Here is a 46,056-nt window from a genome sequence, read left to right on the forward strand (position 1 = left end):
CGACGAAGTAGCCGGGAACATCGGCCCCCTTGCCCGAGCCGTCGGTGACGACGAGGCGCATCAGCCGCCGCATCGTCTCCGAGGTCCGCTCGGAGATGACGCGCGTTCCCTCGCGCTGCGTCTCGGGCGACTGCGCCACCAGCGTCGGCGGGCGCAGGATGCCGCCATTGGCCAGCGCCGAGATGCCGGTGATGACGTGCAGCGGCGTGACCGAGATGCCATGGCCGAAGGCGACCGTCATGGTGTTGATGTCGCGCCAGCCATTGGCCGTCGGGGCCAGCGGCCGCGCCACCTCGGGCAGCTCGAGCCCGAGGCGCTGGAGCATCCCCATCCGCCCCATGAACTCGCGGTGCCGCGCTGGCCCGACGCCGAGCGCCATATGCGCCGCGCCGAGGTTGGACGAGTAGGCCATCACCTCCGGCAGGCTGAGGACGCGGTTCTTGCCCTTGTAGTCGCTGATGGTGAAGCGACCGTAGCGGATCGGGCGGCTGGCGTCGAAGGTGCTCCAGACATTCGCGGTGCCGAGGTCGAGCGCCATCGCCGCCGTCAGCAGCTTGAAGGTCGAGCCCGGCTCGTAGAGCCCGACCGTCGCCCGGTTGAAATGCGGATTGGTGTCCTGGCTGACGGCACCCGGCGCGGCCGCCATCGGCCGCGCCACCGCCTGGCGCAGCAGCGGCTGGCCGGCCGCCGCATGTCCTGCCCCCTGGCCCTGCTGCTCCCGCCGCTGCAAGCCGCCGGGGTCGGAGGCGTCGTAGTCCGGCAGGCTGACCATGGCCAGCACCTCCGCCGTGTTGACATCCATCACGACACCCGCGCCGCCGATGCCGTTGTAGTCGGCGATCGCCTTCTGCACCGATTCGCGCAGCGCCACCTGCACCCGCACATCGACCGAGAGCCGCAGCGGCGAGCGGTCCACCCGCAGCCGCTCGTCGAAGCTGCGCTCGACGCCGGCGATGCCGCGCCCGTCGACATCCACCTGGCCCAGCACATGCGCCGCCGCCGAGCCCTGCGGGTAGAAGCGCCGCTCCGCCGGGCGGAAATGGAAGCCGGCGATGCCGAGGTCGTTGATCGCCTGCTGCTGCCGCGGCGGCAGGTTGCGGGCGATATAGGCGAACTCCACCGGCCGCTCCGTCCCCGGCACCATGCGTGGGCTGATGCGGGCGACCAGCCTTTCGCGGTCGAGCCCCGGCAGCACGGTCAGCAGCCGGTCGGCCGCCTCGGCCGGGTCGTTGATCTCCTGCGGGTTGGCGTAGAGCTCCGTCACCTGCAGCGAGACGGCCAGCACCTCCCCGTTGCGGTCGGTGATGGCCGCGCGCCCGCTGGTCGACTCCCCGTTCGGGATGCGCACCGCGGCGCGCGGCTTCGGCACCGTCGGGTCGACCAGCGTGGCGAAGGCGAGCTTCAGCGTCACCGCGCCGAACAGCACGGCGAAGCCGCCGGCGGCGATGACCAGGCGGCCGCGGGTCTTCTCCAATTGCGCCCGCCGCGCCAGCTCGGGCGCCGCGATCCTGACCAGGGCCCGCGAGGGCGAGGCGGCGACGCTCGCCCCCCGTGACCGCCCGGCCGGCGCCGCATCCGGCGAGGGCGGCAGCCGCAGCTCGTCCTGTGGCGCGCTCAACGTCCCATCCCCCCGTTCAGGGTCGCCGCCGCGGCGCTGCCGAAGGGCACCGGCGGCGGCAGCATCGGCTGCCCGCCGAGCCCGAGCGCCGAGCCGCCGCCCATGGCGGGATAGGCCGGCACCGCGCGCGCCGGCACCACGGCCGGCTGCACCGTGGCGGGCGCGATCCGCGGCGCGGCGGAGGCCGCCAGCTGCGTCACCGGGGCCGCCGCCGGCGCCCGCACCGGCGCCGCGATCGGCGGCAGCGCGGCGATCTCGGCCGGCCGCGCCACCGGCTTCGGCCGCGGCGGGATGGCGGCGCGCGCCAGCTCCACCTGCGCCGGCCGCATGGTCTCGGCGAGCCGCGGCGTCTCCGCCGGCCGCGCCTCGGCCGGGCGCGGCTGCGTCGCCCGCGCCAGGTCGACCAGCGCCGGCCGCGGCGGCGCATCGGCCGGTTTTGTCGCCGGCAGGGCGAGCCGCACCAGCGGCGGTGCCTCCGGCTCCGGCGGCGGCAAGGGCAGGGCGGCGAGATCGACCGCCGGCACCGCGACCGGAGCCAGGGCGACCGGCGCCGCGGCGGGCACCGCCGCGACCACGGGTGCGACCGCGGGCGCCGCGGCGGCAGGCGCTGCCACCGCCACCCGCACCACCGGCTCCGCCACCCGCGGCAGCAGCGCCAGCGCGGTGTTCCCCGCCGGCATCACCGGCTCGCGCGGCGCGAAGAGCGCGACCGGCCCGTCATAGGCCGCGACCGGCGGCAGCCGCCGCTCCGCCTCGCTGGCGCGGACGAATTGCGCGGGTTGCATCGCCTCCAGCTCCGGCAGGTGCCGCTGGGCCACGGCGCGCAGCCGCTCCGGCTCGTTCAGCCAGGCCCATTCGGCCTGCAGCGTCTGCGTCCGCGCCTCCGCCTCCTCGACCTTGCGGGCGATCGAGCGCAGCTCCCGGTCCATCACCGCGGCTTCATGCTTGGTGCTGTAGACATGCATCCCGGCGCCGAGGAAGGCGACCAGGCAAAGCGAGGTGAAGGGGCGGAAGATCATGCGGCGTCCAGGGGTGCGGCGGGGTGGTCGAGGGGCAGGCGTTCGATCGCGCGCAGCCGGGCGGACCGGGCGCGGGGATTGGCATCGGTCTCGGCCGCGCCGGGGCGCAGCGCCCGCGGCGTCAGCAGGCGGAATTCGGCCGGCGCCGCGCGCCCGGCGAGCGAGGCCGGGTCATGCCGCGAGGCGCCGGCCCGGCGCCCGGCGGCACCGGCCATGAAGCGCTTCACCAGCCGGTCCTCCAGCGAATGGAAGGCGACGACGACGAGCCGCCCACCCGGCGCCAGCAGCGCGGCCGCGGCGGCGAGCCCGCGCTCCACCTCGCCCAGCTCGTCATTCACCGCGAGGCGCAGCGCCTGGAAGCTCCGCGTCGCCCCGTCGATGCCGGACGGGTCGCGGGGAACGCAGCCGCGCACCAGGGCGGCGAGCCGCGCCGTGGTGGTGATCGGCGCCTCGCGCCGCGCCGCGACGATCGCGCGCGCGATGCGGCGCGAATGGCGCTCCTCGCCCAATTGATAGAGCACATCGGCCAGCTCCGACTCGTCCAGCGTGTTGACGAGGTCCGCCGCGGACTTCCCATGTTTCGACATCCGCATGTCAAGCGGTCCGTCGCCGCGGAAGGAGAAGCCGCGCTCGCCGTCGTCGAGCTGGAAGGAGGAAACGCCGAGGTCGAGCACCACGCCGTCGAGTCGCGTGACCGCGCGCGCCTCGAGCAGCGCCAGCATCTCGCCGAACCGCCCCTCGACGAGGTGCAGCCGCCCGGGGTGCCGCGCCGCCAGCGCCGCGCCGCGCGCGATCGCCTCCGGGTCGCGGTCGATGGCGAAGAGGGTGCAGCGCGCCGCATCCAGGATGGCGCCGGCATAGCCGCCGCCGCCGAAGGTGCCGTCGCAGTAGGTGGCGCCGTCGCGCGGCGCGAGCTGCTCCAGCACCTCGGCCAGCATCACCGGGACATGGCCCGGAGGAGGGGAGACGGAGGCACTCATACGTCGCCCCCCTCGTCATCAGCATCGAGCCGCGCCTCTTCCTCGGCGAAGGCGGCGGCGTTCCAGATCTCGAAATAGGCGCCGCGTCCGCTGAACTGCAGCTCGCCCTCGAAGCCCGCATGCTCGGCGAGCTCCTTCGGCATCACCACGCGGCCGTCGGGATCGAGGGTCAGGGTATGGATCTTGCCGACCAGCTTGCGCATCACCGACTGGTATTCGGCCGAGAGCTTGCTGAGCCCGGCCACGCGGGCCTCCACCTCGGCCATGTAATCCGCCTTCGGCCAAACTTCGATGCAGCGCTTGTGGCGGGACCGGCGCAGGATGATCTCGAGGGCCCCGGGGCCGGCAAGCTGGCCGCGGAAGAGGGACGGCACGGAAATGCGCCCCTTCTTCGCGTCGTACCCCCCACCCACGGTGCCTATGAACTCGGACATCGCCCAGCGACCGCCCCCCAGTGACCGCCTGTTGACTTGCCCTTCGGGGAGGATGCGCTCAGGAGCGTTGAGGGCCCCTGGGGATCAGCGGCCGGCGGGGCCCCCCGACCCCGCCGGCTCGCCCGACCATCCCGCTTTGGATCCCTCGCCCCCCCGAGCTTTGGACCCATCGTCGGGATGACTTGGGATAGCACGGGATTTCGTGGGACCACAAGCACGAATACCGTTTCGGCCCACTAAATGCGCCCGACAAATTGCCCGATTCCTAAGGCCTTAGCGGCCTGGGTCGCTACCGCATGAGAAATCATCTGCGATCGAAAGCAATATGTTATACTTACCCGGTTTGTTCTTTCACCGCACCGGGCTCTCTGTGGACACCTTTGTGGATTAACCTGTGGGGAAAATGCGCCAGGTGGCCTGTAAGCCGGGTTCTGTCCGCCCCCGGAATTCCGGGGACAGGGCGACCATTCCTCTGGGACGCGCCTCGCGGCGCGCCTCACGCGGCCAACCCGGGCAACGGGGCGGGAATGCCCCTGCGCCAGGCAGGCCGAAGCCCGCCCGCGCCGGTCGCCCCTATTCGGCCTTGCTCCCGATGGGGTTTGCCCTGCCGCCCCCGTTGCCGGGGGCGCGGTGCGCTCTTGCCGCACCGTTTCACCCTTGCCGGGCGGCCTCGCGGCGGCCCGGCGGTCTCTTCTCTGTGGCACTTTCCCTGGGGTGTGACCCCCGCCGGCCGTTGACCGGCATCGTATTCCCGTGGAGCCCGGACTTTCCTCCAGCACCGCCTTGCGGCGATGCCAGCGGCCGCCCGGCCACCTGACGCGGCGGCGTCATGCGCCCCCGGTCAGCCCCGCGTCAACCGGCTTCCGCAGACGGAATCATCGCGGCAACCGCCGCCAGCCGCGCCAGGCAGCCGGCATCGGCCATGCCGTCCACCCGCTCCGGCCGCCAGCGCCGCTGGAAGGCGGTGAGCAGCAGGGGCAGCGGCAGGTCGCGCCGGTAGCCGATCGCCGCCAGCAACGCCCCCGCTTCCGCCTCTGCCGCTGCGGGCGGTGCAGCCGCGGGCCAGAGCCCAACGCCGTTGGCCGCCAGCCCCTCCCAGTCGAAGAGCTCCCCCGGGTCCTGCTTGCGGTCAGGCGCCACGTCGCTGTGCCCGACCACATCCCAAGGCGCGACCGGATGCCGCGCCAGGATCCCGAGGCAGAGGTCGCAGACGGCCGCCATCTGCAGGGCATGGAAGGGGCGGTAGCCCCATTCATGCCCCGGATTGACGATCTCGATGCCGATGCTGCGGTCGTTCAGCCCCTGCCGCCCGCGCCAGTGCGAGACGCCGGCATGCCAGGCCCGCCGCCCTTCCGGTACCAGGCGGAACACGGTGCCGTCCTCCTCGACCACATAGTGCGAGGAGACCTTCGCCGCCGGGTCCCGGAGCCGCCCGATCGCCGCTGGCCCGCTCGGCATCCCCGTATAGTGGAGCAGCAGGATGTCGATCGGCATCCCGGCCGGGCGGTCGTCCTGGTTCGGGCTCGGCGCATCCAGGACCCTCAGAGCTTCCGCTCCCGCTTCACCCGGTCCCAGGCGGCGTTGATCTCGGCGACCTTCTCCGTCGCCCGCTTCACGAACTCCGCCGGCACGCCGCGTGAGGCCAGGCTGTCCGGATGGTTCTCCCGCATCAGCCGCCGCCAGGCCTGGCGCACCGCATCGTCCGGGGCATCCCGCGGCACGCCGAGGATGGTGTAGGGGTCCGGCCCGCTCGGCGCCGCACTTCCCGCGGCACGCGAGCTCTGCCCGTCCCGCGCCCGCTCCCAGGCGACCGCATCCAGCCCGAACCCGCGCTGCGCGCCCTGCAGGAAGGCCAGCTCCGCCTTGGTCAGCGGCCCATCCGCCCGGGCGATCTGGAACAGCGCGCCGAGCACGTCCTCCAACATCCCCTTGTTGTCGGCGAAGCTCTCCCCGAGCTTCTCGGCGAAGGGCTCGGGCGGGTCGCTGCTGTCCCGCGCCTGGTCGAAGAGCGCCGCCACCTCCCGCAGGTTCTCGGGCGGGATGCGGAACAGCCGCTTGAAGGCGTCGATCTCCTCGCGCTTCACCGGCCCGTCGCATTTGGCAAGCTTGGCGGCGAGCACGACGACGGTGATGGCGAAGAGCTGCTCCTTGCTGCCGAGCAGCGCCGCCGCATCGGCCGCCTGCCGCACCGCGGAGCGCCCGAACAGGGCCCCGAAGGGGCTGCTGGCGCCCCGCCCGCCCTGGTCCGCCGCATGTCCGAGCGCGGCCCCGACCACGGCGCCGAGCGGCCCGCCTGTCATGAAGCCCGTCACGCCGCCGATGATCTTGCCCCAGAGGGTCAAGCGCCGCACCCCATTGCTCTCGCCCCAGCCTTACCATGCCGGGGCGGACGGGGGAGAGGCCCCGCACCGCCGCAAGATGGGTTGGCCCCGCCTGGCGCGAAAGGTTGACCGCCGCCCGCAGCCGCCCCAGCCTTTGCCCGCGAGGCACAGGCGCCCGATTCGCCCCCGCCGATGCCGCCCGCGTCGTGACAGACCGGCATCGCTGATACGGCGCCGGTCACAACCAGAGGTATGCATCTCCGCCCCCCGGCCCGCCCGATTGCCAAAGCATCGAATGGCCCCGGCGACACGAGTCGCAAGGTTTGTTCATGGCGAAGACTAGACGAATGGCAATCAATATTGATTCGCCCGACTCGGGGACTGTCGTGGCGGCGCAGCCAGCCGCACCGATTGCTCGCGATATCGAGAGTGTTGAGCGGCATCGGGCCGGGGATTTTATCTGCCAGGATTTGCCGGGCACCGCCCTGGCGCAAGGCGCCGCCCCCATCATCCCCTTCGCGTCGAGCAGGCGAACCTCCACGAGGCGGATGCCGTGGCGATCTGCGAGCTCGGCGCCAGGTTCCGCCCTGGCGCGCCACGCTACAGCGTCGCCGCCGCCCGCGAGGCCTGGTCGTAGAAGCCCGACAGCGCCCTCAGCAGCCGCGCCGCCTCGGTGAGCGCCGCGCCCGGCGGCCCATTCTCCCGCACCGCCCCCGCCAGCAGCCGCTCCCTGACCTCGGCATAGCGCGCGCAGAGGGCAGCGCCCTCCGGCGTCGCCGCCACCAGCTTCTCCTTGCCCTGGCGGCCGGTCGTCACCAGGCCGGCGCCCTCGAGCTTGCGGATGGCATAGGTGCCGATATGCGCATCCTCGATGCCGAGCGCGAGCAGGATCTCCGCCTGCCGCTTGGCCCTCCCGCGGTGGTGTACCGTATGCAGGATCAGCACCTCGACTGGCGACAGTCCCGGCGCCCCCGCCGCCGCCGCGCAGAGCACCATCCAGCGCTGGAAGGCGTGGCCTGCGAGGATCAGCCCATACTCCGCCTCCGACAGGCCGGGCGAGGCGCCGGCGGCGAGGTGGGCGGAGGAGACGACAGGGCTGGGCTCGGCCATGACCGAACATTGACAAAATATCGATAAATTGTCAACGAGGCGGCGGCGGCCTTGCGCGGCGGGCGAGGGGGCGCCATCACGGCGCGAACGGAGGCGATCATGGACGCGGGCTGGCAGTTCTGGATCGATCGCGGCGGCACCTTCACCGACATCGTCGCCCGCGACCCCTCTGGCCGCCTCACCACGGCGAAGCTGCTGTCCGAGAATCCCGGCCGCTACCGCGACGCCGCCGTCGCCGGCATCCGCCAGATCCTCGGCACCGCCCCGGATGCGCCGATCCCGCCTGGGGTGATCGAGGCGGTGAAGATGGGCACCACCGTCGCCACCAACGCGCTGCTCGAGCGCAAGGGCGAGCGCGTGCTGCTGCTGGTGAACCGCGGCTTCGCCGACATGCTCCGCATCGGCAACCAGGCCCGTCCCCGCCTCTTCGACCTCGCCGTGCGGCTGCCCGATCTGCTGCATGAGCGCGTCGCCGAGATCGGCGGCCGCATCGCCGTCTCGGGCGAGGAGCTGGAGCCGCTCGACGAGGCCGCCGCCCGCGCCGCGCTCGACGCCGCCCATGCCGAGGGCATCCGCGCCGTCGCCATCGTGCTGATGCATGCCTGGGCGCATCCGCAGCACGAGCTCCGCCTCGGCGAGATCGCGCGCGAGGTCGGCTTCCCGCAGGTCTCGCTTAGCCACCAGGCCAGCCCGCTCCCGCGCATCGTCCCCCGCGGCGACACGACGGTGGTGGATGCCTACCTTTCCCCCATCCTCCGCCGCTATGTCGAGCAGGTCTCGGGCGAGTTGCCGGGCGTGCGACTCTACTTCATGCAGTCCAACGGCGGCCTTGCCGAAGCCGGCCATTTCCAGGGCAAGGATGCCATCCTCTCCGGCCCTGCCGGCGGCATCGTCGGTGCCGCGCGCACCGCCGGCATGGCCGGCCTCGACCGCATCATCGGCTTCGACATGGGCGGCACCTCCACCGACGTCGCCCTCTATGCCGGCGAGTTCGAGCGCGCCTTCGAGACGCTGGTCGCCGGCGTGCGGATGCGCGCGCCGATGATGGCAATCAACACGGTCGCCGCCGGCGGCGGCTCCATCCTCGCCTTCGACGGCGCCCGCTACCGCGTCGGGCCGGAGAGCGCCGGCGCCGTGCCCGGCCCCGCCTGCTACCGCCGCGGCGGCCCGCTCACCGTGACCGACGCCAATGTCATGGTCGGCAAGATCCAGCCGCAGCATTTCCCGCCGATCTTCGGCCCGAACGCCGACCAGCCGCTCGACGCCGATGTGGTGCGGGAGAAATTCGCCGCCCTCGCCGCCGAGATCGGCGCCGCGACCGGCGAGGCGCCGGAGCCCCGCGCCGTCGCGGAAGGCTTCCTCCGCGTTGCCGTCGCCAACATGGCGAACGCCATCAAGCAGGTCTCCATCCAGAAGGGCCATGACGTCACCCGCCACGCGCTGCAATGCTTCGGCGGCGCCGGCGGCCAGCATGCCTGCCTCGTCGCCGACGAGCTCGGCATGGAGACCGTCTTCATCCACCCCTTCGCCGGCGTGCTATCCGCCTATGGCATGGGCCTCGCCGACCAGACGGTGATCCGCGAGGCCGCCGTCGAGGCCCCGCTCACGCCCGATTCGATGACGAGCCTCGCCAGCACCCTCGACCGCCTCGCCGAGGAAGGCCGCGCCGAACTGCTGCGCCAGGGCGCCGAGGCCGACCGCATCGCCGCAGCCCGCCGCCTGCACCTGCGCTATGCCGGCACCGACAGCTTCCTCCCCGTCCCCTTCGGCGAGCATGCCGCGCTGGTCGAAGCCTTTACCGCCGCCCATCGCGCCCGCTTCGGCTTCGCCACGCCCGAGCGGCAGGTCGTCGTCGAAGCCTGCATCGCCGAGGTCACCGCCGCCGGCGAATCCGTCGAGGAGGCGAAGCTCGCCACCCGCTCCCCCGGCGAGGCGATTCGGACGCTCGACACCGTCTCCCTCTTCGCCGCCGGCGCCGAGCACGCCGCTCCCGTCTACGACCGCGAGTCGCTGCTCGCCGGCGACCGCCTGCCCGGCCCCGCCCTGATCCGCGAGGCCAATGCGACGACGGTGGTCGAGCCCGGCTGGACCGCCGAACTCACCCCGCTCAACCACCTCATCCTCCGCCGCACCACCCCGCGCGAAGCGACGCATGCCGAGGTCACCGGCCGCCCCGACCCGGTGATGCTGGAGCTGTTCAACAACCTCTTCATGTCCATCGCCGAGCAGACCGGCGCCGTTCTGCAGAACACCTCGCTCAGCGTGAACATCAAGGAGCGGCTCGACTTCTCCTGCGCCATCTTCGACGCGACCGGCGGGCTGGTCGCCAACGCCCCCCACGTCCCCGTCCATCTCGGCGCCATGGGCGAGAGCGTCTGCACCGTCATCCGCCTGCGCGGCAAGACGCTCCGCCCGGGCGACGTGGTGGCGCTGAACAACCCCTATAACGGCGGCACCCACCTGCCGGACATCACCGTCGTCACCCCCGTCTTCGACGCGGCGGGACAGGAGATCCTGTTCTTCCTCGGCAGCCGCGGCCACCATGCCGATATCGGCGGCCTGACGCCCGGCTCCACGCCCCCGCTCTCCCGCACGCTGGAGGAGGAGGGCGTCGTCATCGACGACTTCCTGCTGGTCGAGCAGGGCCGCTTCCGGGAGGCCGAGTTCCGTGCCCTCCTCGCCTCGGCGCGCTACCCGGCGCGCAGCCCGGACGTGAACGTCGCCGACATCAAGGCGCAGGTCGCCGCCAACGAGAAGGGCGTGCAGGAGCTGCAGCGCGCCGTCCGCGAGCAGGGGCTGGGTACCGTCCGCGCCTATATGCGCCACGTCATGGACAATGCGGAGGAGAGCGTCCGCCGCGTCCTCGCCCGCCTGCAGGATGGCGAGTTCCGCACCACCACCGATGACGGCACGCCCCTCGTCGTCGCCGTCCGCGTCGACCGCGAGGGGCGCCGCGCCGTCATCGACTTCACCGGCACCGGCCCGCAGCGCCCGTCCAACTTCAACGCCCCCGCCGCCGTCTGCCGCGCCGTCGTGCTCTATTGCTTCCGCGCCCTGGTCGGCGAGGACATCCCGCTCAACGACGGCTGCCTCAAGCCGCTCGAGATCCTCGTCCCCTCCGGCACCTTCCTCTCGCCCTTGCCCGGCGCCGCCGTCGTCGCCGGCAATACGGAGGTCAGCCAGATGACCTGCAACGCGCTGCTGGCCGCGCTCGGCGCCTGCGCCTCCGCCCAGGCAACCATGAACAACGTGATTTTCGGCGACGACCTCTATCAGTACTATGAAACGGTCTGCGGCGGCGTCGGTGCCGGCCCTGGATTCGACGGCTGGGGCCCGGTGCAGACCCATATGACCAACACCCGCATGACCGACCCGGAGATCCTGGAGCTCCGCTACCCCGTCCGGCTCGAGGAATTCGCCATCCGCCGCGGCTCCGGCGGCGCGGGCCGTTGGCGCGGCGGCGACGGCGCCCGGCGGCGCATCCGCTTCCTGCGCCCGATGCAGGCGATCGTCGTCGCCTCCCGCCGCAACGTCGCCCCGCATGGCATGGCGGGCGGCGCCGACGGCCAGCCCGGCCGCCAATGGGTCGAGCGCGCCGATGGCCGCATCGAGCCGATCCCCGGCAACAGCGGCAGCGCCGAGCTCGCCGCCGGCGATGCGCTGGTGGTGGAGACGCCGGGCGGCGGCGGCTGGGGCCAAAGCGCGGGGAAGGCGGCTTGAGGCCACCGCCTGCCCCCGGCTGATGCGCCGCCTCACGGCCATCCTCCTGCCGCTGCTGGCGCTGCTCGGCGCCGCGCTCTGGGTCGGCCCCCGCCTGCTGGACTGGGAGCCCTACCGCGCGCGCCTGGCCGACATCGCCAGCACCCAGCTCGGCCGCCCGGTGACGCTCGGCGGCCGCATCACCCTCACCCTGCTGCCCCAGCCGCGCGTCGAAGCCGCCGCCGTCGCCATCGGCTCCAACGATGACGGCCTCGCCATCACGGCGCGGGCCATGCGCCTCCGCCTCGACCTCGCCAGCCTGCTCTCCGGCCGGCTGGAGCCGCGCGAGATCGCGCTCGTCGGCGGCGAGATCACCATGCCCTGGCCGCCCATCGCGCTCCCGAGCCTCCGCCCGCCGCCCTGGCTCTCCGCCCTCGATGCCCGGCTCGAGGATTGCCGCCTGAAGCTCGGCGGCCTGCAATTCGAGGCGCTGAACGCCCGCTTCCAGACCGGCGCCGCCGCCGAGGCGCTGACCGCCGAGGGCACGCTCGCCTGGCGCGGCTATGCCATCCGCTTCGCCGGCCAACTCGGCCGCGCCGGCTTCGACGGCGTCGCCCCGCTCGACCTCTCCCTCGTCCTGGCCGGCTCGACGCTGACCGCCCGCGGCGTCCTCGCCCCGGACGGCTTCGACGGGCGGATGGAATCCGCCGGCCCCGACCTCTCGGTCCTGCTGCCCGCGCCGCCCGTCGCCTTCCGCGCCGCCGGCCGCCTCACCGTCGCGGCCGACCTCTTCGCCGCCGACGACCTTTCCATCGACCTGGCCGGCCAGCCCGCCCGCGGCGCCGCCACCCTCCGCCTCGCGCCCGAGCCCCGGCTCGACGTGGCGCTTGCCGCCAGCCGGCTCGACATGGAGGCCTGGTTCGCCGCCCTCCGCCTCACCCGCGGCACCACCCGCGCGCTGCCGCTCCCGGTCAGCATCGACCTCTCGGCCGAGGCGACCGGCTTCGGCGGCATCCCGCTGCGGCGCCTGCGCGGCGGCTTCTTCCTCGAGGGCGACCGGCTGACCCTCTCCGACGTCTCCGCCCTGCTCCCCGGCGAGATGGAGCTGGAGGTCGCCGGCGCCACCGCCGGCCCGCGCATGGAACTCGCCCTCCGCTTCGCCGGCCGGGCGCTGCGCGAGACGCTGACCGCCCTCGGCCTGCCGCTCGCCGGTACCGACCCCGCGCGCCTGCACTCCGCAGAGGGCCGCCTCCGCCTCGCCCTCGAGAACGGCCAGGCCACCCTCTCCGACATCGCCGCCACCGTGGACGAGACGCGCGTCACCGGCGCCGGCTCGCTCCGCCTCGGCGGGGCGCGGCCGCAGATCGGCCTCGGCCTCACCCTCGACCGGCTCGACCTCGACGGGCTGTTGCCCGACCCGGCCGGCCTCGGGGGCATCGACCTCAACCTCCGCCTCGCCGCCGACCTCCTGCGCTGGGACCAGCTCGCCGCCGAGCGCGCCACTCTCGACGCCACGATCGAGGAGGGCCGGCTCGTCCTCCGCCGCCTCGCCCTCCGCCTCGGCGAGCTGGACCTCGCCGCCTCCGGCACCGCCCGCATCGGCCCCTCGCTCCGGCTCTCCGACGCGACGCTGGAGGCGAGCGGCCCCAATGCCACCGTCCTCGGCCCGCTCCTGCCCCCCGGCTGGGCGCCGCTGCTGGCCGAGCCCGTCGCCCTCCGCCTCGCCGGCAGCGGGCCGCCCGAGGCCTTCGCGCTCCGGGCCGAGGGCGATCTCGGCAGCCTCCGCATCGAGACGGCGGCGACGCTCGACGCCCGCGCCCGCCGCGCCGCCGGCACGCTGACGCTGCGCCATCCCGGCGCCCCGCGCCTGCTCGCCCCGCTGCTCGGCGCCGACCTGGCGGACTGGCTGGGGGAGGGGTCCTTCTCGCTGATCGCCACCCTGGCCGGCCAGCTCGGCGGGTCCCCGGCCGGGCCGGTGGCGCTGGCCGCCGACCGGCTCGACCTCGTCGCCGGCACGCTCCGCCTGCGCAGCCAGCTCGCCCTGGCGCTGGCCGGGCCGCGCCCGCGCCTCACCGGCCGCATCGCCGCCGAGCGCCTGCCCCTGCCGATGCCCGCGCTGCGCGGCGCCCCCCCCCTCGGCCTCGACCGCCTCTCGCTGCTCGATGCCGAGCTCGCGGTCGAGGCCGCCCGGCTGGAACCCCTCGGCTGGACCCCGCTCGAAGCCGTCTCCACCGCGCTGAAGCTGGAGGCCGGCACCCTCCGCCTCGACAACCTCCAGGCGCGGCTGGCCGGCGGCACCCTCCGCGGCAGCCTCCTGGCCGAGGGCGGCGCCAGCCCGCCCCGCCTCGCCCTCGACCTGGCGCTCGCCGGCGCCGCGATCGGCGAGCCGCTCTTCGACCTGCCCCTCGACCTCGGCGCCGGGCGGGTGGAGGCCGAGGCCAGCCTCCGCGCCACCGGCCACAGCATGGCGGCGCTGACCGCCACGCTCGGCGGCCAGGCCGCGCTGACGGTCCGTGACGGGGTGCTGATCGGCGCCGACCTCGCCGCGCTTCAGGCCGCGGCCGCCGCGCCGGCGCCCGACCAGGCCCTCCGCGCCGCGCTCGCCGGCGGCGGCGCCACCGCCTTCGAGCGGCTGGAGGCGAAGGCGAGCCTCGCCGAAGGGCGCATTGCCCTGACGTCCGCCGGCCTCACGACCGAAGGCGGCGGCGCCGCGACGGCGGGCGGCACGATCGACCTCGCCCGCCTCGCCCTCGACCTCCGCCTCGCCACTCGCCCCGTCGCCGAGGCGCCGGAGATCGCGCTCCGCCTCACCGGCCCGCTGGCCGCGCCCCGCCGCCTGCCGGAGCTGGCGCCCTTCCTGCTCTGGCGGGCAGCACAGCCCTGACAGGGCCTGCCTTGATCGAGTGCCGGTTTCGATCTTGAAGGGGCCTCGCCAAGGCTGCCCGAAAGGGGTCTGTCCGGAACCCGCCAACCCAGCCACACTGCGTTGTGACACCTGTCGAGGACCTGCCATGCCATCCCGTGACGGCGCCCTGACCCGTGCGGCCCGCTTCTTCGACGAGGGCGGCTTCCGCGCGCTGCTCGCCCGGCTGGTCGAGATCCCCTCCACCTCGCAGGAGCCGGGCGCCGAGGCGGCGCTCGAGACCTACCTGACTGATGGCATCCGCCCCTGGCTGGAGCGCATGGGCTTCAGCGCCACCCTCCACCCCAACCCGCTGCCCGGCTTCGGCCCCATCCTCTCCGCCGAGCGGATCGAGGATGCGGCACGCCCCACCATCCTCCTCTACGGCCATGGCGACACCGTCCGCGGCCTCGAGGACCAGTGGCGCCGGGGCCTCGCGCCCTGGTCGCTCACCGAGGAGGAGGGCCGCTGGTACGGCCGCGGCACCGCCGACAACAAGGGCCAGCACGCCCTCAACCTCGCCGCGCTGGAGGCGGTGCTCGCCGAGCGCGGCGGCCGCCTCGGCTTCAACGTCAAGCTCGTCCTCGAGATGGCCGAGGAGCGCGGCAGCCGGGGCCTCCGCGAATTCGTCGCGGCAAATGCCGAGGCGCTGGCCGCCGATGCGTTGATCGCCTCCGACGGCCCCCGCGTCGATCCCGCCGTGCCGACCATCGCCACCGGCACCCGCGGCACCTGGCACTTCGATCTCGTCGTGAAGCTGCGCGAGGGCGGCGTGCATTCCGGCCATTGGGGCGGGCTGACCACCGACCCGGCGATCATCCTCGCCCATGCGCTCTCCACCATCATGGACCGCAACGGCAAGATCCTGGTGCGCGACTGGCTGCCCCGCAACGGCGTCCCCGCCGCCGTGCGCGGCGTGCTCGCCGGCTGCCCGGTCGGCGGCGGGGAGGGGGCCGCCACCGTCGACGAGGGCTGGGGCGAGCCCGACCTGACCCCGGCCGAGAAGATCTATGGCTGGAACAGCCTCATCGTCCTCTCGATGATCAGCGGCCGGCCAGAGAACCCGGTGAACGCCGTCGCCCCCGATGCCCGCGCCCATTGCCAGATCCGCTACACCGTCGATTCCGACACCGCCGGCTTCGAGGCCGCGCTCCGCCACCATCTCGACGCCCATGGGCTGGAGCAGGTGCGGATCGAGAATGCCGGCATCCGCATGGCCGCGAGCCGCACCGCCCCCGACCACCCCTGGGTCCGCTGGGCGCAGGCGAGCATGGAGCGCAGCCTCGGCAAGTCCGTGCAGATCATCCCCAACAGCTCGGGCGGTCTGCCGGGCGACGTCTTCGTCGACCATCTCGGCGTGCCGCTGGTCTGGGTGCCGCACAGCTACAATGGCTGCAAGCAGCACGGCCCGGACGAGCACCTGCTGATCGCCCCGGCGCGCGAGGGCCTACTCGCCTTCGCCGGATTGTGGTGGGACCTGGGCGAGGATGGCACGCCCAGCCGCAAATGAAACTCTTCCTAACCAAAGGCGTCATGCGCGGGTTACATGCCCCGGCGAAGCTCCCCCGAGCCACCTATGGCCTGAAGGAGTACCCATGAGGACGATCCGTTCGGCACTGCTCGGGACCGCGCTGGCCGCCGTCGCCCTGCCGGCCCTCGCCCAGCCCGCCCCGCCGCCCGCCCGCGGCCCCGCCGGCATGTTCGCCCGCCTCGACGCCAATGGCGACGGCCGCATCACCCAGGAGGAGGGCTGGTCCTTTCTCCAGGCCCGCTTCGCCGAGGCCGACCGCAACAAGGACGGCGCCCTGGTGCTGGAGGAGGCGACCACCGCCCGCCTGATGCCGCCGCCAGCCCCGGGCGGCAACCCGCCCCCGCCGCCGCCCGAGATCGGCCCTATGCAGGCACGCATGGTGGCGATGATGTTCCGCGCCGCGGATGCCAACCGCGACGGCCGTGTGACGCTCGACGAGATCCGCCCCATGGCCGAGGCCCGCTTCCGCGCCGCCGATGCCAATGGCGACAACGGCATCACCCTCGACGAACTGCCCGCCCGCCCGCGCCACCACGGCCAGCATCACGGCGGCCCGCATCACGGCCGGCCGGACGCCCCGCCGCCGGCACGCTGATGGAAGGGGGCAGGGCGACGGCGCGCCTGCGCCAGGACCTCGCCGCTGCCGGCCCCGACCTCTGGCTGCGCGATGCTTGCGCAGCCGCGGCGCTGCTCCCCGCCTCTCCCTCACCCGCCGATGCCGAAGGGCTGGTGCGCCTCGACCTCCGCATCAGCCATGGCCGCATCGCCGGCCTCGCCCCCCTCGGCACCGCCCCCGCCGGGCCGAGCCTCGAGGGCGGCCAGGTCTGGCCCGGCCTGGTCGACGGGCACACCCATCTCGACAAGGGCCAGATCTGGCCGCGCAGCCCCAACCCCGGCGGCGACTTCCCCGGCGCCCTCGCCGCGGCCGCCGCCGACCGCGCCTGCTGGACCGAGGCCGGGATCGAGGCCCGCTTCGCCTTCGGCCTCCGTTGCGCCGAGGCGCATGGCACGGTTGCCATCCGCACCCATCTGGAAACCCCCGCCTCCTGGCGCGTCTTCCGCCGGCTGCGCGAGACCTGGGCCGGCCGCATCGCCCTCCAGGCCAGCTCCATCGCCCCGCTGGAAGACTTCGACGGCGAGCAAGGCAGGGCGCTCGCCGACCTGGTCGCCGCCGAGGGCGGCGCGCTCGGCATGGTGACGCGCCTTGCGGGCGGCATCGCCGACCCGCTGCCGACCGATTTCCAGCCCCGGCTCGACGCCTTCTTCGCCCTCGCCGAGGCCCGCGGCCTCGACCTCGACCTGCATGTCGACGAGAGCGGCGAGGCCGGCGCCCGGGCGCTGCGCGAGATCGCGGCCACCGCGCTGCGCCGCCGCTTCCCCCACCGCATCCAGTGCGGCCATTGCTGCTCGCTCGCCCTGCAGCCCGAGACGCATGTGCGGGAGACCCTCCGCCTCTGCGCCGAGGCCGGCCTCGCCGTCATCGTCCTGCCGATGTGCAACCTCTACCTGCAGGACCGCGCCCCCGGCCGCACGCCGCGCTGGCGCGGGGTGACGCTGGTGCATGAGATGCGGGCCGCCGGCATCCCTGTCTCGGTCGCCTCCGACAACACGCGCGACCCGTTCCTCGCCTATGGCGACCTCGACATGGTGGAGGTCTACCGCGAGGCCACGCGCATCCTCCATCTCGACCATCCGGTGGCCGACTGGCCCCGCGCCGCGACCGCGACGCCCGCCTCGGTCATGCGCCTGGCGGAGGCCGGCCTGCTCCGCGAGGGCGATCCGGCGGACCTCATCCTCTTCCGCGCCCGGTCCTGGTCGGAATGGCTGAGCCGCCCGCAATCGGACCGCATCCTCCTCCGCGGCGGGCGGCTGCTGGAGGCGGCGCTGCCCGACTGGCGCGAGCTGGACGGGATGCAGGGCTGAGGCAGGCTTCGATCAGGCTGAAACACCTGATCGGAGCTACTTGCCTGACCAGGCAACACGCTAGGGCGGATCGCCGCAGGACGCCGGCGCCGCCTGCGGGCCTGCCCACGAGCCGCGCGGAGGGAACACTAGACCCGCGGCATCCCCTGCACCGGCCCGCCGCCCTTGCGCGAGCCCTCGGCCGACAGCTCCAGCCAGGCCTCCACCATCAGCCCGCCGATGACGAAGATGCCCCAGAGCGGCAGGCTCAGCAGCACCGCGACCAGGGCGGAGGAGGGCCAGTGCGCATCCGGCGGCAGGCCGAACAATCCGAGCACCGGGGCCGGCATCACCTTCATCAGCACATGCACCGGAAAGGCCATCAGCCGGACGAAGATCAGCGCCAGCTCCTGCAGGCTCAGCATCCCGTCGGCGTTGAGGTCCCAGCCCTCGCGCACCACGGTATAAAGCGCGCCCAATATCGCGCATGTATTGAGAAGGGCGCATCGCCAGTGGATCGCCGTCCGGGATCGGGTTGCTGCCCTCATGCCCCGGACCATGGCGAAGATTGCCACCCTCCGGCAAGGGGTCTTTTCCCATAAGGACGGGCGTGACTCATCAACCGCGCGCCATAAGGCCGGACCGGACCGCGCCGGGGGCCCCGCGGGCTGCCGAATGCTTGACCGGGCGGCGCTCCGACACCAAACCTCCGGCCGGGCCGCGGCCCCGCTACACGCTTTGGCGACGACAGGGTTTCCGGCTTCCGGGCCGCCTTCGCCGCCCCTACAGAAACAGTCCGGGCGGGCCGCAAGGGCTGCCCGGCCCATGCTGAGAGGTTGCTGTGCGCCCAGAAGGACCGGCCGAAGGCGCCGCCTTGCCCGCGACGGACGGCTCCGCGGCGATGCCGCCCAAGCTGCTCGACTTCCAGCCCGCCTTCGAGGCCGTGCTGCCGCCCGACTGGGCGCTGATCGGCCGCTGCCGCGCCGGCGAGGCCAGCCAAGCCGCTCATGGCACGACGGGCGGCGGCTGCTTCGTCCTGGCGCATGCCGAGATCGGGGTCGCCCTGGTCGACCTGCTGCCCATCCGCACGCCGCAGGCCGAGGCGCATCTCCGCCGCCTGCTGAACGCCGTCGACTTCTCCTCGCACTGCCGCGGCTACCTGCCGGTCATCCAGTGCGAGGTGACGCGCGAGGAGCTGGGCGGCCTCCGCGCCCGGATCGAGGACGCCTTCGCCTATGACCAGGTGCTGACCATTGCCGATCGCGGCCGCTGGGTCGGCGTGCTGCGCCGGACCCTGCAGGCCAGCGTGACCTGGGAGGCGCTGGACGGCCCGCTGCCCGAACCCGCCCCGGCCGGCGCCTGGCGCCCCCGGATGGCGCCGCCGGCCGCGCGCCTCCTGCGGGCCGGGTTGCTCGGCTGCGGGGCGCTCGGCCTCTTCGGCCTCGGCTTCATCACCGCGCTGCTGATGCCGGCCGAGCCCGTCGCCTCGCGGCCCGGCCAGGGCACCGGCTTCGGCGTCGTCGCCGAGGTCGAAAGCCCGCCGCCCGACCCCGCGCCGCGACAGGCGGCGGTGGAGCCGCCCCCCACGGCGGTGGCCGCCGCCATCCTCCCCGCGGCGGCGCCCGAGCCCCGCCCCGCCGAGCTGGCGGAAGCCGCCCCCCCGGCGCCCGAGGCGCATCCGGTCGCCGCCGCCCGCCGCCCCGCCCGCCTGCCGCTGCCGATCGACCGCCGTTGCAGCGAGGCCGTCTTCCGGTTCCAGCAGGGCGCCAGCCTCACCGCGCAGGAGATGGCGCATGTCCGCCAGGGCTGCGCCTCGCTGCGGTAGCGCTCAGCCGACCCGGGCCGGCTGCCGCGCCGCGGCCAGCAGCGCCGCGACCTGGTCCAGCAGCCGCGCCCCGGAGACCGGCTTCCGCATCAGGGCGAAGGGGCCGCCGACCACGGCGCCGACCGCCAGGTTGGCCGCATCCCCGGCATAGCCCGTCACCAGGATGGCTGGCAGGCCGGGCTGGCGCTCCTGCGCCTCGCGGATCAGGCCGACGCCGTCGATCCCCGGCATCGCCAGGTCGCTCACGAGCAGCGCGAAGGACTCGCCCCGCGACAGCAGGCCGAGCGCCAGCGCCCCGTCCGCCGCCTCCACCACCTCGTAGCCCGCATCGGCCAGCTCGCCGGCGAGCATGCGGCGCACCAGCGGCTCGTCATCCACCAGCAGCACCCGAGGCGGCCGGCCGGCCGGAGCGGGGGAGGGGCCGTGGCGCCCACCGGCCATCTCCACCGGCTCGATCACCGCATCCGCCTGCGTCACCGGCAGCCAGAGCGAGACCCGCGTGCCGCATCCCGGCTCGCTCTCGATCGCCAGCGCCCCGCCCGAGCCCTGGGCGAAGCTGTTCGCCATGGCGAGGCCGAGCCCGGTGCCCTGCCCGAGCGGCTTTGTGGTGAAGAAGGGCTCGACGGCATGGGCGAGGGTGGCCCTGTCCATCCCCTTGCCGGTATCCTCAACGACGAGGCGCACGTAGTCGCCCGGCGCCAGCCCGTCGATCCCGCTTCCAGGCCCGACGGCGCAGGTCTCGGCGCGCAGCGTCAGCAGCCCGCCATCCGGCATCGCGTCGCGCGCATTGGTGGCGAGGTTGAGCAGCACCGTCTCGAACTGGCTGCGGTCGGCCAGCACCAGCGGCAGGTCGGGCACCACCTGCGCCGCCACGCGGATCCGCCCGCCGAGCGTCGCCGCCAGCACCTCCCGCAGGTCGCCGAGCAGCCGGCCGGGCTCGATCGGCACCGCCCGCAGCTCCTCCCGCCGGGAGAAGGCGAGCAGCCGCCGCGTCACCGCTTCGCCGCGGCGCGCGGCCTCCTCCACCATGTCGGTGAGGCGGACGATCGCGGCCGCGTCCCCGGCCCGGCGGCGGATCAGGCCGGTGCCGCCGAGGACCGCCTGCAGCACGTTGTTGAAGTCGTGCGCGATGCCGCCGGCGAGCTGGCCGACCGCCTGCACCTTCTGCGCCTGCAGCAGCGCCGCCTCGGCCTGGCGCCGCTCCTCGATCTCGGCACTGAGCCGGTCGTTGCTGCGGCGCAGCTCCCGCGTCCGCTCCTCGACCCGGAGCTCGAGCGCATCGGCATGGTGGCGCATCTCCTCCTCGCGCCGCTGCAGCTGTGCCGCCATGGCGTTCCAGCCCGCGGCGATCTGGCCGAACTCGGAATGCCGGTCGCGCTCCGGCGCCCGCGCCGTCAGCTCCCCCTGGCCCCAGCGATGCGCGACGGCGAGCAGCGCCCGCGTCGGCGCCTCGATGAAGCGCCGCGCCACCACCCGCGTCAGCAGGAAGACGGCGGCCACCACGGCCGCCATCAGCAGCGCGCCGCGCATCAGGCTCTGCTTCAGGTCCGCCATCAGCTCCGGCTCGGCAAAGCCGACGACGGCGGCGAGGTTGTGACTCGCCGGCGTCGGCGGCACGTAGCCGACCAGGCGGAAGGTCCCGTCCAGGCTGCGCAGGCGCAGCGTCCCCGGCCGCGTCGCCGCGAGCAGCGACTGCGCGGCGGGCGGAAAGAGGGCGCCGACGAACTCCTCGTGCCGCAGGTCGCGCGCCAGGATCCGGCCACCCGCATCGGCGATGGTGAGCACGCCATTGGTCAGCAGCGCGGCGCCGCTCTGCTTCAGCCCGGTGAGGCTGCGGGCCAGCCAGTCGAGGTCGAGCGCCGCGACCAGCACCGCCGGGGAGGCGTCGTCGGGCCCGGCCGCGGTCGGCAGGAAGAAGGGCAGCACCCCGCCCGGGATCTGCGGCAGGCGGGTGAAGTGCCCGGCGGTGAAGTTCCGCGCCGCCCGCGCCTCCGCCGCCCAGGCCGGCGGCTCCGCCATGTCGAGCAGCGTCGGATCGGAGGAGCAGCGCACCTGCCCCGCCTCGTCGAGCAGGGCGATGAAGGCGTAGCCGAAGGCATATTGCCGGAGCGCCGAGAGCCGCGCGTTGCAGTCCCCGCCGAAGGTGCGGACCTGGCGGTACTCGGCCGCGGCGCCAAGCAGGATCCGCGCCCCCTCGGCGATGCCGGAGGCGGTGCCGGCCAGCAGCTCCGCCTGGCGGATGGCGATGGTGTCGAGCTGCGCCTTGCGCTGGGCCCATTGCGACCAGCCGAAGGCGAGCTGGAGGGCGATGGTCGGCAGCAGGCAGATGGCGATGACCAGGAGGATGCGGTTGGAAAGCCTCATGCCGGCCCCGGCCCGGGGGGGTGCGGCGGCACGCCCCGGCCCGGCCTCGCCGGATGCGGAACCGGCATCCGCGCGATCACCATGCCGCTTGCTCCCGTCCTGCCCGATGGTCGGCCGAGACTACACAGATTGTTGTGGTGGCGCACCAGATTCATGGACCAGCGACGGATGGATGGGGTCATCCGCGGGCGGTGGTGGGTGCGACAGGGATTGAACCTGTGACCCTTGCCGTGTGAAGGCAATGCTCTACCGCTGAGCTACGCACCCGCTCCGCTCGGGAGGCGGTTGATAGGGGCATCGCCGGCCGCTGGCAAGCCCTTTGCGAGGCCCTAATCGGCGCGGATTCCCGCCTCCGCGATCACCGCCGCATAGCGCCCCACCTCGGCATCGACGAAGCGCCGCGACTCCGCCATGTCGGCCCCGATCAGGGTGAAGCCGAGCTCGCCCGCCTTGCGCATCACCACCGGGTCGGCCAGCGCATGGCGGATCGCCGCCGCGATCGCCTCCGCCAGCGGCTCGGCGATGCCGGAAGGCGCCTGGATCGCCGTCCAGCTGGTGATGCGGAGCGCGGGCAGGCCGGCCTCCGCCGTGGTCGGCACCTCGGGCAGCAGCGGGTGCCGCACCGCATCCGTCACCGCCAGCGCCCGCAGCCGGCCCGACTGCACATGGGTGACCACCTCCGGCAGGTTGCCGATGACCAGGTCGAGGTTGCCGGCGATGAGGTCGGTGACGGAGGGCGCCCCGCCGCGATAGGGCACATGCTGGAGCCGCCCCTCCGCGCCCGCGGCGCGGCGGAACATCTCGAGCGCCAGATGCGGCGGCGAGCCGGTGCCGGAGGAGCCGCCGTTCAGCCGCCGCTCGCCCGCCGCCGCCACCAGCGCGCCGAGCGACCCCCACGGGCTCTCCGCCCGCACGCAGACGACCAGCGGCAGCGCGCCGAGCAGGGTCAGCGTCTTCAGGTCGCGCATGAATTCGTAGGGCGCCTGCGGGAAGAGCGAGGCATTCACCGCATGGGTGAGGGTGATGGCGAGCAGCGTGTGCCCGTCGCCCGCCGCCTTCGCCACCGCATCGGCGCCGATCATCGCATTGCCGCCGGCACGGTTCTCCACCAGCACCGGCCGGCCCCAGTCCTCCGTCAGCCGCTGCGCGACCAGGCGCGCGATGATGTCCGTCTGGCCGGCCGGGGTGAAGGGCACGACGAGCCGCACCGGACGGTCCGGAAAGGCCCCCGGCTGGGCACGGGCCGCCGCGGGGGCGGCGAGGGCGGCAAGCAGCGCCGCGCGGCGCGAGAGGTCAGGCACGTCGCACTCCCCAAAAGATGGCGAAGCCGCCGGTGAAGCCGGTCAATTCCCGCTTGTGCGCCGAGCTCGGCCGCAGCTGGCCGAGCGGGACATAGGGCAGGTCCTCGAAGGCCTGGAGCTGGATCTCGGCGGCGATGCGCCGCTGCCCGTCCGGGTTCTCCTCGGCGAGCCAGGCCTCGCGCAGCGCCTCGAGCCTTGGGCTCTCCGGCCAGCCCGGCCGCGCCATGCGGCCGTTGCCGCGCAGGTACTGGTGCACCGCGGGGTCGAGCTGGTCGAGATCGGCCCAGTTGGTGTGGAAGGCGTTCCACCCGCCCTGCGCCGGCGGCTCCTGCCGCACCAGCCGCTGCAGCATCGTGCCCCAGTCGGTCAGCTGGTAGTCGACCTTGAAGCCGATCTTCTGCAAGAGGTCGGCGCCGATATCGCCGAGCCCCTTCAGCAGCGGGAAGTCGGCCGGTGCCAGCAGCACCACCGTCTCGCCCTTGTAGCCAGCGTCCTTCAGCGCCTGCCTTGCCTTGTCGAGGCTGCGCGGCCCGGTCAGCGCCGCCATCCCCGCATCGCTCGCCATCGGCGTGCCGGGCGCGAAGAAGCCGACGCCGTCCCGCCACCCGTCCGGCACCGCGCCGGCGACGGCCGTCATGTAGTCCGCCTGCGAGACCGCCGGCAGCACCGCGCGGCGGATGGCCAGGTTGTCGAAGGGCGGATGCAGCTGGTTGAAGCGCAGCGTCGAGATGAAGCCCGGCGGCTCCCCCTGGGTCAGCGCCAGCCTGCGGTCGCGGGCCAGCATCGGCAGCAGGTCGAAGGTGGGCGATTCCCACCAATCGACCTCGCCGGCGCGGAGCGCGGCCGCCGCCGTCGCCGGGTCGGGCAGCACCTGCCATTCCACCCGGTCGAAATGCGCCTGCTTGCCGCCCGCGGTGAAGCTCGCCGCCGGCCCCGGCCGCGGCACATAGCCCTCGAAGCGCGCATAGGCGACGCGGGCGCCGGCCACCCGCTCACCGGGCAGGAAGCGGTAGGGCCCGCTGCCCACCATCTCCGTCACCTGGCGGAAGGGGTCGGTCTCCGCCAGCCGCTCCGGCATGATGACGCAGACCGGCGAGCCGGGCTTGCCGAGCGCATAGGTCAGCAGCGGGAAGCGCCGCTTGAGGCGGAAGCGCAGCGTCCGGTCGTCCACCGCCTCCAGCGCCTCGGTCGCGGCGGCAAGCGACTGGCCGAGCCCGTCCCGCGCATTGAAGCGGCGGATGCTGGCGACGCAGTCCCGCGCCAGCACCGGCGCGCCGTCATGGAAGCGCAGGCCCTCGCGCAGCCGGATGGTCCAGGCGAGGCCGTCCTCCGAGACCTCGTGGCCCTCGGCCATCTGCGGCTGGATGCGGAACTGCGCATCCATCCCGTAGAGCATGTCGAAGACCATCAGCCCGTGGTTGCGCACGACATAGGCCGAGGACCAGACCGGGTCGAGCACGCCGAGATCGGATTGCGGGACGAACCTCAGCACCCGCGGCGCCTGCGCGGCGGCAAGGCTGGGTGCGGCAAGGCTGGCGGCAAGCAGCGTGCGACGGGCGATGGGCATCGGTCGGGCTCCGCTCCGGTGAGAGGCGCAGCATGCCGCAACCCGCCCGGATGGGAAGCAGAGCCGATCCGTCCCGCCCTGTCAAAGAAAAACTCTGCTCAGTCGTTGTTCATAGACGTTCCACGTTTTCGGCAGGTTAAAACTGCGGCAAGCCAGGATCCGGCCCTTGCGCCGCCCCCGCCGCATTCGCACCTGTTCCGCAACAGCGAAAGGCCACCGCGATGAGCCAGCGGCAGTTAAAGCTCGGCGCCTTCATGCGCCCGGTCAGCATCCATACCGGCGCCTGGCGCTATCCCGGCGCCTTCCCGGACGCCAATTTCAACTTCGCCCACTACAAGCGCTTCATCCAGACGCTGGAGCGCGGCAGGTTCGACGCCTTCTTCATGGCGGACCACCTGGCGCTGCTCAACATGCCGATCGAGGCGCTGAAGCGGAGCCACACCGTCAGCAGCTTCGACCCGCTGACCCTGCTGCCCGCGCTCGCCGCGGTGACGGAGCGCATCGGCCTCATCGCCACCGCCTCCACCACCTATAACGAGCCCTACCACATCGCCCGCAAATTCGCCTCGCTCGACCATATCAGCGGCGGCCGGGCCGGGTGGAATCTCGTCACCACCTCCAATCCCGATGCGGCGCTCAATTTCGGCCAGGACGAGCACATGGCCCATGGCGAGCGCTACCAGCGCGCCCGCGAGTTCTTCGAGGTCGTCACCGGCCTCTGGGACGGCTGGGCCGACGACGCGCTGATCCGCGACGCGGAGAGCGGCATCTTCTTCGACCCGGAGCGCGTCAGGCCGCTCAACCATGCCGGCCCGGAGTTCAAGGTGCGCGGCCCGCTGAACGTGGCGCGCCCCGTCCAGGGCTGGCCGGTCATCGTCCAGGCCGGCGCCTCCGAGGCCGGCCGCCAGATCGCCGCCGAGACCGCCGAGGCCGTCTTCGCCGGGGTCGGCACGCTTGCCGAGGGCCAGCGCCTCTATGCCGACATCAAGGGCCGCATGCCCGCCCTCGGCCGCGACCCGGAGCACCTGAAGCTCCTCCCCGGCTGCTTCGTCGTGGTCGGCGACACGGTGGAGGAGGCGCGGGCGAAGCGCGCCCATCTCGACAGCTTGGTCCACTACGACAGCGCCATCGCCTCGCTCTCCATCGCCCTCGGCACCGACGCGTCCCGCTTCGACCCGGACGGACCGCTGCCCCCGATCCCCGAGACCAACGCCAGCAAGACCGGCCGCGAGCGCGCCATCGCACTTGCGGAGCGCGAGGGGCTGACCGTCCGCCAGCTCGCCCAGCGCCTCGGCGGCTATGCCGGCCTTGCCATGGTCGGCACGCCAGGGACCATCGCCGACGAGATGGAGGCCTGGCTGGAGGGGAGGGGCGCCGACGGCTTCAACATCATGTTTCCCTGGCTCCCCGGCGGGCTCGACGACTTCGTCGACCGCGTGGTGGCGGAGCTGCAGCGCCGCGGCCTCTTCCGCCGGGAGTATGAGGGGACGACGCTGCGCGACCATCTCGGCCTGCCCCGCCCGCCGAACCGCCTCTTCCCGGAGAGCTGATCGCCGATCCGTTGCGGCGCAGCAGGAACGGCCCATATGCTCGGGTATGGGACGCTCGCTGACCCTCGCCCTCGGCCTCGCCCTGCTCCCCGCCGCCGCGCGGGCGGAGCCGCTTCTCGCCCATTACGAGGTCCATGCCGCCGGCATGACCGTGATGAAGGTCGAGGCGCTGATCGACCTCGACGGCCCGCGCTACCTCATCCGCACCCGCATCCAGATGAACGGCATGGCCGGCTTCTTCGCCCGCGGCGATCAGGTGACCTCGACGGAGGGCGCCTGGCGCGGCACGGAGCCGGCGCCCGACCGCTACCGGGCCAGCGGCACCTGGCGCGGCGACCGGCGCATGGTGGCGATCGACTACACCCCCGCCGGCATCCCCGTCATCCAGGCGCTCGAGCCGCCGAATACCGAGCGCGAGCCCGTCCCCGCCTCCCTCCGGGCCAATACCGTCGACGCCCTCTCGGCGCTCGCCAAGCTGACCCGCGTGGTGGCCCGGACCGGACGCTGCGACACCGGCGCCCAGGTCTATGACGGCCGCCGCCGCGTCGACTACGCGGTGCGCACCGCCGGCCAGGGCGTGCTGCCCGCCGAGGGCGGCTTCGGCGGCCCGGCGCTCAAATGCGTCCTCGAGAGCCGCCTGCTCGCCGGTCGCCTCGGTGACCAGGATGCGGAGCAGGCCCACCGCCCGCAGACCGCCGATGTCTGGCTCGGCCAGCCCCTGCCGGGCCGCGGCCCCCTGCCGGTCCGCGTCGAGCTGCCGAGCCGCTGGTTTGGCACCATCCGCGCCGTGCTGGTGAGCGTGGAGCCCGCCGGCTCAGGCCAGGCGATGGCCCAGCAGCGCCGGTAGCAGCCCCTCCGGCCGCCCGATCACTGCCGCCCCCTCCGCCATCGCCGGCACCCCATAGCCCCAGCCGGCGAAGAGGCAGGGCACCCCGGCCCCCCTGGCCGCCAGCACGTCGTTCCGGTGGTCGCCCACCATCACCGCGCGCGCCGTTTCGCCCCCCGCCGCGGCCAGCGTCGCCAGCAGGTGCCCGGGATCCGGCTTGCGCACGGGGAAGCTGTCGCCCCCGCCCACCGCCGCGAAGCGCCCGCCGATGCCGAGCGCCGCGAGCAGCGCCGCCGTCGCCTTCGCCGGCTTGTTGGTGCAGATGGCCATCCGCCACCCCGCCGCCTGCAGCCCGTCCAGCGCCTCGGCGATGCCCGGGAAGAGTGCCGTCTCCTCCGCCGCCCGCGCCGTGTAGTCAGCGCTGAAACCTTCCAGCGCCGCCTGGTCGAAGGGCAGGCCGCGCGCCGCCAGCGCCCGCTCCACCAGCACCCGCACCCCGTCGCCGATCATCGCCGTCACTTCGGTGCGGGCGAAGGCCGGGCGGCCGAGCCGCCCCATCAGCCGGTCGAGCGCGGCATGGATGTCGGGCACGCTGTCGACGAGGGTGCCATCGAGGTCGAAGAGGGCGACGGGCGGGGTCATGGGCCACCCTGGCCCGCCCGGTCATATCCGGCAATCCATCTTGACGCGTACGGGACTTGCCCCGGCCACCCCTCAGCGACTACCCCAATGTCATGCCCGCTGCCATCATCCTCGCCGCCGGCCTCGGCACCCGCATGCGGAGCGCGCTGCCCAAGGCGCTGCACCCCATCGCCGGCCGGCCGATGCTGAACCATCTGATCGCCGCTTGCGAGCCGGTCTTCGACCGCATCGTGGTGGTGGTGGGCCCCGGCATGCCGGCGCTCGAGGCCGCCGCCCGCCCCCATGCGACGGTGGTGCAGGCGGAGCGCCTCGGCACCGGCCACGCCGCCGCCCAGGCCGCCCCCCTGCTGCGCGACTACCCCGGCGACGTCGCCGTCCTTTACGCCGACAATCCCCTGATCCCAGCCGCGACGCTGCGCCGCCTCCTCGCCCGCCGCGCGAAGGCCGGCCTCGCGCTGCTGGCCATGCGCCCCGCCGACCCCGCCCGCTACGGCCGGGTGGTGACGGATGAGGTGGGCGACGTGCTCCGCGTCGTCGAATGGGCCGATGCGACGGAGGCGGAGCGCGCCATCCGCCTCTGCAACGCCGGCGTCGTCTGCGCCCCCGCCGCCGACCTCTTCCGCTGGCTCGCCGCCATCCGCGCCGAGAACGCCAAGGGCGAGTACTACCTGCCCGATGTCGTGGCCCTCGCCGTCGCCGAGAGCCACCGGGTGCTGGCCGAGGAGGCTGCCGAGGCCGACCTCGCCGGCGCCAACAGCCGCGCCGAACTCGCGGGGCTCGAGGCGCTGCTGCAATCCCGCCTCCGCGCCGCCGCCATGGAGGGCGGCGCGACGCTCATCGCGCCCGAGACCACCTTCCTCTCCTGGGACACGCGCCTCGGCCAGGACGTGACGATCGGCCCCCATGTCGTCCTCGGCCCCGGCGTCGTGGTGGAGGACGAGGTGCAGATCCACCCCTTCAGCCACCTCGAATCCTGCTTGGTCAGGCGCGGCGCCGTCATCGGCCCCTATGCCCGCCTGCGCCCGGGGACCGAGGTGGGGGAGGGCGCCCATGTCGGCAATTTCGTCGAGCTGAAGGCGACGCTGCTCGGCCCCGGCGCCAAGGCCAACCACCTGACCTATCTCGGCGATGCGACGGTCGGCGCCGGCACCAATATCGGCGCCGGCACCATCACCTGCAATTACGACGGCATCGCCAAGCACCGCACCGAGATCGGCGCCGGCGCCTTCATCGGCAGCGACACGGCGCTGGTGGCGCCGGTCCGCATCGGCGACCGCGCGCTCACCGCCGCCGGCAGCGTCATCACGGAGGACGTGCCGGACGACGCCATGGGCATCGCCCGCAGCCGTCAGGCGGTGAAGCCGGGACGTGGCTTCAAGGGGAAGAAGGGGGGCGAGCGGTCCGATGATCGGAAGGCCGGAGGGCCTGGCGATCTGAATCGGCCCGCGCTCCCGAAGGGAGCATCCTAGATGTGCGGAATCGTCGGCGTCATCGGCAAGGCCTCGGCCGCACCGCTTCTCCTCGAAGCGCTGCGCCGCCTCGAATACCGCGGCTATGACAGCGCCGGCATCGCCACGCTGGTCAACGGCCATATCGAGCGCCGCCGAGCCGAAGGCAAGCTCGGCAACCTCGCCGGCGCCCTCGACCGCGACCCGCTCCCCGGCACCACCGGCATCGGCCATACCCGCTGGGCGACGCATGGCGCGCCGACCGAGCGCAACGCCCACCCCCACAGCACGCACCGGGTCAGCGTCGTCCATAACGGCATTATCGAGAACCATGCCGAGCTGCGCGCCGAGCTGGAGGCCAAGGGCGCCGTCTTCGAGACCGAGACCGACACCGAGACCTTCGTCCGCCTGGTCGACGACTTCCTCCACCAGGGCCATGAGCCGGAGGCCGCCTTCGCCGCCGCGCTGAAGCGCGTCCACGGCGCCTTCGCCCTCGCCGCCATCTTCGCCGGCCATCCGCGCCTGCTGCTCGCCGCACGGCAGGGCGCGCCTCTCGCCGTCGGCTTCGGCGAGGGCGAGATGTTCGTCGGCTCCGACGCGCTGGCCCTCGCCCCGCTCACCCGCCGCATCGCCTATCTGGAGGAGGGCGACTGGGTCGCCGTCGATTGCGACGGCGCGCGCTTCTTCGATGCCGCGCACCGGCCGGTCGAGCGCCGCGTCACCGTCACCGCCGTCTCCGGCGCCGCCGTCGGCAAGGGCAACTACCGCCACTTCATGGAGAAGGAGCTGCACGAGCACCCCGCCGTGCTCGGCGACACGCTCCGCCAGTATCTCGACCCGAAGACGCTCGAGGTCCGCCTGCCGCGCCTGCCCTTCGAGCCGGCGAAGATCAGCCGCCTCACCATCAGCGCCTGCGGCAGCGCCTTCCTCGCCGGCATGGTCGGCCGCTACTGGATCGAGCAGCTCGCCCGCCTGCCTGTCGATGCCGATGTCGCCAGCGAGCTCCGCTACCGCAACCCGCCGCTGGCCGAAGGCGGCGCCGCCATCCTCATCAGCCAGTCCGGCGAGACGGCCGACAACATGGCCGCGCTCCGCCTGCTGCGGGAGGGCGGCCAGCGCGTCCTCTCCGTCGTCAACGTCCCCGAATCCTCCATGGCCCGCGAGAGCGACGGCGCGCTGCTGACCGTCGCCGGCCCCGAGATCGGCGTCGCCTCCACCAAGGCCTTCACCGCCCAGCTCGCGGTGCTCGCAGCACTTGCCATCGGCTTCGGCCGTGCCCGGCGCGAGCTCTCGACCCTCGACGAGGGCCGCCTCGCCCAGACCCTGCTGGAGGTGCCGAGCCAGGCCGCCGCCATCCTCGAGCAGGATGCGCAAATCCGGGAACTGGCCGCCGAGGTCGCCAAGGCCCGCGACGTGCTCTTCCTCGGCCGCGGCGCCATGTACCCCATCGCCCTCGAAGGCGCGCTCAAGCTGAAGGAGATCAGCTACATCCATGCCGAGGGCTATGCCGCCGGCGAGATGAAGCATGGCCCGATCGCGCTGATCGACAGCGACGTTCCGGTGATTGCCCTCTGCCCGAGCGGGCCCCTCTTCGAAAAGACGGCGAGCAACCTGCAGGAAGCCGCGGCCCGCGGCGGCCGCGTCATGGCCTTCACCGATGCCGAAGGGGAGAAGGCGCTCAGTCGCTTCGCCGAGCGCGTCATCGTCCTGCCGCAGATCGGCGAGTTCGCCACGCCGATCCTCTACGCCATCCCCGTCCAGCTGCTCGCCTACCACGTCGCCGTGCTGAAGGGCACCGATGTGGACCAGCCGCGCAACCTGGCGAAGAGCGTGACGGTCGAGTAGCTCAGCCGCAGCCGAGCGTCCGCCCCACCAGCTCGGCGATGTCCTGCCGCCGATAGGGCTTCGGCACGACGGCTGCGGCCTCGGCCAGTTCGGGCGGCAGGTCGAGCCCCGCGCCATAGCCGGTGGCGAAGGCGAAGGGGATGCCCGTCGCCTGCAGCGTCTGCGCCGCCGGCAGGCTGGTCCCCTCGCCGAGATTGACGTCGAGCAGCGCGAAGGCGAGCTGCTGGCCCAGCCGCTTCATCACCGCCAGCGCGGCCGGCACCGTGCCCACCACCTCCACCGTGTCGAAGCCGAGATCCAGCAGGATTTCCTCCGCATCCATCGCCAGCAGCGTGCTGTCCTCCAGCACCATGGCGGTGCCGGAGACGCGCAAGGGCTGCGTGCGCCGCGGCAGCGCCGCCGCGGGCTGCGCAGTCTCGACGCCGATCTGCACGAAGCGCGCGGGGATGGTGAACTCCGCCTCCAGGCCCTCGCGCAGGTAGCGTACCTCGGCCAGCCCCTGCAGCTCGAAGGGGATCGACCGCTCGATCACCGTGGTGCCGAAGCCGCGCCGGTTCGGCGGGCTGACCGGCGGCCCGCCGCGCTCGCGCCAGCGCAGCAGCAGGGTGCTGTCCGGCTTCAGCTCCCAGCGCACGTCGACGGTGCCGTGCCGGTCCGACAGCGCGCCGTACTTCGCCGCATTGGTCGCCAGCTCATGGACGACCAGCGCCAGCACCGTCAGCGCCTGCGGCTCCACCAGCACCGGCGGGCCGGCGAGGCTCGTCCGCTCCTGCTGCTTGTCGCCGAGATAGGCGTGGAACTCGCTGTCGATCATCCCCCGAAGCGCCACCGGCCCCCAGCGGTCGTCGGTCAGCTGGTCATGCGCCCGGGCGAGGGACTGGATGCGGCCGTTCAGCACGGTGACGAAGCTCTCCAGCGTCTCGGCCGACTCCCGGCTGCGCTGCACCAGGGCGCGGATCAGCGCGAGGATGTTGCGCACGCGGTGGTTCAGCTCGGCGATCAGCAGCTCCTGCCGGTCATTGGTGCTGCGCCGCTGGTCGGCGGTGCCGGAGGCCAGCCGCACCACCACCTCGAGCAGCGTGACGCGCAGCGCCTCCGCCACCCGCCGCTCGGCATCGAGCCAGGGCGCCGAGCGGCCGCGCACCTCCTGCCGCCAGGCCTCGAAGCTGCGGCGCGGATGCAGCCGGTCCGTCCCCGGCTCGGCGGCCTTTGCCGGGTTGCCCGCCCAGGCGATGCTGTGGACCATCTCGCGGCGGAACAGGATGACGTAGTCCCGCGCGCCGCGCGAGATCGGGATGACGAGCATCCCCGCTGCCGCATCCGCCTGCGCCGCCGCCGGCGGGTAATGGCTGGCGATCTCCCGCGTGGCGAGGATGCGCGAGGTGTCGAACCGGTTGAGCGCGCCGATGATGCCCTTCACCACGGCCTCGTCGGGCGTGCTGCCGATCAGCTCGGTATGTGCTGCGGTATGGATGGCGACGCCGTCGCCGGGGATCAGCAGCTGCATCTCCTCGGCGATGCGCTTGAGGCTGCGGCCCAGGGTTTCGTCGGCCGAGACGGCGGAGAGCACCCGCTCATGCGCCGCCCGCGCCTCGGTGTCGTGCCGGGCCGCCTCGGCCCGCTCCAGGCTCTCGATCTGCAGCGAGTAGAGCTGGCCGAACAGCTCCGCCGCGCTGCGCCGCTGGAAGCTCGGCAGCAGCGGCTCCGCATGGTGGCAGGCGATCAGGCCCCACAGCTCCTCGCCGCGCATGATGGAGATCGAGAGCGAGGCGGCGACACCCATGTTGCGCAGATACTCGATATGCACCGGCGAGACGCTGCGCAGCACGGAGGAGGACAGGTCGAGCACCGCCTCGCCCGGCGTCGGCGCCGGCAGCACCGCCACCGGCCGGGCGGCGGCATCGGCGATCAGCCGCAGCCAGTTGCGGCAGTAGAGCGCCCGCGCCTGCTTCGGGATGTCGGAGGCGGGGAAGCGCAGGCCGCGGAAGGAGGCCAGCTGCTCCGCCCTGGCCTCGCCCACCACCTCGCCGCTGCCCTCCGGGTCGAAGCGGTAGATCATCACCCGGTCGAAGCCGAGCACCGCCCGCACCTGCCGCGCCGCGCGGTCATGCATGCCGGCCAGGTCGCGGGCGCGCAGCAGCCGCGACATCATGGCCTTCACCGTGCCGACCGCGTCGAAGCGCGGCTCCGCCGCCGAGGGCTCCGCCTCGATCACCATGATCGGCACCTCGCCTGGCGCGAAATGCACCGCGACGTCATAGGCCGGCCCGCCGGCGACCAGTGGCAGGGCGAACAGCCGGTCGGTCTGGTTCTGCCCCTGCAGCCCCTGCAGCCGCGCGCGGATGTCGTGCAGCGACTGGCGGTCGAGCAGCTGGTCGAGCCGCCGCCCGATCACCGCCTCCGGCGCCAGCTTCAGGTGCTCAGCCACATTCGCCGAGGCGTGGCGCACCGTGCCGTCCGTCGTCGCCGAGAGCAGGAAGCCCCAGGGCTGCACCTGACCGAGCTGGTGGATCGGCTCCCGGTCGCAGCTGGTGAGGTCGAGCGGCACCTCGCCAGCCCGGCTCATCGGCAAGCCTCCCGGCCGGTGGCGTGGCGGTGGCTGCGGCTGGGCGAAGTCAGCGACATGGTCTGCGGTGTGCTCGATACCGGCCCGGCGAGAGAGGTCGTGGTGGCGACATGCCGCGCCGGGTTCGCGAGCATCACCGAGGCGCCGAGGATCGTCATAAGTCGCCGCGCTGTCGATGGGCGCCGCCGTCATCTTGGCGTGTGCCGCTGGGCGTGTCAGCCCGGGGTTGGCCTCACGCCAGTGTCATCCACCGGGCGTCGCCGACGCCTACCGCCTTCACGCGTTGCGGACCGCCGCCAGCGCCGGCTCGCGGTGACAGGGCAGGGGCCCGCGCCTATGGTCCGACCCAGGGATAGGAGACATGCCATGCTCGACGCGCTCGCCAAGCTGCCGCTGAAGGATCCGGAGCTGTTCCGCCAGGCCAATTGCATCGACGGGCAATGGGTCCAGGCCGACAGCGGCAAGACCATCACCGTCCGCAACCCCTCGACCGGCGAGCCGGTCGGCGCCGTCCCCGCCATGGGCGCCGCCGAGACCCGCCGCGCCATCGAGGCGGCGCACCGCGCCCAGCCCGCCTGGCGCGCCATGCTGGCGAAGGAGCGCTCGGCCATCCTCCGCCGCTTCTTCGACCTCATGCTCGAGAACACCGACGACCTCGCCGCCATCATGACCGCCGAGCAGGGCAAGCCGCTGGCGGAGAGCAAGGGCGAGATCGCCTATGCCGCGAGCTTCATCGAGTGGTTCGCCGAGGAGGCGAAGCGCGTCTATGGCGAGACCATCCCGCAGAACGCCAAGGGCCGCCGGATCATCGTAACGAAGGAGCCGATCGGCGTCTTCGCCGCCATCACGCCCTGGAACTTCCCGGCCGCGATGATCACTCGCAAGACCGGCCCGGGCTGGGCCGCCGGCTGCACCGGCGTCATCCGCCCCGCCTCGCAGACGCCCTTCTCGGCGCTCGCGCTCGCGGTGCTGGCCGAGCGCGCCGGCATGCCGCCCGGCGTCTGCAACATCATCACCGGCCCCTCCGGCGAGACCGGCAAGGAGCTGACCGGCAACCCGCTGGTCCGCAAGCTGACCTTCACCGGCTCCACCGATGTCGGCCGCATCCTGCTCCAGCAATGCGCGCCGACCATCAAGAAGACCTCGATGGAACTCGGCGGCAACGCGCCCTTCATCGTCTTCGACGATGCCGATCTCGACGCCGCCGTGCAGGGCGCCATGGCCAGCAAGTACCGCAACACCGGCCAGACCTGCGTCTGCGCCAACCGCATCCTCGTCCAGGATGGCGTCTACGACGCCTTCGCCGGGAAGCTGAAGGCGGCCGTCGAGGCGCTGAAGGTCGGCGACGGCATGGAGCCGGGTGTCACGCAGGGCCCGCTCATCAACGAGGATGCGGTGAAGAAGGTCGAGGAGCATATCGCCGATGCGACCAAGCGCGGCGCCAACATCGTCACGGGCGGCAAGCGCCACGCGCGCGGCGGCAATTTCTTTGAGCCGACCATCCTCGCCAATGTCCCGCACGAGGCGATGATCTTCACCGAGGAGACCTTCGGCCCGGTCGCCCCCCTCTTCCGCTTCAAGACGGAGGAGGAGGCGGTGAAGCTCGCCAACGACACGCCCTTCGGCCTCGCCGCCTATTTCTACGCCCGTGACGTCGGCCGCATCTTCCGCGTGGCGGAGGCGCTGGAGGCCGGCATGATCGGCATCAACGAGGGGCTGATCAGCACCGAGGTCGCGCCCTTCGGCGGCGTGAAGCAGAGCGGCCTCGGCCGCGAGGGCAGCAATCTCGGCATCGAGGAGTATCTCGAGGTGAAGTACCTCGCCCTAGGCGGCATCGGCACCTGAGAGCTCGGCGGCCAGGGACCGGAATTCGGGCTCCGGTCGCGCCGCCAGCCTCGCCGCCATGCCGTTGCGGAACCGCGCCGGGCTGCCCACCGCGGCCCGGCGGAACCAGGCGAGAGCCTCCTCGGTCTCGCCTGCCGAAGCCAGTAGCGTCGCCAAGTTGAACTGCCCGCGGAAATCCCCGCCCTCCGCTGCCCGGCGATAGAGCTTCGCCGCTGCCGCCGGATCCGCCGGCGCCTCCCAACCCTCCTCCAGGAAGCGGCCAAGGATGTTTAGCGCCTTGGCATGCCCCTGCGCCGCCGCCCGCCGGTACCAGTCGAGCGCCGCCCGCCGGTCCGCGGCCGTGCCCGCCCCGCGCCAGAGCATCCCCGCCAGGTTGTACTGCGCCCAATCGTGGCCCGCCTCCGCCGCCGCCCGGTAGCAGGCCAGCGCTGCCGCCTCGTCGATCGCCCCGCCCCAGCCCATCTCATGGCAGCGCCCGAGCATGTTGCGCGCCGCAGGGCTCCCTGCCTCGGCGGCCGCGCGGAACCAGCCCCGCGCCGCCACGGGGTCCTGCCGCACCCCACGGCCGTCCAGCAGGATCTGCCCGTAGAGCAGCTGCGCCTCCAACAGGCCGTAGCGGGCGGCGGCATCGATCCAGCGGGCCGCCTCCCCGGGCGGGCCGGCGAAGGCGGCGGCAAGGGCTTCGGCGCTGGCCTGGCGCAGGGTATCGAGCGGGAGAGGGCGCATGGCCAGACTCTAGCGCAACTGATAGTCATTCGCAATCAGGGGGCTTGTCGCAACCGTCCCGGCATCGCAGGCTGGACGCGCCGGGCCGTGGTCCCCAAATACGGGCAGCCGGTACGGGATGGCGCGCATGAGCAGTTACGACTTCGACCTCTTCGTCATCGGCGGCGGCTCGGCCGGCGTCCGCTGCGCCCGCATCGCCGCCGGCCACGGCGCCCGGGTCGGCGTGGCGGAGGAGCGCTTCTGGGGCGGCACCTGCGTCAATGTCGGCTGCGTGCCGAAGAAGATCATGGTGAACGCCGCCGAGTACGGCCAATGGGCCGAGGACGCCCCCGCCTTCGGCTGGCGGGTCGAGAAGCGCGGCTTCGACCTCGCCGCGCTGAAGGCGCGGCGCGACGCCGAGATCGGCCGCCTCAACGGCATCTACGGCAAGCTCCTCGGCAATGCCGGCGTCACCAGCTTCGACGCCCGCGCCACCTTCATCGACGCCCATACCCTCGATGTCAGCGGCAGGCGGGTCACGGCGGAGCGGATCGTCGTCGCCGTCGGCGGCCATGCGGTGAAGCCCGACATCCCCGGCGCCGAGCTCGGCCTGCTCTCCGACGACGTCTTCGACCTGGCGGCGGTGCCGCGGCGCCTCACCGTCATCGGCGCCGGCTACATCGCCCTCGAATTCGCCTGCGTCTTCGCCGCCTTCGGCGCCGAGGTCGACGTCGTCTACCGCGACACCCTGCCGCTGCGCGGCTTCGACCAGGACATCCGCGAGGCCCTGCCCGAGGCGCTGGAGGCCCAGGGCATCCGCATGCACCCGAACAGCCGCCCCGCGCGCATCGACCACCGCGGCGACCACCTGCGCCTCAGCCTGTTCGGCGGCGAGGGGCTGGAGGCGGATGCCATCCTCTTCGCCACCGGCCGCGTTCCCAACACAAGCGGCCTCAACCTCGCCGCCGCCGGCATCGACACCACCGCCCGCGGCGCCATCGAGGTCGATGCCGAGCACCGCACCACCGCCCCCAACATCTACGCCATCGGCGACGTCACCGACCGCCTCAACCTGACGCCCATGGCGACCGCGGTCGGGCATGCGCTGGCCGACACCCTCTTCGGCAACAACCCCCGCCGCGCCAGCTACGAGAACGTCCCGACCGCCGTCTTCACCTCGCCGCCGATCGGCACGGTCGGGATGACGGAGGCGGATGCCGCGGTGCAGGGCCCGGTCGACATCTACCTCGCCCGCTTCACCCCGATGCGCCACGCCATCAGCGGCCGCCCGGGCCGGCGCGCGCTGATGAAGCTCGTCGTCTGCCAGCGGACGCGGAAGGTCCTCGGCGCCCATATGCTCGGCGAGGATGCGCCGGAGATCATGCAGGGCATCGGCATCGCCGTCACCATGGGCGCGACCAAGGAGGATTTCGACCGCACCATCGGCATCCACCCGACCGCGGCCGAGGAGTTCGTGACGCTCCGCACCCGCACGCGGGAAGCCGGGATCCGTGCGGCGGCGGAATAGGGCGGGCGCCGGCCGCCTGGACCAGAGGCCGGGGCCGTGGCGGTCCTGGGTTCACCTGCCCTTGCGATTCGGCTAGCTTCCCCCTTCGACGTGGGAGAACGCTTAGTATGGTGGCGCGCGGCTGGCATCCCGGCAGTTGGCGGGACATGCCGATCCGGCAGGTGCCGGACTACCCCGATCAGGCGAAGCTGGCCGAGGTCGAGGCGCGGCTCGCCCGCTTCCCCCCGCTCGTCTTCGCCGGCGAGGCCCGGCGCCTCCAGGCCGCGCTGGCCCGTGCGGGCGACGGCCAGGGCTTCGTCCTCCAGGGCGGCGACTGCGCCGAGAGCTTCTCCGAATTCACCGCCAACATCATCCGCGACACCTTCCGCGTACTGCTGCAGATGGCGGTGGTGCTGACCTTCGGCGGCGGCACCCCGGTGGTGAAGCTCGGGCGCATGGCGGGCCAGTTCGCCAAACCCCGCTCTTCGGACACCGAGACGAAGGGCGGGGTCACGCTGCCCTCCTATCGCGGCGACATCATCAACGCGCCGGAATTCACCCCCGAGGCCCGCATCCCTGACCCGTCGCGAATGGAATTCGCCTACCTGCAATCCGCCGGCACGCTGAACCTGCTCCGCGCCTTCGCCACCGGCGGCTATGCGGACCTCCATCAGGTCCATCGCTGGAATCTCGGCTTCGTCGCCCGCAGCCCGCTCGCCGACCGCTACCAGGACCTCGCCTCGCGCATCGACGAGACGCTCGGCTTCATGCAGGCCTGCGGCATGGATGGCCTGCCCCAGGTGCGCGAGACCGACTTCTACACCTCGCACGAAAGCCTGCTGCTGCCCTATGAGCAGGCGCTGACCCGCGTCGATTCCACCACCGGCGACAGCTATGCCTGCTCGGCGCATTTCCTTTGGATCGGCGACCGCACCCGCCAGCCCGACGGCGCGCATGTCGAGTTCCTGCGCGGCGTGAAGAACCCGATCGGCATGAAGGTCGGCCCCAGCATGGACCCGGACGAGCTGGTCCGCCTCACCGAGATCCTGAACCCGGCGAACGAGAAGGGGCGGCTCACCCTCATCTCCCGCATGGGCGCGGACAAGGTGGAATCGAAGCTCCCGCCGCTGCTGCGCGCGGTGAGGCGTGCCGGCCGCAACGTCGTCTGGCTGAGCGACCCGATGCACGGCAACACGACGAGCGTCGGCGCCTACAAGACCCGGCCCTTCGACGCGATCCTCACCGAGGTCCGCCGCTTCTTCGACGCCCATGCCGCCGAGGGCACCCAGCCCGGCGGCGTGCATGTCGAGATGACGGGGCAGGAGGTGACGGAATGCCTCGGCGGCGCCCATCGCCTGTCGGAGGCCGACCTCGCCCTCCGCTACCAGACCTTCTGCGACCCGCGGCTGAATGCCGAGCAGTCGCTGGAGCTCGCCTTCCTCATCGCCGCCGAGCTGAAGGCGCGCCGCGCCCCCGCCATGCCGGCCCAGGCGGCGCAGTAGCGATGGACCAGGCCCCGCTCCGCAGCGCCTCGGACGAGGCCATCGCCGGCCGGACCGATGTCTATTTCAACCGCACCCGGGCCATCGTGCAGCGCTTCGGCGACTGCCGGGTGACCTATGCGGTCTTCCTCCGCCGCCCGGTCGTCAGCGCCCCGCGCCTGATGCTGGACTGGCTGGAGGGCGTGGCGCGCGACCGCGGCACGCAATTCGACATCGAGGTGATGCACCCGGAGGGCACCTGGGTCGGCGCCGGTGACCCGATCCTCTACCTTTCCGGGCCCTTCACCCAGCTCGCCGACCTCGAGACGCTCTACCTGCAGAAGCTGGGCCCGCCCTGCGTCGCCGCGCACAACGCCTACCAGATGTGCCTCGAATTGCCTGGCGTCACCTTCCTCGCCATGGATGCCCGCCACTGCGCCGGCGCCGAGATGCAGGAGATGATGGCCTATGCGGCCGGGGTCGGCAGCGCCGCCGCCCGCAAGGAAGGCGCCCGCGGCTTCGCCGGCAACGCGACGGACAGCACCGCCCACTGGTTCGGCGCCCCGCGCGGCTCCGGCACCATGCCGCATGCGCTGATCGGCTATGCCGGCAGCACCCTCCGCGCCGCCGAGATGTTCCACGAGACCTATCCGGAGGAGAACCTCGCCGTCCTGGTGGATTACTTCGGCCGCGAGGTGACGGACGGGCTGGCCGTCTGCCGCCGCTTCCCCGAGCTCGCCGCCGAGGGCCGCATGGCCGTCCGCCTCGACACCCATGGCGGCCGCTTCCTTGAAGGCCTCGACCCCGCCGAGAGCTATGCCGTGCTGGAGCGCCACGCCCCCGGCGCCATCCGCCGCTACCGCTCGGAGACGGAGCTGCGCCACCTGGTCGGCACCGGCGTTTCGGCCGCTGCCATCTGGCGCATGCGCGAGGCGCTGGACGAGGCCGGCTTCCCCAAGGTGCGCATCGTCGCCTCCTCCGGCTTCGGCGTCGGCAAGTGCCGCGTCATGGCGGAAGCCAAGGCGCCGCTTGACGTCGTCGGAACCGGCAGCTTCATCCCCGACACCTGGTCGGAGACCTACGCGACGGCCGACATCGTCGCCTATGACGGCGTCGCGCGGGTCAAGATCGGTCGCGAATTCCTCCTCCGCCGCAACGGCGAGCGGAAGCGCAACGGCCACAAGCCCACGGGCTGACGCGGCCAGGGCGGCGTCCGCCGGCCTCCCTGCACGGACGCCGCTCCGGCTCGCCGCCTGGCCGGGCGAACCGCCTCTGGCTTAACGCGTCAGCCGCCGCCGCTCCGTCTCGATCTGCCGGCGCTCCTGGTCGATCTGCCGCTGCTGCGCGTCCAACCGCCGGTCCGCCTCATCGAGCTGGCGCATCCGGTCATTCTCGCTGTAGCGCCGGTCCTCGCCGCCATAGCCGGGCCCGCCCGGCCGCTGGTCGTAGCGGGGGTCGTAGCGCGGATCGGTCTGCGCCGGCCCCTGCTGCGCGCCCTGGAGTTCCTGCCAGGCCCGCCCCAGCCGCTCGCCAATATCCTGCGCCATGCCCGGCACCGGGGCCATGCCCATCGCCGCGACGCCGAGCGCCGCCAGAATCGTCTTCCGCATCCGAGGTCTCCTCCTGCCTCTCTCCCGGCAGAAGCGCCCCGCAGCCGCCCCGGTTCAGCCCGGCAACCCGGACGCGCCTGGCGGCGGAGGAGAGGAACATCAGCGGGCGCCGGATGGCATCGGGGCCCGGCAGCATCCCGCCCCCGCTGGAAGCCCGGGCCCCGTCGCGGCACACTCCGGTCGCAACACCAGGGGAGCGCCAGGGGAATGGCACGCATCGGCTTCGTCGGTCTCGGGAATATGGGCGGCCCGATGGCCCGCAACCTGCTGAAGGCCGGCCACGAGGTCGCCGGCTTCGACCTCTCGGCGGAGGCCTTGGCCGGCTTCACCGCCGCCGGCGGCACCGCCTCCGCCAGCGCCGCCGAGGCCGCCACGGGCGCCGCCTTCGTCGTCACCATGCTCCCCGCCGGCCGCCATGTCCGCGAGGCCTGGCTCGGGGCAGGGGGCATGGCCGCCGCCGCCGCCCCCGGCGCCATCCTCGTCGACTGCTCCACCATCGACGTCGCCACCGCCCGCGAGGTCGCCGCCGCCGCCGGCCAGCCGATGCTCGACGCGCCGGTCTCCGGCGGCACCATGGGCGCCGAGGCGGCGACCCTCACGTTCATGGTCGGCGGCCCCGACGACGCCTATGCGGCCGCCACGCCCATCCTCTCCGCCATGGGCCGCACCCTCGTCCATTGCGGCGGCGCCGGCGCTGGCCAGGCGGCCAAGGCCTGCAACAACATGATGCTCGCCGCCAACATGATCGTCACGGCCGAGGCCTTCGTGCTCGCCGAGAAGCTCGGCCTCACCCACCAGGCCTTGTTCGACGTCGCCAGCAAGTCCTCCGGCCAGTCCTGGGCGCTGACCTCCTACTGCCCCGTCCCCGGCCCGGTCCCGGCCAGCCCCGCCAACCGCGGCTATAAGCCCGGATTCGCCACCGCGCTGATGGCGAAGGATCTGGGCCTCGCCCAGGAAGCCGCGGCCACCGCCGGCGCCGTCACCCCGCTTGGCGCCGAGGCCCTGGCCCTCTACCGCCGCTTCCAGGAGGCGGGGCACGGCGATGTCGATTTCTCCGGCATCATCGGCCTGCTGCGCGACCTGACGGAAAGGTGAAAGCCACGCCCGGGCGGCCGTAGCGATTGTCAGGGATTACTCCCGCATCACTGGACCGCGCGTTTGTCCCTGACCGGATCGCCATGACCGCGCCAGCCCCTGTCGGCTTCGCCGCCCGGGCCAGGGCCTTGCTCGACGCAGCCCCCGTGGCAGCCCTCTTCCTCGACCCCGCGACAGGCGAGGCCCTCGCCGGCAATGCGGAGGCCGCCCTGATCCTCGGCTGCACCGCCGAGGGCGTGGCCGAGGCCTGGGCCCATGCCCTCGGCGACGAGGCCGCCCTCCGCCAGCGCCTGCCGCTGGTCGAGGCGACCGAACAGGCCGAGGTCTTCGACGCACGCCTCGCCCGCCCCGCCGGCGCCCCGGAGCCGGTGCTCATCCGCGCCCGCCGCATTGCCGTGGAGGGCAGGGCGGTGCTGTCCATCGGCCTCGTCCCCATCATGCGCCGCAACCGGGCCGAGATGGCCCTCACCGTCGCCAACCGGCGGCTGGACGTGGCGCTGGCCGGCGCCGACCTGGGCGCCTGGGTGTGGGATGCCGCCTCCGGCCTGGTTGAGGTCACGCCGCGCTGGGCCGCCATGCTGGGCCTGCCCCCGCCCGTGCACGGCATGGCGCTCCCGGCCCTCGACGCGTTGATCCACCCGATCGACCTGCCGGCCGCCCGGACCCGCTTCGCAGCGCTCCGCTCCGGACGTGCCGCGCTGTACGAGGTGGATCTCCGGATGCGCCATGCCGACGGCCGCTGGGTCTGGATCCGCTCCCGCGCCCGCGCCCTCGAGCGCGGCGCGGAGGGCCAGGCGCTGGCCATCGCCGGCACGCATCTCGACCTCACCGACCAGCGCCGCGCCGCCGAGGCCCAGGCCGCGAGCGAGCGCGAGGCCCGCCGCCGCCAGCACGACCTCGAATCCCTCTACCGCACCGCCCCGCTCGGCCTCGCCCAGATGGACCCGGAGCTCCGTTTCGTCCGCATCAACGAGGCGCTGGCCGAGATCAACGGCTTCCCCGTCGAGGCCCATCTCGGCCGCCGCTTCTGGGAGTTGGTGCCGGATGTGCGCGAGGCCGCCGAGCCGCTGCTCCGCCGGGTGATCGAGACCGGCGAGCCGATCACCGGCGTCGAGATCAGCGGCGAGACCGCCAAGGCCCCCGGCGTCCAGCGCGATTGGGTCGAGCAATTCTACCCCGTGCGCGACCCCGAGACGGGCGAGGTCACCGGCATCGGCATCGTCTGCGAGGAGGTGACGGAGCGCCGCCGCGCCGACCGCGCCCGCGAGCTGCTGCTGCGCGAGCTGGATCACCGGGTGAAGAACCTCTTCGCCGTCATCTCGGGCCTGGTCAGCTTCACCGCCCGCAGCGCGCCGACGCCAGCCGCCATGCGCAGCGCCCTCACCGGGCGGATCGACGCCCTGGCCCGCGCGCACGACCTGGTGCGCCCGGCGCTCGGCGGCGCGCTGGCGATGGAGCCCGGCGGCACCGGGCTGGAGGCGCTGGCCGAGGCCCTGCTCCACCCGTTCGGCCCCGAGCCCGAGGCGCCGGCCGAGCGGCTGGTCCTGGCCGGCCCGCCCATCCGCCTCGGCCCCACCGCCGCGCCGCCGATCGCGCTCGCCCTGCACGAGATGGCCACCAACGCGGCCAAGTACGGCGCCCTCGCCCGGCCGGACGGGACGGTGACGCTCCGCTGGTCGACGATCCCGCGCGCGGGCCGCAGCGCCGCCCTGCGCCTCGTCTGGGAAGAATCCGGCGGCCCGCCCGCCCCGCAGCCGGAGCGCGACGGCTTCGGCCACCGCCTGGTGACGCAGAGCTCCGCCCAACTCGGCGGCGCCGCCCTGTTCCACTGGTCGCCCACCGGCCTCGCGGTGGAGCTCCTCCTCCCGATCGACCGTCTCTCGGTCTAGGCCGGCTTCCGCGAGCCAGATCGAGCGGAACGCGCTCGAGATCGGACTCCGATCAGATGCCTCCACCCGACCGGAGCTTGCATTAATCCGCGCCGGCGGCGGTCCGTCGCGCCTCGGCGACCTGGTCCTCGACCCAGAGGCTGTGATGCTCGCGCGCGTAGTTGTAGTCGACGCGCCCGGTCGCCATCGCCTCGAAGGCACCCTCCGCGCCGACCGAGCCGATATAGATATGGCCGAGGATCGCCGCTATCATCACCATTGCCATCGCGCCATGCAGCACATGCGCCCATTGCTGGTCGGTGACGTTGTCGAGCAGCCCCGGCGCCATCAGCAGGTAGCCCGAGACCGCCACCAGCACGCCGCCACCGAGCACGAACCAGTAGAGCGCCTTCTGCGCCGCGTTGAACCGCCCCGCCGGCGGATGCCCCTTCGCCATCGGCCCGCCCGCCTTGATCCAGGCGATGTCGACCCGGGCCGGCATGTTGTCCCGCGCCCAGACCACCACCATCGCCATCAGCCCGACGACGAAGGGGAAGGAGAGGAACTGGTGCACCGCCTGCCCCGTCCAGGTCAGCGTGGTGAAGGCCTCCGGCCCGATCACCGGCCTGAGCAGCGCACGCCCGAAGGTGATGTTGAGCCCCGTAAGCCCGAGCAGCACGAAGCTGACCGCGACCATCCAGTGGTTCATCCGCTCGAACAGCCCGTAGCGATGGATGGTCCGCCCCGAGCGCCCGGCATCGATCCGCTGCGGCCCGCGCAGCAGGTAGAGCCCGGCCAGGATGAAGACCGTGCCGAGCAGGATCACGGCGCCCGCGATGGAGAGGATGCGCGTGCGGAAGCCGCGCCAGTCCCGCCCCTGCGGCTGGATGAGGATGCCGGCCGCCTGGTTCGGGATGCTGACCGCGCCGTTGATGACGCCGCCATTCTCCGCATGCTGCGCCTCGAGCGCCGCCGCATCGGTGTCGACCCGCGAGGTGAAGGGCAGCGGCGCCGGGATCGGCTCCACCGCCACGCGCGGCTTCGGCGGGATCGGCGCCGGCCGCGCCCCGCCCGTCTGCGTAGCCGGGTCCGTGGTCGCCGGCTGGTCGGCATTGTTGGTCCCGCCGCGCCCCGCGCCCACTTCCGGCGCCACCGACTGCACCGAGGGGGCGCCGCCTGCCGGCGCGCCCGAACCCTGCTGCGCCATCGCCCCACCGAGCGGGAGCAACAGCAGCAGCGCCATGACGAGCCGCATCATGCCGGCAACTCCTCCCGATAGGCCGTCCGCCACCCCCAGGCGCCGGAGCCGAAGCCCCGCTGCTGCACCCGCTCCTTGTAGATGGAGGCGATGATCTCGCCGTCGCCCGCCAGCAGCGCCTTGGTCGAGCACATCTCGGCGCAAAGCGGCAGCTTGCCCTCGGCGATGCGGTTGCTGCCGTACTGCATATACTCGACGTCGGAATTGTCCTGCTGCGGCCCGCCGGCGCAGTAGGTGCACTTGTCCATCTTGCCGCGCCCGCCGAAATTGCCGACGCGCGGATATTGCGGCGCGCCGAAGGGGCAGGCGTAGAAGCAGTAGCCGCAGCCGATGCACAAATCCTTGTCGTGCAGCACCAGCCCATCCGCCGTGCCGTAGAAGCAGGCGACGGGGCAGACCGCGGCGCAGGGCGCGTCGGTGCAGTGCATGCAGGCCATGGAGATCGAGCGCTCGCCCGGCTTCCCGTCGCCGATGGTGACGACGCGGCGCCGGTTGATGCCCCAGGGCACCTCGTGCTCGTTCTTGCAGGCGGTGACGCAGGCGTTGCACTCGATGCAACGGTCGCTGTCGCAGAGGAATTTCAGCCGAGCCATGGGTCAGGCCGCCTTGATCTGGCAGAGGGTCACCTTGGTTTCCTGCATGAAGGTCACCGGGTCGTAGCCATAGGTGGTCACGGTGTTCGCGCTCTCGCCGAGCACGATCGGGTCAGTCCCCGGCGGGTAGAAGCGCCGCCGGTCCTCGCCCTGCCACCAGCCGCCGAAGTGATAGGGCATGAAGGCGACGCCGCGGCCGACGCGGTCCGTCACCAGCGCCTTCACCCGGATGCGCGCCCCGCTCTCCGGCCCCAGCACCCAGACCCATTGCCCCGGCCCGATGCCGCGCGCCTCTGCATCCGCCGTGTTGATCTCGATGAACATGTCCTGCTGCAGCTCGGCGAGCCAGGGGTTGGACCGCGTCTCCTCGCCGCCGCCCTCGTATTCGACGAGCCGGCCGGAGGTGAGGATGATCGGGAATTCCTTCACCACCTCATGCGAGCGCATCTGCACGCTGAGCCCGAGATGCGGCACCCGGTAGCCGCGCCGGTCGCGCAGCGCCGGGTAGGTCCCATCCGGCGCGATCGCCTTCGGGTCGCCCGCCAGCACCTGCGCCTGCTGCGGCGTCGGGATCAGGTCGAGCCTCGGGGTGTAGATCGGCTCGCGGTGCACCGGCACCGGGTCCGGCAGGTTCCAGGCCACGG

34 protein-coding genes, 1 tRNA gene and 1 other RNA gene (1 of these 36 cut by a window edge) are annotated in these 46,056 nt (G+C 73.2%); 16 read left to right on the plus strand and 20 right to left on the minus strand.

Annotated elements, in window-relative coordinates; translation table 11 throughout:
* The 8 genes from AC5JJ1_RS18070 to AC5JJ1_RS18105 all read right to left on the minus strand — a co-directional run.
* A protein-coding gene (locus tag AC5JJ1_RS18070; protein WP_495786498.1) for a peptidoglycan D,D-transpeptidase FtsI family protein crosses the window boundary here: on the minus strand, nucleotides 1-1,618 show its 5' portion. It extends 524 nt beyond the left edge of the window; the window shows 1,618 of its 2,142 coding nt (coding positions 1-1,618); the start codon lies at nucleotides 1,616-1,618; its stop codon lies beyond the left edge, outside the window.
* Nucleotides 1,615-2,637 (minus strand): cell division protein FtsL, encoded by a 1,023-nt coding sequence (ftsL, locus tag AC5JJ1_RS18075; RefSeq protein ID WP_495786499.1) that lies wholly within the window; start codon nucleotides 2,635-2,637, stop codon nucleotides 1,615-1,617. Before ftsL ends, AC5JJ1_RS18070 begins: the two co-directional genes overlap by 4 nt.
* The gene (gene rsmH, locus AC5JJ1_RS18080; RefSeq protein WP_495786500.1) at nucleotides 2,634-3,617 is read right to left on the minus strand and encodes a 16S rRNA (cytosine(1402)-N(4))-methyltransferase RsmH; all 984 of its coding nucleotides are present in this window, start codon (nucleotides 3,615-3,617) and stop codon (nucleotides 2,634-2,636) included. Before rsmH ends, ftsL begins: the two co-directional genes overlap by 4 nt.
* Complete coding sequence (locus tag AC5JJ1_RS18085) at nucleotides 3,614-4,051, minus strand: division/cell wall cluster transcriptional repressor MraZ (RefSeq protein WP_495786501.1); 438 nt, start codon at nucleotides 4,049-4,051, stop codon at nucleotides 3,614-3,616. The genes rsmH and AC5JJ1_RS18085 overlap by 4 nt, the downstream gene beginning before the upstream one ends.
* Nucleotides 4,052-4,455: 404 nt before the next feature.
* Nucleotides 4,456-4,868: RNase P RNA component class A (rnpB, locus tag AC5JJ1_RS18090), an RNA gene on the minus strand.
* A gap of 35 nt (nucleotides 4,869-4,903) precedes the next feature.
* Entirely contained in the window at nucleotides 4,904-5,545 is a 642-nt protein-coding gene (locus AC5JJ1_RS18095) for an N-acetylmuramoyl-L-alanine amidase (protein WP_495786502.1), read from the minus strand.
* 47 nt (nucleotides 5,546-5,592) lie between these two features.
* Nucleotides 5,593-6,393, minus strand: a complete 801-nt coding sequence (locus tag AC5JJ1_RS18100) for a TerB family tellurite resistance protein (RefSeq protein ID WP_495786533.1) — start codon at nucleotides 6,391-6,393, stop codon at nucleotides 5,593-5,595.
* Between the two features lie 579 nt (nucleotides 6,394-6,972).
* On the minus strand, nucleotides 6,973-7,482 hold the full coding sequence (locus AC5JJ1_RS18105) for a winged helix DNA-binding protein (RefSeq protein ID WP_495786503.1): 510 nt from the start codon (nucleotides 7,480-7,482) through the stop codon (nucleotides 6,973-6,975).
* Between the two features lie 99 nt (nucleotides 7,483-7,581).
* Here AC5JJ1_RS18105 and AC5JJ1_RS18110 point away from each other — a divergent pair, with 99 nt between their 5' ends.
* The 5 genes from AC5JJ1_RS18110 to AC5JJ1_RS18130 all read left to right on the plus strand — a co-directional run bounded on the left by AC5JJ1_RS18110 (nucleotide 7,582) and on the right by AC5JJ1_RS18130 (nucleotide 17,537).
* Nucleotides 7,582-11,202 (plus strand): hydantoinase B/oxoprolinase family protein, encoded by a 3,621-nt coding sequence (locus AC5JJ1_RS18110; RefSeq protein WP_495786504.1) that lies wholly within the window; start codon nucleotides 7,582-7,584, stop codon nucleotides 11,200-11,202.
* A gap of 22 nt (nucleotides 11,203-11,224) precedes the next feature.
* Complete coding sequence (locus tag AC5JJ1_RS18115; protein WP_495786505.1) at nucleotides 11,225-14,065, plus strand: AsmA family protein; 2,841 nt, start codon at nucleotides 11,225-11,227, stop codon at nucleotides 14,063-14,065.
* 127 nt (nucleotides 14,066-14,192) lie between these two features.
* Entirely contained in the window at nucleotides 14,193-15,593 is a 1,401-nt protein-coding gene (locus AC5JJ1_RS18120; RefSeq protein ID WP_495786506.1) for a M20/M25/M40 family metallo-hydrolase, read from the plus strand.
* Between the two features lie 85 nt (nucleotides 15,594-15,678).
* Nucleotides 15,679-16,209 (plus strand): EF-hand domain-containing protein, encoded by a 531-nt coding sequence (locus AC5JJ1_RS18125; RefSeq protein WP_495786507.1) that lies wholly within the window; start codon nucleotides 15,679-15,681, stop codon nucleotides 16,207-16,209.
* Entirely contained in the window at nucleotides 16,209-17,537 is a 1,329-nt protein-coding gene (locus AC5JJ1_RS18130) for a cytosine deaminase (protein WP_495786508.1), read from the plus strand. The genes AC5JJ1_RS18125 and AC5JJ1_RS18130 overlap by 1 nt, the downstream gene beginning before the upstream one ends.
* Nucleotides 17,538-17,665: 128 nt before the next feature.
* On the opposite strand, the gene AC5JJ1_RS18135 is transcribed toward AC5JJ1_RS18130, so the two are convergent.
* Nucleotides 17,666-17,995: a hypothetical protein gene (locus AC5JJ1_RS18135; protein WP_495786509.1), complete on the minus strand. Its 330-nt coding sequence runs from the start codon at nucleotides 17,993-17,995 to the stop codon at nucleotides 17,666-17,668.
* Between the two features lie 395 nt (nucleotides 17,996-18,390).
* On the opposite strand from AC5JJ1_RS18135, the gene AC5JJ1_RS18140 reads away from it, so the two are divergent.
* Complete coding sequence (locus AC5JJ1_RS18140) at nucleotides 18,391-19,341, plus strand: hypothetical protein (protein ID WP_495786510.1); 951 nt, start codon at nucleotides 18,391-18,393, stop codon at nucleotides 19,339-19,341.
* Nucleotides 19,342-19,344: 3 nt separating this feature from the next.
* Here the strand turns inward: AC5JJ1_RS18140 and AC5JJ1_RS18145 are convergent, their stop codons facing one another.
* The 4 genes from AC5JJ1_RS18145 to AC5JJ1_RS18160 all read right to left on the minus strand — a co-directional run bounded on the left by AC5JJ1_RS18145 (nucleotide 19,345) and on the right by AC5JJ1_RS18160 (nucleotide 24,573).
* Nucleotides 19,345-21,705, minus strand: a complete 2,361-nt coding sequence (locus AC5JJ1_RS18145) for an ATP-binding protein (protein WP_495786511.1) — start codon at nucleotides 21,703-21,705, stop codon at nucleotides 19,345-19,347.
* Nucleotides 21,706-21,897: 192 nt separating this feature from the next.
* Nucleotides 21,898-21,972: transfer RNA gene (locus tag AC5JJ1_RS18150), tRNA-Val, on the minus strand.
* Between the two features lie 62 nt (nucleotides 21,973-22,034).
* Nucleotides 22,035-23,006 (minus strand): tripartite tricarboxylate transporter substrate-binding protein, encoded by a 972-nt coding sequence (locus tag AC5JJ1_RS18155; protein WP_495786512.1) that lies wholly within the window; start codon nucleotides 23,004-23,006, stop codon nucleotides 22,035-22,037.
* Nucleotides 22,999-24,573, minus strand: coding sequence for an ABC transporter substrate-binding protein (locus tag AC5JJ1_RS18160; RefSeq protein WP_495786513.1), 1,575 nt, complete (start codon nucleotides 24,571-24,573; stop codon nucleotides 22,999-23,001). The genes AC5JJ1_RS18155 and AC5JJ1_RS18160 overlap by 8 nt, the downstream gene beginning before the upstream one ends.
* A gap of 221 nt (nucleotides 24,574-24,794) precedes the next feature.
* Here AC5JJ1_RS18160 and AC5JJ1_RS18165 point away from each other — a divergent pair, with 221 nt between their 5' ends.
* Both AC5JJ1_RS18165 and AC5JJ1_RS18170 read left to right on the plus strand, forming a co-directional pair.
* Nucleotides 24,795-26,123, plus strand: coding sequence for an LLM class flavin-dependent oxidoreductase (locus AC5JJ1_RS18165; RefSeq protein ID WP_495786514.1), 1,329 nt, complete (start codon nucleotides 24,795-24,797; stop codon nucleotides 26,121-26,123).
* Between the two features lie 46 nt (nucleotides 26,124-26,169).
* Entirely contained in the window at nucleotides 26,170-26,970 is an 801-nt protein-coding gene (locus tag AC5JJ1_RS18170; RefSeq protein WP_495786515.1) for a DUF3108 domain-containing protein, read from the plus strand.
* Here the strand turns inward: AC5JJ1_RS18170 and gph are convergent.
* The gene (gene gph, locus AC5JJ1_RS18175) at nucleotides 26,938-27,591 is read right to left on the minus strand and encodes a phosphoglycolate phosphatase (protein ID WP_495786516.1); all 654 of its coding nucleotides are present in this window, start codon (nucleotides 27,589-27,591) and stop codon (nucleotides 26,938-26,940) included. The two genes, AC5JJ1_RS18170 and gph, sit on opposite strands and share 33 nt — an antisense overlap.
* 92 nt (nucleotides 27,592-27,683) lie before the next feature.
* On the opposite strand from gph, the gene glmU reads away from it, so the two are divergent.
* Both glmU and glmS read left to right on the plus strand, forming a co-directional pair.
* The gene (gene glmU, locus AC5JJ1_RS18180) at nucleotides 27,684-29,060 is read left to right on the plus strand and encodes a bifunctional UDP-N-acetylglucosamine diphosphorylase/glucosamine-1-phosphate N-acetyltransferase GlmU (protein WP_495786517.1); all 1,377 of its coding nucleotides are present in this window, start codon (nucleotides 27,684-27,686) and stop codon (nucleotides 29,058-29,060) included.
* Entirely contained in the window at nucleotides 29,061-30,884 is a 1,824-nt protein-coding gene (glmS, locus tag AC5JJ1_RS18185; RefSeq protein WP_495786518.1) for a glutamine--fructose-6-phosphate transaminase (isomerizing), read from the plus strand. It abuts the gene before it with no gap.
* 1 nt (nucleotide 30,885) lies between these two features.
* On the opposite strand, the gene AC5JJ1_RS18190 is transcribed toward glmS, so the two are convergent.
* The gene (locus AC5JJ1_RS18190; protein WP_495786519.1) at nucleotides 30,886-33,450 is read right to left on the minus strand and encodes an HWE histidine kinase domain-containing protein; all 2,565 of its coding nucleotides are present in this window, start codon (nucleotides 33,448-33,450) and stop codon (nucleotides 30,886-30,888) included.
* A 366-nt stretch (nucleotides 33,451-33,816) separates the two neighbouring features.
* Here AC5JJ1_RS18190 and AC5JJ1_RS18195 point away from each other — a divergent pair, with 366 nt between their 5' ends.
* Nucleotides 33,817-35,295 carry an NAD-dependent succinate-semialdehyde dehydrogenase gene (locus AC5JJ1_RS18195; protein ID WP_495786520.1) on the plus strand — a complete coding sequence of 493 codons (1,479 nt, stop codon included), beginning with the start codon at nucleotides 33,817-33,819 and terminating at the stop codon, nucleotides 35,293-35,295.
* Here AC5JJ1_RS18195 and AC5JJ1_RS18200 read toward each other — a convergent pair.
* Nucleotides 35,275-36,021, minus strand: coding sequence for a tetratricopeptide repeat protein (locus AC5JJ1_RS18200; protein ID WP_495786521.1), 747 nt, complete (start codon nucleotides 36,019-36,021; stop codon nucleotides 35,275-35,277). The two genes, AC5JJ1_RS18195 and AC5JJ1_RS18200, sit on opposite strands and share 21 nt — an antisense overlap.
* A 127-nt stretch (nucleotides 36,022-36,148) precedes the next feature.
* Here AC5JJ1_RS18200 and gorA point away from each other — a divergent pair, with 127 nt between their 5' ends.
* The 3 genes from gorA (at nucleotide 36,149) to AC5JJ1_RS18215 (ending at nucleotide 40,184) form a co-directional block, all read left to right on the plus strand.
* Complete coding sequence (gorA, locus tag AC5JJ1_RS18205) at nucleotides 36,149-37,528, plus strand: glutathione-disulfide reductase (RefSeq protein ID WP_495786522.1); 1,380 nt, start codon at nucleotides 36,149-36,151, stop codon at nucleotides 37,526-37,528.
* A 107-nt stretch (nucleotides 37,529-37,635) separates the two neighbouring features.
* Nucleotides 37,636-39,009, plus strand: a complete 1,374-nt coding sequence (locus tag AC5JJ1_RS18210) for a class II 3-deoxy-7-phosphoheptulonate synthase (RefSeq protein ID WP_495786523.1) — start codon at nucleotides 37,636-37,638, stop codon at nucleotides 39,007-39,009.
* Nucleotides 39,010-39,011: 2 nt separating this feature from the next.
* Nucleotides 39,012-40,184, plus strand: a complete 1,173-nt coding sequence (locus AC5JJ1_RS18215; protein WP_495786524.1) for a beta/alpha barrel domain-containing protein — start codon at nucleotides 39,012-39,014, stop codon at nucleotides 40,182-40,184.
* 81 nt (nucleotides 40,185-40,265) lie between these two features.
* Here the strand turns inward: AC5JJ1_RS18215 and AC5JJ1_RS18220 are convergent, their stop codons facing one another.
* Nucleotides 40,266-40,598, minus strand: a complete 333-nt coding sequence (locus tag AC5JJ1_RS18220; protein ID WP_495786525.1) for a hypothetical protein — start codon at nucleotides 40,596-40,598, stop codon at nucleotides 40,266-40,268.
* Nucleotides 40,599-40,805: 207 nt separating this feature from the next.
* On the opposite strand from AC5JJ1_RS18220, the gene mmsB reads away from it, so the two are divergent.
* Nucleotides 40,806-41,693, plus strand: coding sequence for a 3-hydroxyisobutyrate dehydrogenase (gene mmsB / locus AC5JJ1_RS18225; protein WP_495786526.1), 888 nt, complete (start codon nucleotides 40,806-40,808; stop codon nucleotides 41,691-41,693).
* A gap of 83 nt (nucleotides 41,694-41,776) precedes the next feature.
* Nucleotides 41,777-43,582: a sensor histidine kinase gene (locus AC5JJ1_RS18230; protein ID WP_495786527.1), complete on the plus strand. Its 1,806-nt coding sequence runs from the start codon at nucleotides 41,777-41,779 to the stop codon at nucleotides 43,580-43,582.
* A gap of 82 nt (nucleotides 43,583-43,664) precedes the next feature.
* On the opposite strand, the gene AC5JJ1_RS18235 is transcribed toward AC5JJ1_RS18230, so the two are convergent.
* The 3 genes from AC5JJ1_RS18235 to AC5JJ1_RS18245 all read right to left on the minus strand — a co-directional run.
* Nucleotides 43,665-44,819 carry a formate dehydrogenase subunit gamma gene (locus AC5JJ1_RS18235; RefSeq protein ID WP_495786528.1) on the minus strand — a complete coding sequence of 385 codons (1,155 nt, stop codon included), beginning with the start codon at nucleotides 44,817-44,819 and terminating at the stop codon, nucleotides 43,665-43,667.
* Entirely contained in the window at nucleotides 44,816-45,412 is a 597-nt protein-coding gene (gene fdh3B, locus AC5JJ1_RS18240; RefSeq protein ID WP_495786529.1) for a formate dehydrogenase FDH3 subunit beta, read from the minus strand. Before fdh3B ends, AC5JJ1_RS18235 begins: the two co-directional genes overlap by 4 nt.
* A gap of 3 nt (nucleotides 45,413-45,415) precedes the next feature.
* A partial coding sequence (locus AC5JJ1_RS18245; RefSeq protein ID WP_495786530.1) for a molybdopterin dinucleotide binding domain-containing protein occupies nucleotides 45,416-46,056 on the minus strand: 641 nt, incomplete at its 5' end.

It is taken from the genome of Belnapia sp., assembly GCF_059504005.1.

Bases quoted from the DNA above. Each gene is read 5' to 3' on its own strand.
- ftsL (WP_495786499.1), bottom strand. From the start codon at position 2,637: ATGATCTTCCGCCCCTTCACCTCGCTTTGCCTGGTCGCCTTCCTCGGC.
- AC5JJ1_RS18110 (WP_495786504.1), top strand. From the start codon at position 7,582: ATGGACGCGGGCTGGCAGTTCTGGATCGATCGCGGCGGCACCTTCACC.
- AC5JJ1_RS18170 (WP_495786515.1), top strand. From the start codon at position 26,170: ATGGGACGCTCGCTGACCCTCGCCCTCGGCCTCGCCCTGCTCCCCGCC.
- AC5JJ1_RS18165 (WP_495786514.1), top strand. From the start codon at position 24,795: ATGAGCCAGCGGCAGTTAAAGCTCGGCGCCTTCATGCGCCCGGTCAGC.
- AC5JJ1_RS18210 (WP_495786523.1), top strand. From the start codon at position 37,636: ATGGTGGCGCGCGGCTGGCATCCCGGCAGTTGGCGGGACATGCCGATC.
- rsmH (WP_495786500.1), bottom strand. From the start codon at position 3,617: ATGAGTGCCTCCGTCTCCCCTCCTCCGGGCCATGTCCCGGTGATGCTG.
- AC5JJ1_RS18115 (WP_495786505.1), top strand. From the start codon at position 11,225: ATGCGCCGCCTCACGGCCATCCTCCTGCCGCTGCTGGCGCTGCTCGGC.
- AC5JJ1_RS18120 (WP_495786506.1), top strand. From the start codon at position 14,193: ATGCCATCCCGTGACGGCGCCCTGACCCGTGCGGCCCGCTTCTTCGAC.
- AC5JJ1_RS18215 (WP_495786524.1), top strand. From the start codon at position 39,012: ATGGACCAGGCCCCGCTCCGCAGCGCCTCGGACGAGGCCATCGCCGGC.
- glmU (WP_495786517.1), top strand. From the start codon at position 27,684: ATGCCCGCTGCCATCATCCTCGCCGCCGGCCTCGGCACCCGCATGCGG.
- gph (WP_495786516.1), bottom strand. From the start codon at position 27,591: ATGACCCCGCCCGTCGCCCTCTTCGACCTCGATGGCACCCTCGTCGAC.
- AC5JJ1_RS18190 (WP_495786519.1), bottom strand. From the start codon at position 33,450: ATGAGCCGGGCTGGCGAGGTGCCGCTCGACCTCACCAGCTGCGACCGG.
- glmS (WP_495786518.1), top strand. From the start codon at position 29,061: ATGTGCGGAATCGTCGGCGTCATCGGCAAGGCCTCGGCCGCACCGCTT.
- AC5JJ1_RS18195 (WP_495786520.1), top strand. From the start codon at position 33,817: ATGCTCGACGCGCTCGCCAAGCTGCCGCTGAAGGATCCGGAGCTGTTC.
- AC5JJ1_RS18145 (WP_495786511.1), bottom strand. From the start codon at position 21,705: ATGAGGCTTTCCAACCGCATCCTCCTGGTCATCGCCATCTGCCTGCTG.
- AC5JJ1_RS18125 (WP_495786507.1), top strand. From the start codon at position 15,679: ATGAGGACGATCCGTTCGGCACTGCTCGGGACCGCGCTGGCCGCCGTC.
- AC5JJ1_RS18130 (WP_495786508.1), top strand. From the start codon at position 16,209: ATGGAAGGGGGCAGGGCGACGGCGCGCCTGCGCCAGGACCTCGCCGCT.
- AC5JJ1_RS18230 (WP_495786527.1), top strand. From the start codon at position 41,777: ATGACCGCGCCAGCCCCTGTCGGCTTCGCCGCCCGGGCCAGGGCCTTG.
- AC5JJ1_RS18220 (WP_495786525.1), bottom strand. From the start codon at position 40,598: ATGCGGAAGACGATTCTGGCGGCGCTCGGCGTCGCGGCGATGGGCATG.
- AC5JJ1_RS18200 (WP_495786521.1), bottom strand. From the start codon at position 36,021: ATGCGCCCTCTCCCGCTCGATACCCTGCGCCAGGCCAGCGCCGAAGCC.
- AC5JJ1_RS18235 (WP_495786528.1), bottom strand. From the start codon at position 44,819: ATGATGCGGCTCGTCATGGCGCTGCTGCTGTTGCTCCCGCTCGGTGGG.
- AC5JJ1_RS18085 (WP_495786501.1), bottom strand. From the start codon at position 4,051: ATGTCCGAGTTCATAGGCACCGTGGGTGGGGGGTACGACGCGAAGAAG.
- AC5JJ1_RS18105 (WP_495786503.1), bottom strand. From the start codon at position 7,482: ATGGCCGAGCCCAGCCCTGTCGTCTCCTCCGCCCACCTCGCCGCCGGC.
- AC5JJ1_RS18095 (WP_495786502.1), bottom strand. From the start codon at position 5,545: ATGCCGATCGACATCCTGCTGCTCCACTATACGGGGATGCCGAGCGGG.
- AC5JJ1_RS18160 (WP_495786513.1), bottom strand. From the start codon at position 24,573: ATGCCCATCGCCCGTCGCACGCTGCTTGCCGCCAGCCTTGCCGCACCC.
- fdh3B (WP_495786529.1), bottom strand. From the start codon at position 45,412: ATGGCTCGGCTGAAATTCCTCTGCGACAGCGACCGTTGCATCGAGTGC.
- mmsB (WP_495786526.1), top strand. From the start codon at position 40,806: ATGGCACGCATCGGCTTCGTCGGTCTCGGGAATATGGGCGGCCCGATG.
- gorA (WP_495786522.1), top strand. From the start codon at position 36,149: ATGAGCAGTTACGACTTCGACCTCTTCGTCATCGGCGGCGGCTCGGCC.